The following is a 53,487-nucleotide window of genomic DNA, read 5'->3' on the forward strand; positions in this document are numbered from 1 at the left end:
TCGAGGCCTTCGCACGCGCCGAGGATGCGCGCGTGACCCAGGTCATGGCCCACATCGCCGGCTCCTGGGAGGTGGTGATGGTGGTGCGCAGCGACGGCCATCAAGCCGCCGATGTGCGTCCGCTGGTGCGCGTGTCGATCACCGTGATCATGGAGGAGGACGGCCGCCGCGAGCAGGGCAGCGCAGGCGGCGGCGGACGCTACGATTACGGCTGGTTCTGCGACGACCGCCTGCACGACTACGCCCGCCAGGCGGTGCATCAGGCGCGCGTGAACCTCGGCGCCGACCCGGCCCCGGCCGGCACCATGCCGGTCGTGCTCGGCTCCGGCTGGCCGGGCATCCTGCTCCACGAGGCGATCGGCCACGGGCTGGAGGGCGACTTCAACCGCAAGGGCAGCTCGGCGTTTTCCGGGCGCATCGGCCAGCAGGTGGCGGCCAGGGGCGTCACCGTGGTTGACGACGGCACGCTGCCCGATCGCCGCGGCTCGCTGTCGATCGACGACGAGGGCAACCCGACCGAGCGCACCGTGCTGATCGAGGACGGCATCCTCACCGGCTACATGCAGGACATGATGAATGCCCGCCTGATGGGCATGCCGGTCACCGGCAACGGCCGCCGCGAGTCCTTCGCCCACCTGCCGCTGCCGCGCATGACCAACACCTACATGCTGAACGGCGACAAGGATCCGGAGGAGATCATCAAGTCGGTGAAGAAGGGCTTGTACGCGGTGAACTTCGGCGGCGGCCAGGTGGACATCACCTCGGGCAAGTTCGTCTTCTCCACTGCCGAGGCCTACCTGATCGAGAACGGCAAGGTGACCCGCCCGGTGAAGGGGGCGACCTTGATCGGCAACGGCCCGGACGCGCTCACCAAGATCCGCATGATCGGCAACGACATGCGGCTGGATCCGGGCGTCGGGACTTGCGGCAAGGACGGGCAGAGCGTTCCGGTGGGCGTCGGCCAGCCGACGCTGCGCATCGACGGGCTGACGGTGGGCGGGACCGCCTGAGCGGAGCGGCGCAGCTCGACCGCCACGTTCGCGCCTCCTGCATGAACCCGCCGCGCCTCCGTCCCATGCACTGACGAACAAGGCCGCGCACCCGGTGCCCGGGGCGCGGCCTGGATTTGAAGCGGGCAGGGCCGGCGGCGATCAGGTCTGCGCGGGCTTGTCCTTGCGCTCGCCCGGAGTAGCGGTGGCGGGCTTGTCACCGCTGCAGGCGGAGACGGTGTCGAACGGTCCGGCTTCGAGCAGGCGGGCGGCCTGGGCCGGGGTGGCGATCGAGAAGGCGATCGCGGTGGTGGTCAGCATGGCGGCGATGGTCTGGCGTTTGATCATGTCGGGCTCCGTCTGGGTCTTGTTCATTGTTCGACATCGGGGCCGGCGCCGCGGAAGAGCTCGGGCGTCAGGTCGTGCCGCTGCAGCAGGCGGTAGAACTCGGTGCGATTGCGCTCCGCCAGCCGTGCAGCGTCCGAAACATTACCCGCAGTCAGTTTCAGCAGCTGTATCAGATAGTTTCGCTCGAAGCGGCGCTTCGCCTCGGCGTAGCCGAGGGCCTCGGCCGGCTGCACGCGCAGGGCGCGTTCGACCAGGGCGCGCGGGATCAGCGCCGTGGTGGCGAGCGCGCACGCCTGCTCGACCACGTTGTGGAGCTGGCGCACGTTGCCCGGCCACGGCGCGGTGGCGAGTGCCTCCAGCGCTTCGGGCGCGAAGCCGGTGAGGCGCCTGCCGTACTTGTGCGCGAGGCTGCGCAGGAAGTGCCCGGCGAGCAGCGGGATGTCCTCGCGGCGCTCGGCCAGGGTGGGCAGCTGCAGGCTCACCACGTCGATGCGGTAGTAGAGGTCCGCGCGGAACTGGCCCGCGGCCAGCGCCGCGTCGAGGTCGCGGTGGGTGGCGGAGACGATGCGCAGGTCGACCGCCTGCGCGCGCGTCGCACCCACCGGACGCACGGCGCGCTCCTGCAGCACGCGCAGCAGCTTGACCTGCAGCGCGGGCGGCATGTCGCCGATCTCGTCGAGGAAGAGTGTGCCGCCGTGGGCGGCCTGCACCAGGCCCTGATGGGCGCTGGTGGCGCCGGTGAAGGCGCCGCGCACGTGGCCGAAGAGCTCGGATTCGAGCAGCGGCTCGGGAATGGCGCCGCAGTTGATCGCGACGAAGGGCGCAGCGGCGCGCGGGCTGGCGAGGTGGATCGCGCGTGCGAGCAGCTCCTTGCCGGTGCCGCTGTCACCGCGGATCAGCACGCTGGCGTCCGCGGCGGCGACCAGACGGGCCTCGTCGAGGACTGCCTGCATGCGGCTGCTGCGGCTGAGGATCGCTGCGCGCCAGGCCGTGTCGCCGGCGCTGCCGGGGGCGTCGGCGCGGAGACCGCTGCGGGCGTGGGTGGGGCCGGCGCGTTGCAGGGCCTGGCGGATGCCCTGCAGCAGGGCCTGGCTGTCGAAGGGCTTGGTGAGATAACCGGCGACCCCGAGCGCGGTGGCCTCGACCGCATCGGGGATGGTGCCGTGCGCGGTGAGCAGGATGACCGGCAGCGCCGGATGCTGGCGGCGGATGTCCTCGAACAGGGCGAGTCCGTCGCCGTCGGGCAGGCGCACGTCGCTCACCACGAGGTCGAAGCGCTCCACGCCGAGACGGCTGCGTGCGGCCGCGACGCTGTCCGCGGTGGCGACGTCGTAGCCGGTGGCCTGCAGGCGCATCGCGAGCAGGCGCAGCAGGTCGGCGTCGTCGTCGACCACCAGCAGGCGCGCCGGTGCCGCCGCCGCGGTCGCGTGCATCTCCGTCGACGTGCTCATTCGGGCAGCCCGGTGCGGGGCCGCACCGGCAGGCCGGGCAAGGTCAGCTCGCGTTCGATCTCGGCGAGCGCCTCGAGCTGGCGCTGCAGCGCGGCGTTCTGCCGGCGCAGCGCGTCGAGTTCCAGCGCCTGCGCGTCGCTGGCGCGGGCAAGCTCGTCGAGCTGGCGGCGCAGGTGCTCGGCGAGTGCGGCGACTTGCTGGCGCACGCGGAGCTGTTCGAGCAGGGCGCGTGCGTAGGGATGCAGCGCGCGCGCCTGTGCGCGATCGTCGGCGAGCAGGCTTTCGAGCGCGCGCCGCGCCGTGGCGAGCCGCTCCTGCCCGGGCTGGGCGGCCTGCACCGCGGTGTGCAGGCGCTGCTGCGCGGCTTCGTGGGCAAGTGCCGCGGCGCTCGTGTCGTCCTCGGCCGCCTGCCGGGCCGGGAGGCCGGCGCACCCCGCGAGCAGGGCGAGGGTGGCGGGGAGCACGGCGCGGGCGATCCGGACGCACACGCGGCGTGCTGCGCGGGAGACTGCGCGGACGACGTGGAGGCGGGCGTCAGGCATGGGGCAACTCGACGCGGAAATGGGCGCCAAGCTCGCTCGGCAGCGCGCGCACCCGGCCGCGGTGGGCGCCGATGAACTCGCGCACGATCGCCAGCCCGATGCCGCTGCCGCCTGCGCTTGAGGGAGGGCTGCGACGACCCTGGTAGAAGGGCTCGAAGATGCGTTCGAGCTCGTCGGGCGCGATCCCCGGGCCTTCGTCGCGGCAGTCGATCACCACGTTCTCGCCGGCGCGGCGGAGCTCGATGCGGATGTGGCCACCGGTGGGGCTGAAGGCGATCGCGTTGGCGAGCAGGTTGGAGAACACGCTGTGCAGCTTGCCGGCGTCGGCTTGCACGATGGGAGCGTCGCCCGCGAGTCCGATCGTCACCCGGCGTGCGCGCGCCGGCAGGCGCTGCTCCTCGCCGATCTTGCGCAGCAGGGGCAGGAGGGCGGTGGGCTGCAGGTGCAGCGAGCGCGCGTCGAACTGGCTCGCGTTGAGCCGCAGCAGCTGTTCGATGCGCGCCTGCAGGGTGCGCGCGCTGTGCGCGAGGATGGCGGTCACCTCGCGCTGCTCGGGTTCGAGCGGGCCGAGCACGCCGTCCTCGAGCAGGGCGACCCCTTCGCGCAGCGAGGCGAGCGGGGTCTTGAGCTCGTGCGAGACGTGGCGCAGCACGCGGCCGCGGTCGGCCTCGAGTTCGGCGAGGCGCAGGCGCAGCCAGTCGAGCCGCTCGCCCAGCCTGCGCAGGTCGGCAGGGCCGTCGATGTCGATCGGGCGGGTGAGGCGGTTCTCGCCGAGCTCGCCGATCGCCTGTTCCATGCGCCCGAGCGGGCGCAGCAGCCACCCGCCCGCGAGTGCCGCGAGCAGGCCGGCGAGGAGCAGGGCGGCGAGGATCTGCAGGGCGACGGCACGGCGTTCGCGCTCGAGCGTGTCCATGAGGGCGAGATCGCGCTCGCCGAGATGGTGGTCCAGCGCCGCGGCGAGCCGGTCGGCGAGCGCGCCGAGGTGGCGGAAGTCGTCCGCCGTGGCGAGGCCGTCGCCGCGCCCGGCCGCAGTGGCGGGCATGGGCTGTTCGCGCACGCCGTCGGTCGGCCCGGGTATGGCGAGGCTCGCCAGCCATGCGGCGATGCGGTCCGCGCAGGCGCGCCAGGCCGCGCCTGCGCTGGCGAGTGCGGGGCCGGCCGATTCCAGCAGCGCGAGCGCGGGCAGTGCCTCGGCGAGGGTGGCCTCGAAGCGCCGGGCGAGTGCCGGCTCGCCCAGCACCTCGTACTGGCGCGCGCTGCGTTCGAGGTTCACGCTGCGTTCGCGGAGCTGACGCGCCGCGGCGCTGAGGGCGAGCGCGCGCTGCTTGTCCTCCTGGATCGCGCGCACGACCGTTTCCATGCCGTGCCAGCCGCCCGCGACGGCGGCGGCCAGGCTGGCGGTGATCAGCAGGAAGCTCGCGAGCAGGATGCTGCGAAAGGAGAGGTGATGCATGCAGGGAGGGGGTTGAGCATCGCAGCGGAGTGCTGCGCCGGGGTCGCCGAGTCTAGGACGGCGCGCGCGGTCGCAGCGTCGCGCAAGTGCAAGACGAAGTAAGCGGCGGGTATCGGTGTCGCCGCCGAGCGACAGCGGGGAGGCCTTGTTCCCCGGAGGCTTGCGCCCGATCTCGGGATGCGGTGTCGGGGACGGGCGACGGTTTCCCCGCGCGTGCGCCCACGTACCGCCCGGGTCGGTGCGCCAAGTGCCCGCAGGCAAAAGGAAAAGGTCCTTTGGCATGGCGGTTGCTGAAGGGGCTGGAGAGCGCAGCGCCGTCGCTGCGCCGGACTCCAGGAGAGAACATGTTCAACAAGCCCAATCTGTTCCACGGCACCGGCGAGGTGTCCGCCCAGCGCAACGCCCAACGCATGGCAGGCACGAACGTTGCCGCGGTGCCCGTGACGCCGCCGGCCGAAACCGGCGGTTCGGCCGCAGCGCGCGAGCCGCAGGCGGTCGAGCGCGCGGATGCGGCGGCGGCTGCGGGGGCCGTGGGTGAGAGCCGTCTGATCGTCGGTCCCGAGGTGAAGCTCAAGGGCGCCGAGATCCTCGACTGCGATACCCTGGTCGTGGAGGGGCGGGTCGAGGCGACGATGGACAGCCGCGTGTTGCGCATCGCCGAAAAGGGCGCCTTCAAGGGCACGGTCGGCATCGACATCGCCGAGATCCACGGCCATTTCGAGGGTGAGCTCACCGCCCGCAAACAGCTATTGATCCACGCCGGCGGGCGGGTGAGCGGCAAGATCCGCTACGGCAAGATCCTCATCGAGGAGGGGGGCGAGCTGTCTGGCGACGTGCAGTCGCTGGGCGCCGCGGGCAAGGAGCTGCGTGCGATCGACGACAAGCCGAGGGCGCTCGCCGCGGTGGCGGGCTGAGCGGGTCGGCAGGGGGCAGGTCCCGGCATGGCAGCGGACGTGTCCGCGCATGGCGCGAGCCGTGCGGTGCTGCGTGGAGGGGCGGTAGTGCCCCTCGTGAGCGCGATGCCCTGGTGGGGTCAGCGCGCCGTCGTGGCGCCGCTTTGCGGCTGGGAAGCGCCCGCGGAGGCAAGCTGCTGCGGCGTCCAGGTCCAGTGCCTTTCCCAGGCGGCGCGGACCAGGTTGGGGTAGTCCGGCTTGCCCAGGCTGCCGTTGTAGCGTCCCAGCGCACGGAAGAGGTTGCCTTTCTCGATGTCGAGGTAGTGGCGCAGGATGGTGCAGCCGTAGCGCAGGTTGGTGCGCATGTGGAAGAGGTTGTCGTCCTCGCGGCCGATGACCTTGATCCAGAACGGCATCACCTGCATGTAGCCGCGCGCCCCCGCCGAGGAGATCGCGTACTTGCGGAAGGCGCTCTCGACCTGGATCAGCCCGAGCACCATCTGCGGGTCGAGTCCGGCGCGGGTGGCCTCGTAGTGGATGCTGGTGAGGAGCTCCCTGCGATAGGCCTCGTCCGGGATGCGCCTGGCCAGCCGGCGCGACATCTCGGCGAGCCACTGTGCACGTTCACCGGCGTCGGGGATCGGCAGCGTCGGTGCCACGGCGTCGCTGACCGCGGCGTGCAGCGCGGCGCGCACGCTCGCCGCCATGGGCTCGTACTGCTGCGCGCCGGCCTGCGCGCTACCGGCCGCGAGCGCGAGCGCACACGCGGCGGCGAGCTGGCGGAGCGGGGCGGGCAGGCGGCGCATGGCGGGTTCCCCGGGGGTCAGCCCTGGTTCAGGCGCTCGAGCACGTGGCCGAGGACCTCGCCTGCGGGCAGCTTGGCGGCTTCGGCATCGCGCCGGCCCTGGTATTCGATCACGCCTTCCTTGAGCCCGCGGTCGCCGATGGTGACGCGGTGCGGCACGCCGATCAGTTCCCAGTCGGCGAACATCACGCCCGGGCGCTCGTCGCGGTCGTCGAGGATGGCGTCGACGCCGGTGGCGACGAGCGCGTCGTAGAGCTTCTGCGCCTCGTCGCGCACCGCCTGCGACTTGCCCCAGCCGACCGGGCAGACCACCACCTCGAAGGGTGCGATCGCGCGCGGCCAGACGATGCCGCGGGCGTCGTGGTTCTGCTCGATCGCGGCGCCCAGGATGCGGGTCACGCCGATGCCGTAGCAGCCCATTTCGAAGTGCTTGGGCTTGCCGTCCTCGTCGAGGAAGGTGGCGTTCATCGCCTTGGAGTACTTGGTGCCGAGGTAGAACACGTGACCGACCTCGATGCCGCGCTGGATGGCGAGCACGCCGCGGCCGTCCGGGCTGGGGTCGCCCTCGACGACGTTGCGCAGGTCGGCGACCTGGTCGGGCTCGGGCAGGTCGCGGCCCCAGTTCACGCCGGTGAAGTGGAAGTCGGCCTCGTTGGCGCCGCAGATGAAGTCGGCCATGTGGGCGACCGTGCGGTCGGCGATGACCTTGACCGGCTTCTTCAGACCGATGGGGCCGAGGTAGCCCGGCTTGCAGCCGAAGTGTTCGAGGATCTCGGCCTCGGTGGCGAAGCGGAAGCCTGCCTTGAGGCCTTCCAGCTTGCCGGCCTTGACCTCGTTGAGGGCGTGGTCGCCGCGCACCAGCAGCAGCCACACGGTGACGCCGGCGGGCTTGCCCTTTTCATCGACATCGTCGGTGGCGAGTACCAGCGACTTCACCGTGGTCGCCAGCGGCACGCCCAGCAGCGCGGCGACGTCCTCGCAGGTCGCCTTGCCCGGTGTGGGGGTTTTTGCCAGCGCCCGGGCGGGCTCTGCGCGGCGGGCGAGCAGGGACACCGCCTCGGCGAGCTCGATGTTGGCAGCGTAGTCGGAGTCGGGGCAGTAGACGATGGCGTCCTCGCCGGTGTCGGCGATGACCTGGAACTCGTGCGAGCGGTCGCCGCCGATGGCGCCGGTGTCGGCCGCCACCGCGCGGTATTCGAGGCCGAGGCGGTCGAAGATGCGCTTGTAGGCGGCGAACATGATGTCGTAGCTGCGCCCGGCGGCTTCCTCGCTGCGGTCGAAGGAGTAGGCGTCCTTCATGGTGAATTCGCGCCCGCGCATGACGCCGAAGCGCGGCCGGCGTTCGTCGCGGAACTTGGTCTGGATCTGGTAGAAGTTCTTCGGCAGCTGGCGGTAGCTCTTGAGCTCCTGGCGCGCGATGTCGGTGACGACCTCCTCGGAGGTGGGTTGCAGCGCGAAGTCGCGCTCGTGGCGGTCCTTGAAGCGCAGCAGCTCGTCGCCCATCTTGTCCCAGCGCCCGGTCTCGTCCCACAGCTCGGCGGGCTGCACCATCGGCATGATCAGTTCCATGGCGCCGGCGCGGTCCATCTCCTCGCGCACGATGGCCTCGACCTTGCGGATCGCGCGCAGGCCCATCGGCATGTAGCTGTAGATGCCGGCGGCGACCTTGCGGATCATGCCGGCGCGCAGCATCAGCTTCTGGCTGACGACCTCGGCGTCGGAGGGGGCTTCCTTGAGGGTGAAGAGATGGAACTGGCTGGCGCGCATGGGAGTCTTCGGATCAGGCGTGGACAAGCGCGCGATTCTAGCGCATGGGGCCGGCGCGCAAGCGTTCCTCGACCTCCAGCTTAGTGGATGCACCGTGGCAGTGCGCTTTCATTGCGTCGCCAAGTGTGAAAAAATCGTGACCAATCAAACGAATTCGAAGGTTCGTCATGCTTGACCGTGAAGGCTTTCGCCCGAACGTCGGCATCATTCTGGTCAATGCGCGCAACGAGGTCTTCTGGGGCAAGCGCATCCGCGAACATTCCTGGCAGTTTCCACAAGGTGGCATCAAGCACGGCGAGTCGCCGGAGCAGGCCATGTATCGGGAACTCCACGAAGAGGTCGGCCTGCGGCCCGAGCACGTCAGGATCCTCGGCCGTACGCGCGGATGGTTGCGCTATGAGGTTCCCAAGCACTGGATCCGGCGCGAGTGGCGCAACACCTACCGTGGGCAGAAGCAGATCTGGTTCCTGCTCCGCCTGGTGGGGCGCGACTCCGACGTCTGTCTGCGCGCGAGCACTCATCCGGAATTCGATGCCTGGCGCTGGAGCAACTACTGGGTGCCGCTGGAAGCGGTGATCGAATTCAAGCGCCAGGTGTATCAGCTGGCCTTGATCGAACTGGCGCGCATCCTGTTTCGTTCGCGCAGCGTCGAGCTGCCGGACAGCTATCGATTGCCCGAACCGGAACCCGCTCCCGAGCCGGTGCGGGTGGTGCTCGGCGAGCGCGCCGAGCACGGACTGCGCGATGCGATGCGGAAGTAGCCCGACTCCGTCCTGCCGCACGGCGCAGGCCGGCGGCGGGCTGGCCCCGTGCGGCCGGCGCGTGCCCGCCGCGGCGGGACCGTGTGCCGTGGGCGCGCCGGTCCTGCTTCGGCGCTGCCCGCTTCCTTCCTCCCCGATGCGGAGCTCCTACTCTTGAGTCCTTTCCCGAGCCGTTTCTTGCGCCCCTCGCTCGGTGCACTTCCACGCGCCGGCGTTGTCGCCCTCGCCCTCCTGTCGGCGCCCGCGTCCGCGGGGTTTCTGTCGGATGCCGATCCCGACTGGAAGGAGGGCGAGGCGACGATGCCGGCCGCGCCGCGCGAGGCCGCGCTGCGTGCGATCGACGTCGGCACGCCTTCTCCCAATGCCTTCTTCGTCGACGAGGACAGCGTCGGCGTCGGGGCGGATGGCGTGGTGCGCTACACCTTGGTCGTACGCACGCGCGGCGGCGCGGAGAACGTCAGCTTCGAGGGCATCCGCTGCGCCACCTTCGAGCGCCGGATCTACGCCAGCGGACGCAAGGACGGGACCTGGGCGGCGCTGAAGAACAGTGCCTGGCAGCCCATCGTCGAAAGCGGCTACAACCGCCCGCGCGCGGCGCTGGCGCACGACTATTTCTGCGACGGCCCGGCCGGGCCGCGCGACCGCGAGCATGCGTTGCGCCTGCTGCGGGAGCGGCGCGACCCCATCGACCCGTCTGGAGTGCATCAATGATCGATCAGGCCATCATCGAGTTCGACAAGGCCCTGCGGACGGTCTTCGCGTCGGCGCGCAGCGTGCGGGCGATGCCGGGCGAGGGCGTGCCCGATGCCGAGCTGGGCGCAGCCGAGCGCAGCCATGCGGCGGCGCTGATGCGGGTGAATCATGTCGGCGAGGTGTGCGCGCAGGCGCTCTACCAGGGGCAGTCCATCATGTCGCGCGAGCCCGCGATTCGCGACACCCTGCGCCAGGCCGCGCAGGAGGAGACCGAGCACCTGGCGTGGACCGAGCGCCGCATCGCCGAGCTCGGTGGTCGCAAGAGCCTGCTCAATCCGCTGTGGTATGGCGGCGCGCTCGCCCTCGGGCTGGCGGCGGGGCGCTTCGGCGAGCGCTGGAACCTCGGCTTCCTGGCCGAGACCGAGCGCCAGGTCGAGCAGCACCTCAAGAGCCATCTCGACACCCTGCCGGCCGCGGATCGGCGCTCGCGCGCGATCGTCGAGCAGATGAAGGTGGACGAGGCCGAGCACGCCGCGACGGCGCTGCGCCTGGGTGCGCACGAGTTGCCGGCACCGGCGAAGGGGGCGATGAAGCTCGCCGCGCGGGTGATGACGACGCTCGCCTACCGGCTCTGAGCGATTCCCGTGCCCTCGTCCGCGTCGCGAGGGCAGCCTCGCGCCGCCGCGGTCCTCAGTCCGCCTCGACCAGCTCGACCTCGTGGATCATCTCGGCGGTCTTGCCGAGCATGATCGAGGCCGAGCAGTATTTTTCCGCCGACAGGTGCACCGCGCGCTCGACCGTCTCGCGCTTGAGCTTGCGACCGGTGATCGTGTAGATGAAGCGGATGCGGGTGAACACCTTGGGGTCGGACTCCGCGCGCTCGGCTTCGAGGCGCACGCTGCAGCCGCGCACATCGTGGCGTCCGCGCTTGAGGATCAGCATGACGTCGAAGGCGGTGCAGCCACCGGCGCCGGCCAGCAGCAACTCCATCGGCCGTGGAGCCAGGTTGCGCCCGCCGGCATCGGGCGCGCCGTCCATCGCGACGAGGTGGCCGGTGCCGGTTTCGGCGATGAAGCTCATGCCGTCGAGCCACTTGACCGTGCATTCCATGCTGTTCGCTCCTTCGGGTTCTGGTCCCGTTGTCGGGTTCGTTGGGGGTTGGGGCGGCATGTTACCGCAGTGCGTCATGGAGTTCGTGCGCCTCGCCTGGCGTCGCCGCATCCTTCGTGCCCGTGCCGACTTGCGGTTGAAACTTCCGGGCCCGAGGCGAGCGCGGCCGGGTTCAATACGGCTCCGTAGTGATGCACTGCAGCAAAACGGGGCGCAGGGAGGGGGGTGTCCGCGTCCGGGTGAGGGGCTTGGAGGTCGCGAAAAGAGCGAAAATTGATTTAAAATAAAAAGCTGCTTTGCGATAAAGCGAGCTGATCAATCAATCAAAACTTTTCTTCCGCGTCGCACAAAAATGCCTTGCACAGCCCGGGGTGGCTATGCATAATCCGTTCCAGTCGGATCGCAGACGCATCGACTCCCACGTCCGGGGTCGCGCCGATCCAAGCCGTGTCTCCTCCACCCTCCTCCTTTGGTGTGGATTTAACGCAGTCCGATCGGACTGCGTTTTTTTTGTTCTCCGCCCGCGTTCGCGCTTCGACGATTGACACGATTCATGTGTTGGAAGTAGGATTGCGAGCTTTCCGTTTGACGGCCATCTCCGACGGCCCGACAAAGATCGAGGATTCACATGAAGACGTTTTCCGCCAAGCCGCACGAGGTCAAGCGCGACTGGTTCGTTGTCGACGGCACGGACAAGGTGCTTGGCCGTCTCGCCGCCGAAGTCGCCCGCCGCCTGCGTGGCAAGCACAAGGCCATCTACACCCCGCACGTGGACACCGGCGACTTCATCGTCGTGGTCAACGTCGAAAAGCTGCGCGTGACCGGCAACAAGGCGCAGGACAAGAAGTACTACCGTCACTCGGGCTACCCGGGCGGTATCTACGAAACCAACTTCACCAAGCTCCAGCAGCGCTTCCCCGAGCGCGTGCTCGAGAAGGCGGTGAAGGGCATGCTGCCGAAGGGCCCGCTGGGCTACGCCATGCTGAAGAAGCTGAAGTGCTACGCGGGGCCGTCGCATCCGCACACCGCTCAGCAGCCGCAAGTTCTCGAGATCTGAAGGAGCCGACAATGGCTGTGACTTACAACTACGGTACCGGCCGCCGCAAGACTGCGGTCGCTCGCGTGTTCATCAAGCCGGGCACCGGCAACATCGTCGTCAATGGCAAGCCGGTCGACGAGTTCTTCTCGCGTGAAACCGGCCGCATGATCGTGCGCCAGCCGCTGGTCCTCACCGGCAACGAAGGCCGTTTCGACATCATGGTCAACGTCGTCGGCGGTGGCGAATCCGGTCAGGCGGGTGCGGTGCGTCACGGCATCACCCGCGCGCTGGTCGATTACGACGCCGGCCTGAAGGGCGACCTGCGTGCCGCCGGTTTCGTGACCCGCGACGCCCGCGAGGTCGAGCGCAAGAAGGTCGGCCTGCGCAAGGCCCGTCGCGCCAAGCAGTTCTCGAAGCGCTGATTCTCTTTATCGCGCATCGCAGTCCGGAAGCCGCCCCTTGGGCGGCTTTCGTGCTTGTGTGTCCCGCTCGCACGCGTTCTTGCAGTTCGGGGTGCGGCAGCCGTAACGAGGCGTTCACCGCCCGCGTCGGCCGATGATGAGATAATCGCGGTTCAGTCTTTCGTCGCGAGGAACGAGCATGGTCAAGGTTGGAATCGTAGGCGGTACCGGATATACCGGCGTCGAGCTCTTGCGTCTGCTGGCGCGCCACCCCGGGGTCGAGCTGACCGCGATCACCTCGCGCGGCGAGGCCGGCATGGCGGTCTCCGACATGTTCCCCAGCCTGCGCCGCCGGGTCGATCTCAAGTTCGTCACCCCGCAGGACGCCGCCCTGGAGAAGTGCGACGCGGTGTTCTTCGCCACGCCCAACGGCATCGCGATGAAGCAGGCGGCCGAGTTGGTCGCTGCCGGGGTGCGGGTGATCGACCTCGCCGCCGACTTCCGCATCCGCGACGTCGCCGAGTGGCAGAAGTGGTACGGCATGGAGCATGCGGCGCCGGAACTCGTCGCCGAGGCGGTGTATGGCCTGCCCGAGGTCAATCGCGCGCAGATCCGCGGCGCACGCGTGCTCGCCAACCCGGGCTGCTACCCCACCGCGGTCCAGCTCGGCTTCCTGCCCTTGGTCGAGGCCGGGCTGATCGACACCGATCACCTGATCGCCGATGCCAAGTCGGGCGTCTCGGGCGCCGGCCGCAAGGCCGAGGTGCACACCCTGCTTCCGGAGGCCGCCGACTCCTTCAAGGCCTATGGCGTGCCGGGCCATCGCCATCTGCCGGAGATCCGTCAGGGGCTGGCTCTGGCCGCCGGGCACGCGGTCGGGCTGACCTTCGTGCCCCACCTGACGCCGATGATCCGCGGCATCCACGCCACGCTGTACGGTCGTCTGAAGCCGGGGGTCGACGCTGCCGACCTGCAGGGGCTGTACGAGAAGCGCTATGCTGGCGAGGCCTTCGTCGACGTCATGCCCGCGGGCAGCCATCCCGAGACGCGCTCGGTGCGCGCCTCCAACCTGTGCCGCATCGCGGTCCATCGCCCGCAGGGCGGCGACACCGTGGTGGTGTTGTCGGTGATCGACAATCTGGTCAAGGGCGCGGCAGGCCAGGCGGTGCAGAACCTCAACATCATGTTCGGTTTCGACGAGGAAACCGGGCTCGACATCGTGCCGGTCAGCCCCTGAGGGAACTGTTACGACCGGATTCGATCACATTTTGACGATTCAACCGCGGAAGGCGCATCATCCGCGGTGTTCCCCAGCAGAGGAGAAAACATGAGCGCAGAAGTCGCAACCCCGGAAATCATGGTCTTTACCGATAGCGCCGCGAACAAGGTTCGCGAGCTGATCGAAGAGGAAGGCAATCCCGACCTCAAGCTGCGCGTCTTCGTGTCGGGCGGCGGGTGTTCGGGCTTTCAGTACGGCTTCACTTTCGACGAGGAAGTGAACGAGGACGACACCACGTTCGAGAAGAACGGCGTGCTGCTGCTGGTCGATCCGATGAGCTACCAGTACTTGGTGGGCGCGGAGATCGACTACACCGAAGGCCTGGAAGGCTCGCAGTTCGTGATCCGCAATCCGAACGCGACCAGCACCTGCGGCTGCGGCTCGTCGTTCACGGTGTGAACGCGGTTGTCGCAAACAAAACGGGGCGCCGCGGCGCCCCGTTTGCTTTGGTCCGGCCGTGCGGTGCTCAGCGTGCGTCGGCGAGTTCGTAGTTGAGCAGCGCGAAGCGCTGGCGCAGATGCGCGGTGTTGCGCTTGAAGGCGGCGAGTTCCCGGTCATTGAAGGAGTCGGCCATCGGCAGCGCCACCGTCATCGGGTCGGCGGGGACGTCCTTCAGGCGCACCTCGTAGTGCAGGTGCGGCCCGGTGCACCAGCCTGTGCAGCCGACGTAGCCGATCAGATCGCCCTGGCTCACCGCCTGCCCCTTGGCGAGGCCCTTGGCGAAGCCGTTGAGGTGGGCGTAGTGGGTGGTGATATCGCTGCGGTGCTTGAGCACGATCAGGTTGCCGAAGCCACGCTGGGTGCCGATGAACTCGATGGTGGCGTCCGAGGTGGCCATCACCGGGGTGCCGACGGGTGCCGAGAAGTCGGTGCCGTTGTGGTCGCGCCAGTTGCCGTGGATCGGATGCAGGCGGCGGCCGAAGTTCGAGCTGACGCGCGAGAACTCCAGGGGCGAGCGCAGGAAGCCCTGCTGCAGGCTCTCGCCGTCGTCGCTGTAGTATTGCTCCTTGCCGCTCGGACCGCGATACAGCACCACCGCGTGGCGGTCGCCATTGTTGATGAATTCGGCCGCGAGGATGCGCCCGGCGCGCACCGGATTGCCTTCCTCGTAGATGGCCTCGTAGACCACGTTGAAGCGGTCGCCCTTGCGCAGGTCGGTGTGGAAGTCGATCCAGGTGCCGAAGATGGTGGCGAGCTGGGTCGCCACGTTGTCGGGCAGGCCGGCGTCGTCGGTGGCGCCGAAAAGCGAGTGGGTGATCGTACCCGAGCGCATCTCGACCATCGTGGTCTGGGTGGCGCCGCTGGATTCACGCAGCGCGAGGCCGGCGTCGTCGCGTTCGAGGACGACCTCGGCGTCCGTGTTGCCGACCGGCAGCGAGAAGCTGAGCAGACGGCCTTGCGGCGACACCACCGCGGTGACCGAGCGGCCCGCGCGCAGCTGGCGCAGCGCCTTGCGGCCGGCATCGGACGCGGAGAGGTGGGCGAGCGCCTCGGCGTCGTCGATGCGCAGGCGGTTGAACATCGCCTGCAGCGTGTCGCCGGCCTGGATGCGTTCGTAATGGACGAAGGGTAGCGAGGCGTCGGTGCCGGTGCGCGTGACCGCCGGCGCGGGCAGGGCCTCGACGACGCGCTCGACGAGCAGGTCCGAAGGCAGGCTGCCGGGTGCGACCGCGGTCGCGGCGACCACCCCGAGCATGGAAACCCCGGTGATACCGGCGGCAACCCAGGTTCGCGGGCGGGAGAGGAGACGAGCCGGGAGATCGGCTAGAATTCGGGTCTTTCTGGCCTTCATGGTCTCGGTGGGCTGGGATGTGGAAAAAAGTCGCGGAAGTGTAGCAAAGGTGCGCTTCGGTTCGGCAAAGTAATTTTGGAGAAATTGAATGTCTGATGTTCAGGCGGCGATCGACCTCATCAAGCGCGGCGCCGACGCCGTGCTGATCGAGGCCGAATTGGTCGAGAAGCTCAAGCGCGGCAAGCCCCTGCGGGTGAAGGCCGGCTTCGACCCCACCGCGCCCGATCTGCATCTCGGCCATACGGTCCTGATCAACAAGATGCGTCACTTCCAGGAACTCGGTCACCAGGTCCAGTTCCTGATCGGCGACTTCACCGGCATGATCGGCGACCCCAGCGGCAAGAACAGCACGCGCCCGCCGCTCTCGCGCGAGCAGATCCTCGAGAACGCCAGGACCTACCAGGAGCAGGTGTTCAAGATCCTCGACCCGGAGAAGACCGAGATCTGCTTCAACTCGGCCTGGATGAACGATCTCGGCGCCGCCGGCATGATCCGCCTGGCCGCGCAGCAGACCGTGGCGCGCATGCTCGAGCGCGACGACTTCGCCAAGCGCTACGGCAACAACCAGCCGATCGCGATCCACGAGTTCCTCTACCCGCTGTGCCAGGGCTACGACTCGGTGGCGATGAAGGCCGACGTCGAACTCGGCGGCACCGACCAGCGCTTCAACCTGCTGATGGGCCGCGAGCTGCAGAAGCATTACGGGCAGGAGCCGCAGTGCGTGGTGATGGTGCCGCTGCTCGAGGGCCTGGACGGCGTCAACAAGATGTCCAAGTCGCTCGGCAACTACATCGGCATCGCCGAGCCGGCCAAGGAGATCTTCGGCAAGACCATGTCGGTGTCCGACACCCTGATGTGGCGCTACTACGAGCTGCTGTCCTTCCGCTCCAGCGCCGAGATCGCGCAGCTGCGCGCCGACGTCGAGGGCGGGCGCAATCCCCGCGACGTCAAGGTGATGCTGGCGATGGAGTTCGTCGCCCGCTTCCACGGCCAGCGTGCGGCCGAGGAGGCGCTTGCCGACTTCGAGGCACGCTTCCAGCGCAACGCGATCCCCGATGACATCCCGCAGGTCAATGTGAACGTGGGCGCCGGCGGCCTGCCGCTGTTCCAGGTGCTCAAGCAGGCCGGGCTCACCGGCACCACCTCCGAGGCGATGCGCATGGTGGAGCAGGGCGGGGTGCGCATCGACGGCGAGCGCGCCGAAGACAAGGGCCTGCTGCTGCGTGCCGGCGAGACCGTGGTGCTGCAGGTGGGCAAGCGCAAGTTCGCCTCGGTGGTGCTGTCTTGACCGATCTCGTCCCCTGCAGCGGGGGCGGGCGATGAGCGCGGCTGCGCGCCCGATCGGGGTGTTCGATTCCGGCGTCGGCGGGCTCACCGTGGTGCGCGCGCTCATGGAGCGCCTGCCGCTCGAGGACATCGTCTACTTCGGCGACACCGCGCGCGTGCCCTACGGGGTGAAGTCGGTCGCCACGATCGAGCACTTCACCGCGCAGATCACCGAATTCCTGCTGCAGCGCGACGTCAAGATGCTGATCATCGCGTGCAACACCATGGCGGCGGTGGCGGCGGACGTGGTGCACCGGCTGGCCGCCGGCATCCCGGTGCTCGACGTCATCGAGGCCGGCGCGCGCGCCGCGGTGGCGGCCTCGCCGGGACGGCGCATCGGTGTCATTGGCACGCCGACCACGATCAACAGCAACGCCTACGCGCGCCGCATGCACGAACTCGATCCGGCGGTGCGGGTGTATTCCCAGGCCTGCCCGCTGTTCGTGCCGCTGGTCGAGGAAGGCTGGCTGGACCACGAGGTGACCCGCCTCACCGCGCAGGAATACCTGCGCCCGGTGCTCGCCGAGGAGGTCGACAGCCTCGTGCTGGGCTGCACCCATTACCCGCTGCTCAAGCCCCTGCTACGCGACGTCGCCGGGGCGCGCGTGCGCCTGATCGACTCGGCGCTGACCACCGCGGAGTTGGCCGCCGAGCGCCTGCAGCTGTCCGGGCTGGCGCGCGGTGGCGGGGGCGTCGCAGATTACCGCTTCGTGGTGAGCGACGTGCCGCTGCGCTTCCAGACCATCGGCGAGCGCTTTCTGGGGCGTTCGCTCGGTGCGGTGGAGAAGGTCGATTGGTAGTGCGTCGCTTGCGACGCGGGGAGGTCCGGGCCGCCCTGGGCGGCCCGCGCGCTTTCAGGCCGGGCCGCGTGCCATCGGCCGCGTGGGATCTGCGCACCACTCGCTCCACGAACCCGCATACAGGCGCGAGCCGGTCAGCCCGGCGGCCTCCATCGCGAGCAGGTTCACGCAGGCGGTGACGCCCGAGCCGCACTGGTGCACCACCTGGCGCGGCGTGTATGCGCCGAGCAGGCTGGCGAACTCTTCGCGCAGTACCGAGGCCTGCTTGAAGCAGCCGCGCGCGTCGAGGTTGTCGCGGAAGAAGCGGTTGCGTGCGCCGGGGATGTGCCCGCCCACCGGATCGAGCACCTCGTTCTCGCCGCGGAAGCGGTCGGGGCTGCGCGCATCGAGCAGCAGCATGTCGCGGCGGCCGAGATGTTGCTGCACGTACTGGGTATCGACCCGGTCCGGACGCAGCGCCAGCGTATAGGTCGCGGGGCGCGCACGCGGCGGCTCGTCGTCGAGCGCGAGCCCGGCCGCCATCCAGGCCTGCAGGCCGCCATCGAGTACCGCGACGCGATGATGGCCGAGCCAGCGCAGCATCCACCACAGGCGCGCGGCGAACATGCCGCCGGCGTCGTCGTAGGCGACCACCTGGCTATGGTTGCCCACGCCGCAGGCGGCGAGCCGGGCGGCGAGGCTGGCGGGATCGGGCAGGGGGTGACGGCCGTTGCGGCCGGTCTTCGGCCCCGACAACCCGGTCTCCAGGTCGATGAAAAAGGCCCCCGGCACGTGCGCGACGTCGTAGGCGCGCTGGCCGAAGACCGGATCGACGAGGTCGGCACGGCAGTCGAACACGACCCAGTCGGCGTCGCGCAGGTGCTGCGCGAGATCGATCGCACCGATCAGCGTCGCGTAGGAAGCGTTCACTGCGCGCTTCCCGTGGTCTCTGCGGTCGTTTCGGCGGCGAGCCAGGCGCGTGCCTCGTCCTCGTCGTCGAAGACCTTGACCTCGGCGGTGACGAAGAGCTGCGACACCCATGCGCTCCAGGTCAGCCACTGGTCTTCCGTGAGTACCGCGATGCGGCGGAAATCGCCCGCGTGCTGGCGCGAGAACTTGATCTCCTCCCACGCCACGTCGAGCGTGAAGCCCGCCATCTGGCGCAGGTCGAAGAGCAGGTCGACCGGTCCGCTGAACTGCACCCGGTAATTGACCACGTCTTCGAACTCCTTGTAGTCGGCGAGGGTGAATTCGCCGAAGACGACGAGCGAGACGAGTTTGTCGGTGCTCTCGGTGCTGATCATGGCAGCCTCCCTGGAGGTGATCGGAGATGCCCCCACTATAGTCCGCGCACCGGCGGGGCTCAATCCGTCGCGACGGCACGGGCCGGCAGCGGTGCCGGCTTCGGGGTGGCGAGCGAGACGCCGATCGCGCCGGCCACGATCAGGCCGACCGCGAGCCAGGACGAGGCCGGCATGAGTTCGTTCCACAGCAGCATGCCGAACACGCTGGCGAAGATCACGGTGGCGTAGCTCAGGTTGGCCGACACCACGGTGCGCCCGTAGCGGTAGGAGCGCGTCATCGCGAGCTGGGCGAGCCCACCGAAGAGGCCGACGCCGAGCAGCGTGGCGAGTTGCCCGGCATCGGGGCGGTGCAACTCGCCGGCGAGTGCCCACGCCAGGCCCATCGTCGAGGTCATCACCGAGAACCAGAACACCGTGCGAACTTCCGGCTCGCCGGCACGGCCGAGCTCGCGCAGGCTCACGTAGGCGAGGCTGGCCAGGGCACCCGAGCCCAGTCCGGCGAGCGCGCCCAGCCATTGCTCGGGCTGCAGCGTGGGGCGCAGCAGCAATACCACGCCGGCGAAGCCGGCGAGGATCGCGAGCACGGCGATGGCGCGCAGGCGCTCGCCGAAGAACAGCGCCAGCACCAGGGCGACGAAGAGCGGCGAGGTGTAGTTGAGCGTGACCGCGGTCGCCAGCGGCAGCAGGCCGATCGCGAAGAAGTAGCAGCCGAGCGCGATCGAGCCCGACACGCTGCGCGACAGGTGCATCTTCCAGTGCGGCGTCTTCAGGCCGATACCGCGGCTCGCCGCCAGTCCGACCATCATCAGCATGCTCACGAGCCCACGCCAGAACACGATCTCGCCGGTCGAGAACGCCCCCGAGGCGAGCTTCACGCACACGCCCATGCAGGCGAACAGGAAGCAGGAGACGATCATCCAGAAGGCGGGCATGGCGGTTGTTGCGCTGCAACGAAGGGGACTCCATTGAATCACATCGTGGCTTTCCCGGGTGGCGGCGGGGCGCGTCCGGCGCTAGGCTCGCGGTATCGCGGTCAGCCCCCGTGCGGAGTCGCCATGGCCTACCTGCTCGCCCTCGACCAGGGCACCACCAGCTCGCGCGCGATCGTGTTCGACGCCGATGGCCGCGTGCGCGGCCTCGCCCAGCAGGCATTCGCGCAGCACTTCCCTGCGCCCGACCGGGTCGAGCACGATCCCCAGGACATCCTGCGTACCCAGCTCGACTGCGCCCGCGAGGCGCTCGCCAATGCCGGCGTGGCCGCACGCGAGGTGGCGGCGATCGGCATCGCCAACCAGCGCGAGACCACCGTGCTGTGGGAGCGCGCCAGTGGACGCGCCCTCGCCCCCGCGATCGTCTGGCAGGACCGCCGCACCGCGGTAGAGTGCGAGCGCCTGCGCGCCGCGGGCTGCGCAGAGGACGTGCGCGCGCGCACCGGGCTGGAGCTCGATCCCTATTTCTCCGCCACCAAGCTCGCCTGGCTGCTCGACCACGTCCCCGATGCGCGCGTGCGCGCCGAGCGCGGCGAGCTCGCCTTCGGCACCATCGACAGCTGGCTGCTGTGGCATCTGAGCGGCGGCCGGCTGCACCTGACCGATGCGGGCAACGCCGCGCGCACGCTGCTCTTCAACCTCCACACGCTGGACTGGGATCCGGTGTTGCTCGAGCGCTTCCGCATCCCGCCCGTGCTGCTGCCGCGCGTGGTGGCGAGCAGCGGGGTGTGCGGCGAGACCGATCCGGCGCTGTTCGGTGCCGCGATCCCGATCGCCGGCATCGGCGGCGACCAGCAGGCGGCGACCTTCGGCCAGGCCTGCCTCGCCCCGGGCATGGCGAAGAACACCTACGGCACCGGCTGCTTCCTGCTCATGAACACCGGCCATGTGCCGGTGGCGTCCGCGCACCGGCTATTGACCACCGTGGGGTGGACCGGGGTGGATGCGGCGCCCAGCTACGCGCTCGAGGGCAGCGTGTTCATGGGCGGTGCGGTGGTGCAGTGGTTGCGTGACGGCCTCGGGCTGGTGAAGCGCGCGTCCGAGGTCGAGGCCTTGGCGGCGAGCGTGCCCGACAGCGGTGGGGTGGTGCTGGTGCCGGCCTTCACCGGGCTGGGCGCGCCGTACTGGGACCCGCACGCGCGCGGCACCCTGCTCGGCCTGTCGCGTGGCAGCGGTGCGGCGCACATCGCGCGTGCGGCACTGGAGGCGATCGCCATGCAGAGCGCCGACCTCGTCCAGGCGATGGCACGCGACGGCGCCGCGCCGCTCGCCGAGCTGCGCGTCGATGGCGGCGCCGCGGCCAACGACCTGCTGATGCAGATGCAGGCCGACCTGCTCGGCGTGCCGGTGCTGCGTCCGCGCCTGCTCGAGACCACCGCCTTCGGCGCCGCCTGCCTGGCTGCGCTTGGCTGCGGGCTGTGGAAGCGGCCGCAGGAGATCGCCACGCACTGGCAACTCGACCGCCGCTTCGAGCCACGCTGGCCGGCGGCACGGCGTGACGAGGCACGCGCCGTGTGGGTGCGCGCGGTCGAGCGTGCGCGGGCGTGGGCGCAGGACTGAGCGGCTCGCGCCGGTCGCGCTCATGGAATCCGTCCATCCGCACGCCCGTCGTCGGCTTCTCGCCCGCCTCGCCGACGCGCGCGCGGTCGACCTCGTCGTGGTCGGCGGCGGTGCCACCGGGCTGGGCTGCGCGCTCGACGCGGCGGCGCGTGGCCATTCGGTGCTGCTGGTGGAGGCGCGCGACTTCGCCGCCGGCACCAGCTCGCGCTCGACCAAGCTGATCCACGGCGGCGTGCGCTACCTCGCCCAGGGCCGCATCGGCCTGGTGCGCGAAGCCTTGCGCGAGCGCGGGCGCCTGCTGCGCAACGCGCCCGCGCTGGTGCATCCGCTGCGCTTCGTGGTGCCGGCGCGCAACCTGGCGGAGCGGCTCCTGCTGCGTCTCGGGCTCGGCGCCTACGACGCGCTCGCGGGTCGGGACGGGCTGGGCGGCTGCACGCTGCTCGACGCAGCCGGGCTGCATGCGGCGCTGCCCGGATTGCGCGAGGAGGGGCTGGGCGGCGGCGTGGCCTTCCGCGATGCCCAGTTCGACGACGCCGGCCTGGCGCTCGCGCTGGCGCGCACGGCGAGCGCCCACGGTGCGCTGCTGCTCAACCACTGCGCCGCGCACGAGCTGGTGGTGGAAGACGGTCGGCTGCGCGGCGTGGTGGTGCGCGAGGCCGAGGGTGGGCAAGCGCACCATGTCGCTGCGCGCGCGGTGATCAACGCCACCGGGGTGTGGGGCGACACGCTGCGCCGACGTGCCGATCCGGCCGCCCGCGCGCTGCTGCGCCCGAGCCAGGGCGTGCATCTGGTGGTCGACGCCGACTGTCTGCCCGGCAGCGACGCGCTGCTGGTGCCGCGCACCCCGGACGGACGCGTGCTGTTCATGATTCCCTGGTGCGGAAAGGTGCTGATCGGCACCACCGACACCCCGCGCGCCGATACGCCGGCGGAGCCCGAGCCGCTCGCGGGCGAGGTGGACGAGCTGCTGGCCGCCGCTGCGCGCTGGCTGCGTCGGCCGCCGGCGCGCGAGGCCGTGCGCAGCGTCTTCGTCGGCCTGCGGCCCTTGCTCGGCGAGGATGGAGGCGATGGTGCAAGCAGCCGGCTCTCGCGCGAGCACCGCGTCGAGGTCTCGGCGCAGGGCCTGGTCAGCGTGCTGGGCGGCAAATGGACCACCTATCGCGCCATGGCCGAGCAGGCGGTAGATGCGGCCGAGGTGGTAGGCGGGCTGGCGCGGCGGGCATCGCCGACCGCCTCGCTGGCGCTCGATTGCGGAGTGTGCGCGGGGGAGGCGGGCGAGGCGGACTTGCCGGGCGCGCCTCCGGGGCTTCCCCCCGGCGTGCTGCCCGGCGCCGCGGCGGTGCGGCGCGCGCTGCGCGAGGACTTCGCCCTTTCCGTCGAGGACGTGCTCGCGCGCCGCAGCCGCGCGCTTTTCCTCGATGCCGCGGCGGCCGCGGCGGTGGCGCCTGCTGTGGCCGACCTCCTCGCGGCGGAACTCGGCTGGAGCGCGCAGCGGCGCGCGGCCGAGCTCGCGACCTTCCGCGCGCTCGCCGCGCGCTACGGCACGCGCAGCCGCACGACCGCCTCCAGCCCGCCGTCGGGGTGATTGCGCAGCGTGACCTCGCCGCCCTGGGCATGCAGCAGGTTGCGCGTGATCGCCAGCCCGAGCCCGGTCCCACCGGTCTCGCGGTTGCGCGAGGCTTCGGTGCGGTAGAAGGGCTCGAACACCTTCTCGAGCTCGTCCTCCGCGAGGCCGGGGCCGTGGTCGCGGACGCGGATCTCGCAGTGCTCGCCCACGCAGGCCAGCGCCACCTCGACCTTGCCGCCGAACTTCACTGCGTTCTCGATGAGGTTCCACAGCGCGCGGCGCAGCGCCGAGGGGTTGCCGACGATGCGGCCCTGCGCTCCCTCGGGCACGCGCACGGTCCAGCCCATGTCGCGCGCATCCTCGGCGAGGGCCTGCAGCAGGGGGCCGAGCTCGATCGCCTGCGCCGGACTGCGTTCGTCCAGGCTGCGCGCGTAGGCGAGGCCTTCCTTCACCAGGCCCTGCATGGCGTCGAGGTCGGACTGGATGCGCGCGCGCAGGCCCTCGTCGTCGACCATTTCGGCGCGCAGGCGCAGGCGGGTGATCGGCGTCTGCAGGTCGTGGGAGATCGCTGCCAGGATGCGGGTACGCTCGGCGACGTGCTCGGCGACACGCTGCTGCATCTGGTTGAAGGCGGCGGCGGCCTGGGCGACCTCGGTGGGGCCGCGCGTGTCCATGGGTGCGCGCGTCGGGTCCTCGCCGAGCGCGCGCGCCGCCTCCGCCATGCGCGACAGCGGCCGGGTGGCGATGCGCACCGCGATCCAGGTGAGCAAGCCTACCCCCAGCACCAGCGCGGCGAGGGCGGCGAGGAAGGGGCCGCGCTGATGCGGCATGATCGGCGGCAACGGCGGGATGCCCGGCAGGCGGACCTGCAGCGGGGTGCCGTCGGCGAGCGCGAGCACGATCGCCAGGCCGGGGTGGGGGCGGTCGTCGCGCGGATGGGTGTACAGCGTGGCCGGGCGTTGCGGCATGGCCTCGCGCAACGCGGTCTGCAGCGGGTGGTCGTCGGCTAGCGGACGCAGGTGATCGTGCGGTGGGCGCAGCGCGAGGCGCAGGCGGCGGCGGCCGATCTCGTCGATCCAGCGCTCGCGCTCGGGCGGCGACATGCGGTCGAGCAGCTCGGCGACGCTGGCGATCTCCTGCGCCACGCCCTCGAACAGCGCACTGCGCCCGATGCGCTCGCGCTCGCCGAGGAAGAGCGCGAGGCTCACCGCCAGCACGAGTGTCATGCCGACCAGCCAGATCAGCATCAGGCGGGCGAACAGGCTGCGCGGCAGCGGCAGGCTCATCGCGCGCCGCTCCCGTCGGTGTCCGCGGTCTCGGCGACGACCTCGGCGGCGAGCACGTAGCCCTCGTTGCGCACGGTCTTGATGATCGCCGGTTCGCGCGCGTTGTCGCCGAGGCGCTGGCGCAGCCGGCTCACCAGCAGGTCGATCGAGCGATCGAACACGTCGGCCTCGCGTCCCTGGGTGAGTTCCATGAGCTGGTCGCGCGACAGCACCTTCTGCGGGTGCGACAGGAAGACCGCGAGCATGCGGTACTCGGCGCCGGAGAGCGCGACCACCGTGCCCTCGGCGTCGACCAGGTGGCGGTTGATCGTGTCCAGGCGCCAGTGCGCGAAGCGCAGCAGGCGCGCGTTGGCGGGCGGGGCGGCGTCGAGGTTGGGCGGCAACGCGCGGGTGCGGCGCAGCACCGCGCGGATGCGGGCGAAGAGCTCGCGCGGCACGAAGGGCTTGGCGAGGTAGTCGTCGGCACCCATCTCGAGGCCGATGATGCGGTCCATGTCCTCGCCGCGCGCGGTGAGCATCAGGATCGGGGTGTTGGCGTGCGGCCCGCCGCTCGCGCGCAGGTTGCGGCACAGGGTGAGTCCATCCTCGCCGGGCATCATCAGGTCGAGCACGATGAGGTCGATGCGGTGGGTCTCGAGCGCTGCCTTCATCTCGCGCCCGTCGGCCGCGGTGGTGCAGCGCAGTCCCTGCTTCTCGAGGTAGTCGGCAAGCAGCTGGCGGATGTCACGGTCGTCGTCGACGATGAGGATGTGGTCGGACGTATTCATGCGGTGTTCTCCATGGCCTGGATCATAAGGCGGGGTGGGTCCGGCTTTGTATCCCAGCGTATCTGCGGGCGCTGCCGAGACATCAGGCTGCAAACGCGTGCCGCGCGGACAAATCCGGCTTACATCGCGGTGTTCAAATGGCTCCGTCGCCCGAACGGACGGGCAACACGGACAAGCAACCCACAGGAGAGCCATCATGAAAAACTGGATCAAGACCTCGATCGCCGCCGCCATCATCGCCACCGGCGCCATCGGCAGCACCGCAGCGCTGGCCTGGGGCGGCCATTGCGACGGCCCGCGCGGCGGCAAGGCCGGCTGGTCGCAGATGGCGCCCGAGCAGATGAAGGCGAAGATGGCCGCGCGCGCCGAGCTGCACATGGCACGCCTCGAACTGGCGCTGGCCCTGGCGCCCGAGCAGAAGCCCGCCTTCGAGCGCTTCAAGGCCGACATGAAGTCGCGCGCCGAGCGCATGGGCAGCATGATGGCCGAGCGCCGCGCCGCCGAGCCGCCGAAGACGGCGATCGAGCGCATGCAGCGCATGGAGGAGATGAGCAAGCTGCGCCAGGCCGAGATGGGCGAGGCGCGCAAGTCGGTCGAGACCTTCTATGCGACGCTGAGCGATGCGCAGAAGACGGTGTTCGATGCGGAGTTCGAGAAGATGGGCCGCAAGGGCGAGCGCGGCATGAAGGGCGGCGGTCCGCGCGACGGTGGCAGCATGGGGCCGGGCCGCGGCTGACGCCTCGCCGCATCCGCGGCTTGTCTCGAGGTCCGGGGCCGTCCTTCGGGAGGGCCCCGGTGTATTCGGGCAGGCGCGGCGCAAGTCGCGATCGGGCGGTCCCGCACACTGCAGTCCCGCCCGGATCCTGCGTGGCTCTGCGGGAACTGCGGGTGCGATGACGCCAGATCGGTTTGCGGGTCATCGTCGAAAAACGAAAAAGGCCACCCCGCAGGGTGGCCTTCCGTCTCCTCCCCCGTTATGAGGGAAGCAGTCTCTTAGTGGAACTGCTCTTCTTCGGTCGAGCCCGTCAGCGCCTTGACCGAGGACGAGCCACCCTGGATCACGGTGGTGACGTCGTCGAAGTAGCCGGCGCCGACTTCCTGCTGGTGCGACACGAAGGTGTAGCCCTGCTCGCGAGCGGCGAATTCCGGTTCCTGCACCATCTCGGTGTAGTGCTTCATGCCTTCGCCGCGGGCGTAGGCGTGGGCGAACTTGAAGGTGTTGAACCAGTTGATGTGGATGCCGGCCAGGGTGATGAACTGGTACTTGTAGCCCAGCGCCGAGAGTTCGTCCTGGAACTTGGCGATGGTCTTGTCGTCCAGGTTCTTCTTCCAGTTGAAGGACGGCGAGCAGTTGTAGGACAGCAGCTTGCCGGGGTGGGCGGCATGCACGGCCTGGGCGAACTCGCGGGCGAAGCCCAGGTCCGGGGTACCGGTCTCGCACCACACCAGGTCGGCGTAGGGGGCGTAGGCGACGCCGCGGCTGATCGATTGCTCGAGGCCGTTCTTGACACGGTAGAAGCCTTCCTGGGTGCGCTCACCGGTAAGGAAGGGCTTGTCGTTGGCGTCGTGGTCGGAGGTGATGAGGTTGGCGGCTTCGGCGTCGGTGCGGGCCAGGATGATGGTCGGCACACCCATGACGTCGGCGGCGAAGCGGGCGGCGATCAGCTTCTCGCAGGCTTCCTGGGTCGGCACCAGCACCTTGCCGCCCATGTGGCCGCACTTCTTCACGGCAGCGAGCTGGTCTTCGAAATGCACACCGGCGGCGCCGGCGGCGATCATGTTCTTCATCAGCTCGAAGGCGTTCAGCACGCCGCCGAAACCGGCCTCGGCGTCGGCGACGATCGGCAGGAAGTAGTCGACGAATTCCTTGTCGCCCGGGTTGATGCCACGCGACCACTGGATCTCGTCGGCACGCTTGAAGGTGTTGTTGATGCGGCGAACCATGGTCGGGACCGAGTCGTAGGCGTACAGCGACTGGTCGGGATACATGGTCTCGGAGGTGTTGCCGTCGGCGGCGACCTGCCAGCCGGACAGATACACGGCTTCGAGACCGGCCTTGGCCTGCTGCATCGCCTGACCGGCGGTGATCGCGCCGAAGGCGTTCACATAGCCCTTCTTGGCGCCGCCATTGACACGCTCCCACAGCAGCTTGGCACCACGCTGGGCCAGGGTGTACTCGGGCTGCAGGCTGCCACGCAGGCGGACCACGTCGGCCGCGGAGTAGCCGCGCTTGATGCCTTTCCAACGGGGATTCTCGGCCCAGTCTTTTTCGAGGGCGGCGATTTGCTGTTCGCGGGTCAGGGTCATGATGCGTCCTTATGAATGCAGGAGGGGGTCAGGCATCGCGGCGGGTTCAGGCACCGGTCGCGGTGTTCCGGCTGCAGCGGTTTTCGAGGGAGAAAGGACACTGCAGATGGGAAGAGAGTATAGGAGGCATTCCGCGCAGCAGCAATATGTCTTATATAAGACATAAGAAAAAATCTTTTCTATCTAAAACAAAGGCTTGTTAAACGCGTTTTGTATCGTGAAAAGAAATGGAGCGCTGTGAAACGGAAAGGCGGCGTCGCTCTGCTGCATTGCACGCCCGGCGGTTCCGGTAGGCGCGAAGCGAGTCGCGATCCCTCCTCCGGGCGCTTGCGGTGCGTCGAGGGCCTCACATGGGCAGCGAAGCAAGCCCGGCGCCGCTCAGAGCAAGGGCTCCGCGCTTACGACCACGCCGTCCTCGTCGGCGTAGACGTGGTGGCCGGGCTGGAAGGTGACGCCGCCGAAGCCCACCGGGATGTCAACCTCGCCGACGTTGCGCTTGACGGTCTTCTTCGGGTGGGTGCCGAGGGCGAAGACGCCGAGGTCCATCTCGCCGATCGCCTTGGAGTCGCGGATGCAGCCGTACACGAGGATGCCGGCCCAGCCATTCTTCACCGCGAGTTCGGCGAGCTGGTCGCCGACCAGGGCGCAGCGCATCGAGGCGCCGCCGTCGATCACCAGCACGCGGCCATTCCCGGGTCCTTCCAGTGCCTTGCGGACGAAGGAGTTGTCCTCGAAGATCTTCAGCGTGGCGATCGGTCCACCGAAGGACGGGCGGCCGCCGTAGCTGGCGAACATGGGGGCGACGACGGCGAGCTTGTCCTCGTGCGCGTCGCAGAGGTCGGCGGTCTGGATGTTCATGCGGGCTCCTCGAGAAAGAAGTGTGGCGATGCGCCGGATGGTCGGCGCGGGAGCAGGCATGATAAACGACGTGGCCAGGGGGGACTCCGCCGGGCGGGTGGGGCGGCCATGAAAAACGGCATGCCGCGTTTCCGCCGGCATGCCGTCTTGCGAGGAAGGGGCGGAATCAGGCCGTGGCCGCTTCCGTCTCCTCGAACACCAGCTTCACCTTGTCGTCCTCGTCGAGGTCGATGGTCACCTTGCCGCCATTGACGAGCCGCCCGAACAACAACTCGTCGGCCAGTGCCGAGCGGATGGTGTCCTGGATCAGACGGGCCATCGGGCGCGCGCCCATCAGCGGATCGAAGCCCTTCTCGGCCAGCCAGGCCTTGAGCTCGTCGCTGAAGTGGGCCTCGACCTTCTTCTCGTGCAACTGGGCCTCGAGCTGCATCAGGAACTTGTCCACCACGCGCAGGATGACCTCGTTGTCGAGCGCCTTGAACGAGATCATCGCATCCAGCCGGTTGCGGAACTCCGGCGTGAACAGGCGCTTGATGTCGTCCATCTCGTCGCCCGGCTCGCGCTTGGCCGAGAAGCCGATCACCGACTTCTGCATCGCTTCGGCGCCCGCGTTGGTGGTCATGATGATGATCACGTTGCGGAAGTCCGCCTGGCGGCCGTTGTTGTCGGTCAGCGTGCCGTGGTCCATGACCTGCAGCAGGATGTTGTAGATGTCCGGATGTGCCTTCTCGATCTCGTCGAGCAGCAGCACGCTGTGCGGCTTCTTGGTGATCTGCTCGGTGAGCAGGCCGCCCTGGTCGAAGCCGACGTAGCCCGGGGGCGCGCCGATCAGGCGGCTGACTGCGTGCCGTTCCATGTATTCGGACATGTCGAAGCGCACCAGCTCGATGCCCAGCGTGTAGGCAAGCTGGCGGGCGACCTCGGTCTTTCCGACGCCGGTGGGGCCGGAGAACAGGAAGGAGCCGATCGGCTTCTGCGGGTTGCCGAGCCCGGAGCGCGACATCTTGATCGCCTTGGCAAGCGCCTCGATCGCGGCATTCTGGCCGAACACCACGTTCTTGAGATCGCGCTCGAGCGTCTTCAGCGCGGCCTTGTCGTCGTTGGACACGGTGCGCGGCGGGATGCGGGCGATCTTGGCAACGATCTCCTCGATCTCGTTCTTGCCGATGGTCTTCTTCTGTTTGGACTTGGGCAGGATGCGCTGCGCCGCCCCGGCCTCGTCGATGACGTCGATCGCCTTGTCGGGCAGGTGGCGGTCGTTGATGTACTTGGCCGACAGCTCCGCCGCGCTGGAGAGTGCAGAGCTGCTGTACTTGATGCCGTGGTGCTCCTCGAAGCGGCTCTTGAGCCCCTTGAGGATCTCGACGGTCTCGGCCACCGAGGGCTCCACCACGTCGATCTTCTGGAAGCGCCTCGAGAGCGCGTGGTCCTTCTCGAAAATCTGGCGAAACTCGTTGTAGGTGGTCGCGCCGATGCACTTCAACTGGCCCGAGGACAGCGCCGGCTTGAGCAGGTTGGACGCATCCAGCGTGCCGCCCGAGGCCGCACCGGCGCCGATCAGGGTGTGGATCTCGTCGATGAAGAGGATCGCGTTCGGGTTCTCGATGAGCTGCTTGAGCACGGCCTTGAGGCGCTGCTCGAAATCGCCGCGGTACTTGGTGCCGGCGAGCAGCGCACCCATGTCGAGCGCGAACACCTGCGCGTTCTCGAGGATCTCGGGCACGCGGCCCTCGACGATGCGACGCGCAAGGCCTTCGGCAATCGCGGTCTTGCCCACGCCGGCCTCGCCGACCAGCAGCGGGTTGTTCTTGCGCCGGCGGCACAGGGTCTGGATGACACGCTCGACCTCCTTCTCGCGGCCGATCAACGGGTCGATCTTGCCGACCAGCGCCTGCTGGTTGAGGTTCTGCGTGTAGCTCTCCAGCGCACCGCCGGAGGACTTCTCTTCCTGCTCCTGCTCGCCCTGCTCGGGTTCGCTGCGACCCTGCGGCGGGTTGCCCTGGGGCGGCGCCTTGGCGATGCCGTGGGAGATGAAGTTCACCACGTCGAGACGCGAGATGTTCTGCTTCTGCAGGTAATACACCGCGTGCGAGTCCTTCTCGCCGAAGATCGCCACCAGCACGTTTGCGCCGGTGACCTCCTTCTTGCCCGAGGACTGCACATGCAGGATCGCGCGCTGGATCACGCGCTGGAAGCCCAGCGTGGGCTGGGTGTCGATCTCGTCCGTGCCTTCGATGCGCGGGGTGTGTTCTTCGATGAAACCGGTCAGTTCGCGACGCAACTCGTCGATGTTGGCGGCACACGCCTTCAGCACCTGGGCGGCGGAAGGGTTGTCCAGCAGGGCAAGCAGAAGATGCTCCACGGTGATGAACTCGTGGCGCTTCTGCCGTGCCTCGACGAAAGCCATGTGCAGGCTGACTTCAAGCTCTTGCGCGATCATTCAATTTTCCTCCATCACGCATGCCAGCGGATGTTGATGCTGACGAGCAAACGAGGTGACCTGCTCCACCTTGGTCGTGGCGATGTCCCTGGGAAAGACGCCGCATACCCCCATGCCCTCTCTGTGGACTTGGAGCATGACTCGCGTGGCACGTTCGCGATCCATGCCGAAATATTTCTGCAGGACGACGATGACGAAATCCATCGGCGTGTAGTCGTCGTTCAACAGCATGACCTTGAAGAGCGGGGGCGGGCGCGTGCGCGTCCGCTTGGCTTCCAGGACCAGATCGTCTTGTTTTCGGGTGCCCATAAAATCATTCTAATGAAGTCGAAGCAGAGTGCAACACGCGCTTCGTGTGCGCGTCGAGTCCCGGGAAAACCCCATGCAGAGTGTGGTTTGGCGCGCACTGCCCGAAACAGGCTTCTTGCGCTGCGGCATGAACGCATCTCCGCGCCAGGCGCGAAATCGCGCTCGGGATGGGGGTGGGTCCGTGCGCATTCATGTTGCGCTGCGCGATCGAAACCGCGCGAAATCCCGTTGACGCTGCCGTGCCGAATGCGTAAAAAAGAAGGCGAGCGCCGGCTCGAGCCTGATCCCGAGGGGCTTCCGGAGGTGGTTTTGGTCCCTGTCAGCGCCCACACGACCGCGGTTTGCGAAGGCCGCGGTGTAACAAGCAACCTTGAAGGATCCAAGCAATATGGCAACTGGTACCGTGAAGTGGTTCAACGATTCCAAGGGTTTCGGTTTCATCACGCCGGATGATGGAAGTGAAGACCTGTTCGCACATTTCTCCGCCATCACGATGAGCGGTTTCAAGAGCCTGAAGGAAGGCGAGAAGGTCTCCTTCGACGTCACCCAGGGTCCCAAGGGCAAACAGGCCTCGAACATCCAGCGCGCGTGATTCCGCGGCGCATGTGATCGTGCCCGCCACTGCCGGTGGCGGGCGAAAAAACAGAAGGGCCATCGGATCTTCCGATGGCCCTTCCGGTTTTCTGGAGCTGCCGCGTTCTGCCGGGCGGTTGCGTGCAACCGCCGCGCCAAATCACTTCAGCTTCACTTCCTTGTACGGCACGTGCTTGCGCGCGACCGGGTCGTACTTGCTGAACTCGAGCTTCCCGGGTGTGGTGCGCTTGTTCTTCGAGGTGGTGTAGAAGTGACCCGTACCGGCGGTCGACTCCAGTTTGATCTTTTCGCGGATGCCCTTGGCCATGGCCTTCTCCGTTCAGTTCGGTTGCTTACAGCTTCTCGCCACGGGCGCGAAGCTCGGCAACGACGACGTCGATGCCTTTCTTGTCGATCGTGCGCAGACCCGCGTTGGACACGCGCAGGCGGATCCAGCGGTTCTCGCCTTCGCTCCAGAAGCGGCGGCTCTGCAGGTTGGGCAGGAAACGACGCTTGGTCTTGTTGTTGGCGTGGGAAACGTTATTTCCCACCATCGGTGCTTTACCGGTCACTTGGCAGACGCGAGCCATACGATGCTCCAGGGAATTCTGATTGCGGAAAACGTGCGAGGATAATGCAAGAAGCGCGGTCGAGGCAAGCCCCGCGTACCTTCGTCGTGTTCGCAGGGTGGAATGCCAGGCAGGGTCCGGGGCCGGAGCGGAAGGGCGGGCGGAACCTCAAAGCAGGCCGCGTTCGGCGAATGATACCGGATGACCGTGCGCCGGCACCACGAAATGATCGAGCACGCGCACGTCGACCAGGCCGAGAGCGTCCTTCAGCGCACGCGTGAGCAGCTCGTCGGCGGTGCTCGGCTCGGCGGCACCGGAGGGATGGTTGTGGGCGAGGATCACGGCCGCGGCGTTGCGCGCGAGGGCGAGCTTGACCACCTCGCGAGGATACACCGAGGTCTGCGTGAGCGTGCCGCGGAAGAGATCCACCGCCTCGATCAGGCAGTGGCGTGCGTCGAGCAGCAGCACGCAGAAGGTCTCGTGGGGCAGGTGTCCGAGGCGCAGGCGCAGCCAGTCGCGTACGACCTGGGGTGAATCGAACAGCGGGCGTGCAACCAGCGTCTCGGCGAGTGCCCGCCGCGACAGTTCCATGACCGCCTGCAGTTGGGCATACTTCGCCAGCCCCATGCCAGGTACCGCGGCGAACTCGTTCGCGTCGGCGCCGCACATGCGGGTCAGGGTGCCGAAGCGGGACAGCAGCGCGCGGGCGAGGTCGACCGCGCTCTGCCCGCGGATGCCCACGCGCAGGAAGATCGCCAGCAGCTCCGCGTCGGACAGCGCCGCGGCGCCGCGGGCGAGGAGCTTCTCGCGCGGACGTTCGTCCGCAGGCCAGTCGGTGATCGCCATCGCGTGTCCGCCTCCCTCGTCGTGGCCTGTCGGCCTATCCAGAATGCATCGATCCATCGCGGAGTATAGTTCATCGTCATGAGCATGTTGAGCAATCGCAAGATCGTCCTCGGGGTTGGCGGTGGCATCGCCGCGTACAAGTCGGCCGAGCTGGTGCGCCTGCTCGGCAAGGCCGGCGCCGAGGTACACGTGGTGCTGAGCGAGGGCGGGGCGCGCTTCGTGACCCCGGTGACCTACCAGGCGCTGTCGGGCAATCCGGTGTGGTCCGACCTGTGGGATGCGCGCATGCCCAACCACATGGCGCACATCGATCTCGGCCGCGACGCCGATGCCATCCTCGTCGCCCCGGCGACCGCAGATTTACTTGCCCGCCTCGCTCATGGCCACGCCGACGACCTGCTCAGCACGCTTTGCCTGGCGCGCGCCGTGCCGCTGATCGTCGCCCCGGCGATGAACCGCCAGATGTGGGAATCGCCGCCGACGCAGCGCAACGTCGCGCAGATCCGCGCCGACGGCGTCGCCGTGTTCGGTCCCGCGGCGGGCGACCAGGCCTGCGGCGAGGTCGGCATGGGGCGCATGCTCGAGGCGGAGGAGCTGCTCGAACGCCTCGAGGGCTTCTTCGTGCCCAAGCTGCTCGCCGGACGCAAGGTCGTGCTCACCGCCGGGCCGACCTTCGAGGCGCTCGATCCGGTGCGCGGCATCACCAACATCAGCTCGGGCAAGATGGGCTACGCGCTCGCGCGCGCCTGCGCCCAGGCGGGCGCGGAGGTGGTGCTGGTGAGCGGACCGGTGAGCCTGCCGGTGCCGGCCGAGGTGAGGCGCGTGAGCGTGACCAGCGCGCTGGAGATGCGTGACGCGGTGCTCCACGCGCTGCCGGGTGCGGACGTCTTCATCGGCGTGGCCGCGGTGGCCGATTACCGGCCGCTGGCGAGTGCCGAACACAAGCTGAAAAAGTCCGCCGATACCATGAACATCGCGCTGACCCCCAACCCGGACATCCTTGCCGAGGTGGCCGCACATGCCGACGCGCCTTTCTGCGTCGGTTTCGCCGCCGAGAGCCGCGACCTCGACGCCTACGCCGAGGGCAAGCGACGCAACAAGCGGCTGCCGATGCTGGTCGGCAACCTGGTCAGCGACGGCATGGGCGGCGACGACAACACCGTGATCCTCTACGACGACGCCGGCCGCCACCCGCTGCCGCGTGCGGCCAAGGCCGAGGTGGCGCGCGGCATCGTCGCCCACCTCGCCGGCCTGCTGCCGGCCCGCGGGCGCTGAGCGCAAACGCAACGACAGGCTGGGCCGGCACGCGCCGCCCGCCGGCAAGGAGAGCCGACATGCACCGAATCGACGTCAAGCTGCTCGACGAGCGCCTCAAGACCCATCCCCCCGCCTACGCCACGGAGGGCGCCGCGGGGCTCGACCTGCGCGCCTGTCTGCCCGGCCCGATCACCCTGCACCCGGGCGAGACCACGCTGGTGCCGAGCGGCCTCGCGATCCATCTTTCCGACCCGGGGCTGGCGGCGATGGTGCTGCCACGCTCCGGGCTCGGCCACAAGCACGGCATCGTTCTCGGCAACCTAATCGGGCTGATCGACTCCGACTACCAGGGGCAGATCTTCGTCTCGGTGTGGAACCGTGGGCGCGCGAGCTTCACCATCGAGCCGATGGAGCGCATCGCCCAGCTCGTGGTGGTGCCGGTGCTGCAGGTCGGCTTCAACTTCGTCGAGGGCTTCGAGCAGAGCTCGCGCGGGGCGGACGGCTTCGGCAGCACGGGCAAGCACTGATGCACGCAGGGATTCCTACCGGCGTCCATGTGCTGTGCCGGCGCGAGGGCCGCGTGCTGCTGATGCGCCGTGCCGGAACGGGTTTCTTCGACGGCCTCTTCAGCCTGCCCGGGGGACACGTGGAGCCGGGCGAGTCGGTGCGCGCGGCGGCGCGGCGCGAGCTGCGCGAGGAGACCGGGCTGGAGGTCGAGGAGGGCGAGCTGGCCTGGCTGGGTGTCGTCCATCGGCGCTCGGACACCAATCGCATCGACTTCTTCCTCGCCGCGGAGCGCTTCAGTGGCGAGCCCGCCATCCTCGAGCCGCACAAGTGCGATCGCCTCGAATGGCACGCGCCCGGGGCCCTGCCCGAGCGTACGGTCGAGTACGTGCGCGCCGCGCTCGCGGCCGGCCCGGCGCCGTGGATCCTGGAGCTCGGTTGGAAGGAGGCGGGCACCGCGTAGCCGCCACGCTGTGCGCAGGAGCGACGCCATGGCGAGTGTGGCGGCGGGTCTCGCGCCGGAGGACGTGCTCGCGCTCGGCGTCGATTTCGACCGGAAGCCCGCCAAGCCGCGCTCGACGCGCGACGGCGTGCTCGCCGGATGGACGATGCTGCGCTGCGCCAGAGCGGTCCCGGGTGTGCGAGTATTGCCGCACGCGGCGGCCACGCGCTGCCGCCATGCGAACCCTGCAGGAGAGCCGGATGGACCAAAAACGAAGACAATTGCTGCATGCCGTCGGGGGCTTGGGCGTGCTGGGCCTGCTTGCCACCGCCGGTCTGATCTCGCCCGCGCAGGCGCAGGCCGCCGCCGCGCGGCCCGGTTTCGACGCCCGCGAGCTGAACGCGGCGCTCGCCGCGCTGGGGGCGCAGGAGGCCAGTGCGAGCGCCGAGCTGAGTCTCGCCGCCCCCGACATCGCCGAGGTCGCCAACGCCGTCTCGGTCGAGGTGAAGAGCCGCCTGCCCGGCACCGACCGCATCGCGATCCTGGTCGAGAAGAATCCCTTCCCGCTTGCCGCGGTGTTCTCCATCCCGGAGGGCACCCAGCCCGAGGTGATCACCCGGCTGAAAATGGCGCAGAGCGCCGACGTGGTCGCGCTGGTGCGGGCAAACGGCCGCTTCCACATCGCCCGCAAGGCGGTCATCGTCACCATCAGCGGCTGCGGCTGAGCCGCGCCGGCACAGGAGAGCGACTCCATGACAAACCCGATGCGCATCCGCGCGGACGTCCGCGACGGCGTCGCCGACGTCCGCATGCAGGTCCCCCATCCGATGGAGAGCGGCCAGCGCAAGGACGACAAGGGCGCGATCATCCCCGCGCACTTCATCACCCGGCTGGAGGTCCACCACGGCGAACGCCTCGTCTTCGGCGCCGACTTCGGCCCATCCGTTTCGGCCAACCCCTTCCTGCGCTTCCGTTTCAAGGGGGCGGCCGCGGGCGATCGCCTGGTGGCGCGCTGGGTCGATAGCCGCGGCGACAGCCGCAGCGACGAGGCGGTGATCGCCGGCGCGCCGGCCTGAGCGCTTGCCGGCCGGCTCCCGGGCAGGCGCTCAGCTTGAAGCTGCGCCCGCGGCCGGCGGAAAGAGCTTGCAGAAGCGCAGCTCGACCGGGTAGGGGAAGAAGTCCTCGACGTAGCCCTCGCGGATGCGCCGCTGCGCTTCCTGCCAGAACTGCGGCGCGAGCAGGTCGCGGTGGTGCTTGAGGAAGGCCTTGCGCACCCGCGGCACGCCGAGCAGGAAGGTGGCGAACTCCTCCGGGAAGACGTCCATCGGCCCGGCCGAGTACCACGGCTCGCCCGACATCTCCATCTCCTCGTAGGGCGCGGGCGGGATCTTGCGGAAGTTCATGTCGGTCATGTACTCGATCTCGTCGTAGTCGTAGAACACGACGCGACCGTAGCGCGTGACGCCGAAGTTCTTCCACAGCATGTCGCCGGGGAAGATGTTGGCGATGGCGAGCTCGCGGATGGCGTTGCCGTACTCCTTGACCGCCTCTTCCAACTCCGGTTCGCTCGCCTTTTCCAGGTGGAGGTTGAGCGGGATCATGCGGCGCTCGATGTAGAGATGCTTGATGATCACCTTGTCACCGTCGATCTCGAACGAGGACGGTGCGAGCGTGCGCAGCTCTTCCAGCAGTTCGGGGTGGAAGCGCGCCAGCGGCAGCGCCGCGTAGGAGAACTCCAGCGTGTCCGCCATGCGCCCGACGCGGTCGACGTGCTTGACCATCAGGTACTTGCGCTTGACCGTGGCGCGGTCCATGTTCTTCGAGGCGCCGAAAACGTCCTTGATGATCTTGAACACGTAGGGGAAGGAGGGCAGCGTGAACACCAGCATCACCAGGCCGCGGATGCCCGGTGCGATGATGAACTGGTCGTTGGAGTGGCGCAGGTGCGAGACCAGGTCGCGGAAGAACATGGTCTTGCCCTGCTTGCCCAGGCCGAGCATGGTGTATAGCTCGCTCCTCGGCTTGTTGGGCATGATCGAGCGCAGGAACTGCACGTAGCCCGAGGGCACCTCCATGTCGACCAGGAAGTAGGCGCGCGACAGCGAGAACAGCACCGAGATCCGCCACGGGTCGAGGATCAGCGCGTCGAGGTGGAGCAGGCCGCGTTCGTTGTGGCGCACCGCGATCGCGAACGGGCTTTCCTGGTAGCCATTGACCGTCTTGCCGATGATGTAGGCGGTCTTGTTGCGATAGAAGGCCGAGTACAGCACCTGGATCTGGCAGTTGACCTCCATCGCCGGCCACTCGCCGAGGTGGGCCCGCGCCGCGCGCAGCACGAAGTCGACGTCGCGGTCGAGATCCTCGAAGCTGCGCTGCCAGTCGAAGTCCTCGACGATGCGCCGGACGGTGGCGCGCAGGCCGCGGTCGCGCGGGTAGTAGCTCGAGTACACCGGCGGGTAGGACTCGATGTATTCGGTGGAGATCGCCGGGCGCGCGAACAGGTAGTCGTTGTTGAAGTAGCTGCGGTGCAGGATCTTGGTGGTGACCGAGTTGAAGAAGGTCTCGGCGAGCTCGGGCTGGCGGTGGTTGATCAGCATGCCGATGAACTGCAGCTTGACCTGCTGCCAGGTGCTGTCGTCGAGGGAGTCGGCGTCGAACTCGTCGTGCAGTCGCTGCACCGTCTCGTCGACGCGGTCGTCGTAGAACTGCACGCGCTCGCGCACCGCGTCGAGCTGCTTCTGCCACAGCGCGGCCTCGTAGAGTTCCTTGGCGCGGCGCGAGGTCTCGCGAAAGATGCGGTAGTGCTTGTTGAAGCCTTCCACCAGCGCCTGTGCGATCGCCTGCGCGATCGGGCTTTCTCCCGACTGCACGTCCATCGAACCCCTCCGGAGGATCCCGCCGTCGCAGCCGCGGCGGTGTCGAACACGTCGGAAATGGTATCACCGGCCGTGTCCCGGTCGGCGCAGCCATGCTGCGCCGCTTCCTTTCGACCTGCGGATCTTTGGGACATAATCGGCCTCGGATAGGGGGCTGTGCGGCGAGATGCAGCGTGTCCCGCATGCCGTCGCAGCCTTCCGGTCCGTCGTCCGACGGACGTCCCCGTGGCAGTTCGACCACAGCAGCGTCGTGGAATCCATCCGCGGCCATTGAGGGAGGGAGCAGGCATGAGCGAATCCAAGATCAAGGTACCCGCAGGCGGCCAGAAGATCGTCCCGGGGCAGGCCGTTCCGGACAACCCGATCATCCCCTTCATCGAGGGCGACGGCATCGGCGTCGACATCACCCCGGTGATGATCAAGGTGATCGACGCGGCGGTGGACAAGGCCTACGGCGGCAAGAAGAAAATCCACTGGATGGAGGTCTACGCCGGCGAGAAGTCGACGCAGATCTACGGTCCCGACGAGTGGTTGCCGAAGGAGACCTTCGACGCACTGAAGACCTACTCGGTGTCGATCAAGGGCCCGATGACCACCCCGGTGGGCGGCGGCATCCGCTCGCTCAACGTGGCGCTGCGTCAGGAGCTCGACCTCTACCAGTGCGTGCGTCCGGTGCGTTACTTCAAGGGTGTGCCCAGCCCGCTCAAGCAGCCCGAGCTGACCGACATGGTCATCTTCCGCGAGAACACCGAGGACATCTACGCCGGCATCGAATGGCAGGCGCTGTCCGAGGGCGCGAAGAAGGTCATCGACTTTCTGCAGGGCGAGATGGGGGTCAGGAAGATCCGCTTCCCGGCGACCTCGGGCATCGGCATCAAGCCGGTGTCGATCGAGGGCACGACCCGCATCGTGCGCGCCGCGATCAACTACGCGATCGACAACGACCGCAAGAGTGTGACCCTGGTGCACAAGGGCAACATCATGAAGTTCACCGAGGGCCTGTTCCGCGACACCGGCTACAGGGTGGCGCAGGAGGAGTTCGGCGCGCAGCCGATCGACGGCGGCCCGTGGTGCAAGTTCAAGAACCCGAAGAGCGGTCGCGAGATCCTCGTCAAGGACGCGATCGCCGACGCCTTCCTGCAGCAGATCCTGCTGCGTCCGGCCGAGTACGACGTGATCGCCACGCTCAACCTCAACGGCGACTACATCTCGGACGCGCTTGCCGCGCAGGTGGGCGGCATCGGCATCGCGCCGGGCGCCAACATCTCCGACCAGTACGCCTGCTTCGAGGCCACCCACGGTACCGCGCCCAAGTACGCCGGGCTGGACAAGGTGAACCCGGGCTCGCTGATCCTGTCTGCAGAGATGATGCTGCGCCACCTGGGCTGGAAGGAGGCGGCCGACCTGGTGATCCGGGGCATGGAGGCGGCGATCGCCGACAAGCAGGTCACCTACGACTTCGCGCGCCTGATGGAAGGCGCCAACGAGGTCTCGTGTTCGGAGTTCGGCGACGCGATGATCGCGCGCATGTAGGCGCGGAACCGGCCGGCGCCTCTGCCGGCGGTGACGAACCCGCCCGCTCCCCCCCGGAGCCGGCGGGTTTTTTCTTGCTTGTACCTTGCGTCTTGCGCCTCGCTCCTTACGCCTCTGTAAGGGATAAGTAAGACTGATCTTTCTATAATCGCCCCACTGCTGCATGGTCCGGAGCTGTCTCCAGCCTTCGCCCGTGTGGTGGCAGGTGTTTCACTTATAACGAGGAGACATGATGGAAAACAACAGTGCTTCAGGCTATTGGAAAGCCACGCTGGGACTCCTGACCAAGATCCTGATCATCTGGTTCGTGGTCTCGTTCGGTGCCGGCATCCTCTTTGCGCCCGCGCTCAACAGCATCTCGCTGGGAGGCTATCCGCTCGGGTTCTGGTTCGCCCACCAAGGCGCGATCTACATCTACATCGCGCTGATCTTCTGGTACGCGAAGAAGATGGGCGACATCGATCGCCAGTTCGACGTCCACGAGGAGTAAGAGGATTATGGATCTCCAAACCGTTACCTACCTGGTGGTCGGCGCCTCGTTCGCGCTGTACATCGGCATCGCCATCTGGGCGCGCGCCGGCAGCACCAGCGAGTTCTACGCCGCGGGCGGCAGCGTGCACCCGATCACCAACGGCATGGCCACGGCGGCCGACTGGATGTCGGCGGCTTCCTTCATTTCCATGGCGGGCCTGATCGCCAACATGGGCTACGGCGGCGGCCTGTTCCTGATGGGCTGGACCGGCGGCTACGTCCTGTTGGCGATGTTGCTGGCGCCGTACCTGCGCAAGTTCGGCAAGTTCACCGTGCCGCAGTTCATCGGCGACCGCTTCTACTCGAAGACGGCTTCGACGGTGGCGGTGGTGTGCCTGTTGACCGCGTCGCTGACCTACATCATCGGTCAGATGACTGGCGTCGGCGTGGCCTTCTCGCGCTTCCTCGGCGTCTCGAGCGACACCGGCATCTACATCGGCCAGGCGATCGTGTTCCTGTACGCGGTGTTCGGCGGCATGAAGGGCATCACCTACACCCAGGTCGCGCAGTACATCGTGCTGATCGCCGCCTACCTGGTGCCGGCCTTCTTCATCTCGCTGCAGCTCACCGGCAACCCGCTGCCGCAGCTCGGCCTCGGGTCGACCATGGCCGGCACCGATGTCTCGCTGCTCGCCAAGCTCGACCTCATCGTGAAGGATCTGGGCTTCGACCAGTACACGACCTCGATCCCGGGCAGCACGCTCAACATGTTCATGTACACCCTGTCGCTGATGATCGGCACCGCGGGCCTGCCGCACGTCATCATGCGCTTCTTCACCGTTCCGACGGTGAAGGACGCGCGCAGCTCGGCGGGTTGGGCGCTGATCTTCATCGCCCTGCTGTACACCACTGCACCTGCGGTCGGCGCGATGGCCAAGCTGAACCTGCACGGCACGGTGAACTCGGCGGTCGGTCTCGAGACCAACGCCGCAGGCAAGCTGGCGGTGAACCCGGCCACGGTCAAGGCCAACGCCGACCTGTACGCCACCGAGTCCAGCCTGCAGTACGAGCAGCGCCCCGAGTGGATGAAGCGTTGGGAGAAGACCGGTCTGCTGAAGTTCGAGGACAAGAACGGCGACGGCCGCATCCAGTACTACAACGACAAGACCAAGGACGCCGATGCCAAGGCCAAGGCCGCGGCCGCGGGTTGGAAGGGCAACGAGCTCACGGTGAACGCCGACATCATGGTGATGGCGAACCCCGAGATCGCGCTGCTGCCCAACTGGGTGATCGCGCTGGTCGCCGCGGGTGGTCTGGCTGCCGCATTGTCGACCGCCGCCGGTCTGCTGATGGCGATCTCGTCCGCGGTGTCGCACGACCTGGTGAAGAACGTGTTTGCGCCGAGCATCAGCGACAAGAACGAGCTGCTGGTGGGCAAGATCTCGATGGCGGTGGCGATCGTGATCTCCGGCTACCTCGGTCTCAACCCGCCGGGCTTCGCCGCCGGTACGGTCGCGCTGGCCTTCGGTATCGCCGCCTCGTCGCTGTTCCCGGCGATCATGATGGGCATCTTCTCCAAGAAGATGAACAAGGAAGGCGCGATCGCGGGCATGCTGGCCGGCCTCTTCGTCACGCTGTTCTACGTGTTCGCGCACAAGGGCATCTTCTTCGTGAAGGGCACCGAGTTCATCGACCTGATCGGCGGCCCGAACAGCTTCTTCGGCATCACGCCGGAAGCCTTCGGTGCGGTGGGTGCGATGGTGAACTTCATCGTTGCGGTCGTGGTCGACAAGGTGACCAAGGAGCCGCCGGAGCACATCCAGCACATGGTCGAGTCGGTGCGTATCCCGCGCGGTTCGAAGCTGGTGGACGGCGCCCACTAAGCAGCGTCCGGCAACTGTCGGGCAGCACCATCCGGCGCGCGCCGGATGGTGCGGACGGAGCCCCGCCGGTCGGATTGGCGGGGCTTTTTATTTCCGGAAAGTGGTACCGTGCAGGACGGCGATCGACTCGCCGCCCATGCTGGAGTCGAGAATGATCCTCAACGCAAGCATCGCCCTCAACTGGATACTGTTCCTCGCCCTGTTCCCGATCGCCTTCTTCTGGTTCCGGCGGGCGTGGCGGATCCTGTTCAGGCGGGATTTCTCCGAGGTCGCGCTGAAGGGCGGCATGCCGCCGCCGAACCCGGAGCGCTATGCGCCCTACACGCTTGCGATCAACCTGATCGGCGGTGGGGTGATCGTCTTCGTGATCCTCGGCATCGTGACCGGCAGCATGGACTTCGACACCTGGACCGCGAGCGCGGGGGTGACGATCTGGATGAAGTTCTTCCTGGATTTCGCGCTCGGCCGGCATGCGCACCCGATCGTGCCGCGGCGCAAGAAGGTCGAGCAAGGCAAGCCCTCTGCAGAGCACTGAAGTACGCCGCATGCCCTGCGAGCGGGCGCCGGCCTTTAGTGCCGGCTGTTGAAGCGGTAGCGCCGGTCGAGCCGGTTCATGGCGAGCACGTAGATCACGATGATCGCGAGATACACCAGCAGCGCCCCTTGGGCGAACAGATAAAAACCCAGCGGAAAGCCGAGAAAGCTCACCGTGTTGAGCGCGCTGGCGAAATATCCTCCGACGAAGGTCACGCCGAACCACACGCCGAGCAGCGTGAAGGTGAGGCGGAGATTGCTGCGCCAGTAGGCGCGCTGGCGTTCGTCGAGTTCCATTCCAGTCGCAGGCGGCCCGCCCGACCCCTCGCGGAGTCGGGCGCTGCGGGCCTTCCTAGTGGTTGCCGTTGCCGTTGCCGTGGGAGAACACCCGCGCCAGCTCGGCCTGGACGTCCTGCGGTGCCGGCTCGTGGCCGCCGGCCTCGAGCACGAACTCGCTCTCGCCGGCGCAGATCGCCTTCAGCCGGCTCTCGAAGCCTTCCAGCGCAGCCATCGGCACGCGCGCCGAGATCAGCGTCCACCCCGGCGCCGGGCTGTCGGTCGCGGTCAGGCGCCCGCGGCGGCCGGCGAGCTCCGCGCTCACCTCGCCGAAGAGCGCATCCGCCACCTTCACCTGCACGTCGAGCAGGGGCTCGAGCAGGATCGGACGCGCGCCCAGCACGGCTTCGAGCAAGGCATGGCGGCCGGCGGTGACGAAGGAGACCTCGTTCGAGTCGACCGCGTGATGCTTGCCATCGGTGACCACGACGCGCAGGTCCTGCAGCGGGAAGCCCGCGAGCGCGCCCTCGGCGAGCGCCTGGCGCACGCCCTTCTCGACCGCGGGCATGAAGTTGGTCGGGATCGTGCCGCCCTTGACCTCGTCGCCCAGTTCGATGCCGGCGCCGCGCGGCAGCGGCTCGACGCGCAGCGCGACCTCGCCGAACTGGCCGGCGCCGCCGCTCTGCTTCTTGTGGCGGTAGCGTGCCTCGGCCACCACGGTGATCGTCTCGCGGTAGGGGATGCTCGGCGTGGCGGTGTCGAGCTGCAGGTTCCAGCGCGTGGAAAGCTCCTCGAGCACGATCTTGAGGTGCTGCTCGCCGAGGCCGCGCACCACGGTGCGGCGGTTGCGCGGATCGAAGCTGACCTCGAGGCAGGGGTCCTCTTCCATCAGGCGGGCGAGCGCCTCGGAGAGCTTCTGCTCGTCGGCCGGCTTGCGTGTCATCAGCGCGAGGCCGAACACCGGCTGCGGCCAGGCGGCGGGGGCGAGGTGGTAGTAGTCCTCGTCGTGCGAGTCGTGCAGCACCGCGTCGCGGGTCAGCTCGTCGACGCGCGCCACCGCGCACAGGTCGCCGGGCACCGCGAGTTGGGTGTCGACCGTGTTCTTGCCCTGCATGCGCAGCAGGTGGGCGACCTTGAAGGGCTTGCGGCCGTCGCCGATGTAGAGCTGCGAGTTGGGCGTGACCTGGCCCTGATGCACCCGGAACAGGCCGAGCTTGCCGCGGTAGGGGTCGTTGGCGATCTGGAAGACATGGGCGACGACGTGGCGCTCGGCATCGAGCGCGACTTCGACCGCTTGCGCCGCCGTGCCCTCGCCCTTGAGGAAGGCGGGCACGTTGGCTTCGGTGGGGTCGGGGGCGAGCTTGCCGAGGATGTCGAGCAGTTCGCGCACGCCGGCGCCGCTGCGCGCGGAGACGAAGCACACCGGCACCAGGTGGCCCTCGCGCAGGGCCTGCTCGAAGGGGGCGTGGAGCTGCTCGGGGTCGAGCGACTCGCCCTGCTCGAGGTACTGCGCCATCAGCGCCTCGTCGAGCTCGACGACCTGGTCGACGATCGCGTCATGCGCGGCCGAAGGGCTGGAGAAGGCGGTGGCGGCGGCGCTGTCGGGCGCGAAGAAGCAGTCGATGACGCGGCTGCCGTCGGCTGCGGGCAGGTTGATCGGCAGGCACTCGCGGCCGAAGGTGGCGGCGATGGCGTCCATCAGCGCGCCGAGGTCGGCGCCCGGGGCGTCGATCTTGTTGACCACGATCATGCGGCACTTGCCCTTCGCGGCGTCCATCATGCGCCGGGTGCCGCTCTCGATGCCGGCCGCGGCGTTGATCACCACCGCGGCGGTGTCGGCCGCGGGTAGCGCGACCAGGGCGCGGCCGCACAGGTCGGGCAGGCCCGGGGTGTCGAGCAGGTTGATCCAGTGGCCCGCCCACTCCAGGTGAACGAGCGCCGCATGCAGCGAGTGGCCCATCGCCTTTTCCTGCGGGTCGAAGTCCGCGACCGTATCGCCGCGCTCCACGCTGCCGGGCGCACCGATCTCGCCGGCGGCGGCGAGCAAGGCCTCGACGAGGGTGGTCTTGCCGCTGCCGGCGTGGCCGAAGAGGGCCAGGTTGCGGATGTCGTGAACCGAGCTGGGTGTCATCGTGTGCCTCCCTTGCGATTGAATGCGGATGCCCTCAAGTCTGTGCCTGTCGCGGTGCGAAGGCAATCCGCCGGGGCGATCGCAGTCGGCGGGAGCCGGCGCAGCGAACCGATCGCGCGGGATCGTTCGCGTTCGAGCTACGGTGTATCGCGACTTGCGTCGCTCCCACGGGAGCGGCTGCGCTTCCGGGGCGGTGCTGCGATCGCGACTTGCGTCGCTCTCACGAGAGCGGCTGCGCTTCCGGGGCTGCGCCGTGATCGCGACTCGCGACGCTCGTACGAAGGCCACCGCGTTTCCGGAACGGCGCCGTAGGAGCGACGCGAGTCGCGATCTCCGGCCTTCCGGCCCGCGCGTGGGCTCAGGCGCTGCGCAGGCCGGCGAGACGGGTGAAGAGGATGGCCGCGAGTGGGAGCATGAGCGCGATCACGGTCACCGTCACCAGCAGCGCGCCGAGCTCGCCATAGTCGGCCGGCGTGGTGATCGCCCCGGTGGCGGCGTCCTTGACCTCGCGCGCGATCGTGTAGAGCTGGTTGAGGTACTTGGTGCCGAGCTGCGAGGCCGACAGCGCGAGGTTGGTGAAGGAGGCCATCACCGCGAAGAAGGTCGCCTTCAGGTGCGGCGGCGCCGAGTTCGCGATCCAGGCCAGCATCGGCACCATCGACACCTGGCCGAGCGGCGACTCGAGCGCGGTGTTGGCGATGGCGATGAAGCGCGCGTCCACCACGCCGCCGGTGTGCGCCGCGGTCCATTCGTGCAGGCCGTGGAACATGCCGATGATCGGCAGCGACAGCGCGGTGGTGGTGACGGTGAGGAAGATCACGATCTGCGCGATCGACTTCTCGGCCATGAAGCGGCGGAAGAGGAACAGGCCGGCGAGCGTCAGCGCGCTGGTGATGAGGTCGAGCCGCGACAGGAAGCTCTGGTCGAAGCCGAGCTCGTCGATCATCCACCAGCTCGCGCCCGCGCCCGGGCCGGGCAGGGCGCGGAAGGCGAAGATGATGATCACCGTGCCGAGCAGGGTGCGCGCGGCCTCGGGCGAGAGCTCGCGCAGCAGGCGGCTGATCATGAAGCCGATGATGGTGAACGAGGCCGCGAAGATGATCTCCTGGCCGTATTCGATGCCGGACAGCCCGACAGTGATGGTCAGCGCCACGAACACCGCGCTGCCGCCGAGGATCCACCCGTTGGGCGTGGTCTTCTCTTCCGGATCGTGGAGCAGGCGGTCGATGTCGGCGCGGCTGCGCCCGAGCGCGGCCAGCCGCTTCGCCTCGCGGCGCTTGAGGAAGCCGCCGAGCAGCACGCCGCTCACCGACAGCAGCGGGATGATCAGCGCGAGCTCGTAGATGCGCAGGTAGATCGAGACCTTCTCCACCTCGGGCAGGGCCTCCGAGCCCTGGAACATCACCACGTTGGCGAGCGACACCAGCACCGTGCCGCCGATGATCGCCACCCGGCCGAGCATCTGCATGGTGGTGTGCATCAGGCGGACTGCTTCCGGCGGGATCGGCTCGCCGCGCGCGTCCAGCCGCGGCACGGCCTCGACCGTCATGGCGTCGGCCACCGCGTCCTGCATCACGTAGCCCACCGGCGACAGCAGCACCGACAGCACGAACCAGGCCTCGATCGGCATCACCGCGCGCATCGCATCCGGGTTGCCGATGAGCCCGATCATGACCAGCAGGCTGGCGGCGATCAGCGTGGCGCCCAGATAGACCAGCCCGGCCTTGTAGCGCCACAGCAGGTCCACCAGATGCCCGATCGGCATCTTCAGCGCCCACGGGATACCGGCCCAGAAGCCGAGTGCGGCGAGGAAGGCAGCCGACAGGCCGAGGTAGTCCTTGACGAAGAAGGTGCCGACGATGCCGGTGAGGCCCGAGACGCCCGCCGCGCAATACACCATCAGCGGTGGCAGGTAGGAGAGCCGCATCTCGCGGCCGAGCTCGAGCAGGTTGCGGTCGAACCAGCGGTAGATGGCATGCAGCACTTGGTCGGCCCCTCGTCGTCGGGTCGTGTCGGATTCTGTTTGTTCTGGCGGCTTGCGCGCCCCGGACAGCCGTCAGCTCGCGAACAGCCGCTCCACCCAGGGCATGATCCAGGGCAGGGACACCGCGGTGATCAGTCCGTTCAATCCCATCGCCAGCGCGGCGAAGGCGCCCGCCTGCTCGCTGACCTGGAAGGCGCGCGCGGTGCCGATGCCGTGCGAGGCGATGCCGATCGCGAAGCCGCGCACGGCGTGATCGCCGATGTGCAGGCGATTCAGCACGCTGCGGCCGGCCACCGCGCCGATGATGCCGGCGCTGATCACCAGCACCGCGGTGAGCGAGGGCAGGCCGCCGATGCGCTCGGCCACGCCCATGGCGATCGGCGTGGTCACGCTCTTGGGGGCGAGCGACATCAGCGATTCGCGGCTGCCGCCGAGCAGGGCGCCGATGCCCCAGGCCGACAGCGCCGCGGTCAGCGAGCCGGCGACGAGCGCGATCAGCAACGGGCCGGCCATCGACTTCAGGCGCGGCCACTGCGCGTGGAGCGGGATCGCCAGCGCGACCGTGGCCGGGCCGAGCAGGAAGTGCACGAACTGCGCGCCGTCGAAATAGCGCTGGTAGGGCGTACCGGTGGCGAGCAGCAGGCTGGCGAGGATGGCCACGCTGATCAGCACCGGGTTGGCGATCGGATGGAAGCCGACGCGCTTGTAGATCCAGAACGCAGCCTGGTAGGCGAGCAGGGTCAGCGTCAGCCCGAGGAGTGGCGAGGTGGACAGATAGACCCAGATTTCCTCGAGGTTCGGGTTCATTTGCCGGCCTCCGTCGTCGGCTTCGGGCGCTTGTGGGTGAGCGCCTGGAGCACCAGCGCGGTCACCGCCAGTGCGAGGAAGGTGCTGAGGAACAGCGCCACCACCAGCGGCAGCCATTCGGCGGCGATGCGGTCGCCGTAGATGACGATGCCGGTGCCCGCCGGCACGAACAGCAGCGACAGGTGCTGCAGCAACTGGCCGGAGGTCTGGCGCAGATCCTCGCCCGGACCGCCGCGCACGAGCAGCGCGAGGAAGAGCAGGGCCATGCCGATCACCGGGCCGGGAATCGGCAGCGCCAGCGCGCGCGCGATCACCTCGCCGACGAGCTGGAAGACGAGAAGCAGGGTCAGGGCGGCGATCATGGTCGGAGTCCCTCGCGAAGTCACTGGAATGGGGCGCCGAACGGGGGCGCCGGACGGGGGCCGGAGGAGGCAGGCGAAACGAGCTTACAGCAGGGCGTGGCCGACCGCGCGCACCGCGATGCCGACCATCGCGCCGAGCGCGGCCGGCCTCCACACCGCCGCCACGCGCCGGCCGGCCGAGATCAGTACCGCCACGCCGGCGACGTCGAAGGGGTGGATCAGGAAGCCGGCACTCGCGTTCAGGGTGGCGACGGTGGTCGTGCCCGCCTTCAGCATCTCGTCCATCACGCCCATCATCGCGGTGCCGCCAGCGATGTACTTGGTGAGCGTGAGCAGGATCAGCGCGGGGTCGAGCTCGAACGCGCGCAGCAGCGGGGCGAGCAGCGCGGTGAGCGCGTCGATGCCGCCGCTTGCGCGCAGCGCCATCACCGCCACCAGCGCGAGCACCAGCATCGGGATCGCGCCGACCGAGATCTTGAAGGCCTCGGCGCCAGCGCGGTTGATGACGTCGAGCACACCCTTGGCGTCGTCGGCGACGCGGTGGTGCAGGGTCTCGTCCAGTGGCGCTTCGGCCGCCGACAGGCCGCGGCCGAAGCCATGGTAGGTCACCGCGGCGGCCGCCAGTCCGCCGAGCACCGACAGCACCAGCGCCGGCCCGAAGGCGAGTCCCATCGAGGCCATCGGGAAAGTCACGTTGGCCTGCGCCATCGCCATCACCATGGCCAGCGTGGCGGCGAGGTGGCGGTCGGACGCGCCGCGCCCTTCCATCATGGTGAGCGTGGCCACCGGCGCGGCGAAGCTCACCAGGTTGATCTGCAGCGCGGCGAACACGCCCAGCCCGGTGAGCCCGAGCGGGCGCAGCAGCGGCGCCAGGCGGGCGACCACCCAGTCGAGCACACCGCGCGCCTCGAGCAGGCGCATCAGCGACAGCATCACCACCATGATCGGCAGCAGCACGAAGAGGGAGAGCTCGACCGCCGAGCGGCCGGCCTCGAGGATGATGCGGGTGAGTTGGTCCATCGGCGGTGGGCAAGCGGTTTGCTGCAGTGCAAAAAACAGAATGATACCGTGTCCGGCGGGACGCCCGTGCAAGCCGGCAGCACGGCCACCGCCGATGCTCCGCTACGCAGTCCCGTCCACTGCGGGGCGTGCAGCGCCCGGGCGGAACACCCGCACGCCGCCGAGCACCCCGGCGATCAGCAGCGCGATCCCCGCGCTCTCGGCCATGCCCGGCCAGCGTCCGTACCACAGGAAGGCGTAGAGCAGCGCGGCGAGCGTCTCGAACACGATCAGCTGGCCCACCAGTGCGGCCGGCAGCAGGTGGCTGGCGCGGTTCCACAGCAGGGTGCCGAGCCAGGACGCGGCCAGGCCGAGCAGGATGCACATGCCGACGAAGGCCTCGGGGCGCGGCCCGAGCGGCCAGGCGAAGCCCGCTCCGCCGGGCGCGAGCCGGGTGTCCCACAGCCAGTAGCCGATGCCGGCGACGATCGCCACCGGCAGCGTCGCCAGCCCCTGCGCGGTCGCCCATGCGCGCGACAGCCCGGCACCGCGTGCGCGCAGCCAGCGGCTGTTGCGGATCGGATACCAGGTCCAGCAGGCGAGCGCGCACAGCCCGAAGCCGATGCCCAGCAGGTAGTCGGCGGAGGCGTCGGCGGGCAGTGCGTGCGCGCTCGCCGAATGCACCGCGAACAGGCCGCCGAGGATGAGCGCCAGCGGTGCTGCGAGGCGGATCCACGGCGCGCTGTCCTCGCCGCCGCCGTGGTGGCGGTCGAGCAGGTTCGCGGTGATCGCGATCACCACTGGCAGGGTGCCGATGATCAGGGTCGGCACCGGCCCGCCGGCGAGCTGGATCGCGCTCGCCAACGTGGCGTAGTAGACCAGGTTGCCGACCAGCGCGAGCTTGACCGCCTCGATCCAGTCCGCGCGCGTGAGGCGGGTGAGCGCCGCGCGATCGAACCACGCCAGCCCGAGCGCGAGCACGCCGAAGGCGAGGTAGCGCCCGATCGCGAGCATGAAGGGCGGGTAGTCGGCGAGCAGCAGCGGGGTGAGGAACACCAGGCCCCAGAGCAGGCCCGCGCCGAGCGCGGCGGAGAGACCGGCGAGCATCGGCGCGCTCAGAGCGTCTTGCCGAAATAGTAGACGGTGAGCACGCCGCCGACCGCGATGATGAAGCGGCGCAGCCACAGCGCCGGCAGCTTGCGCGCCACCGCCGCACCCCAGTAGCCGCCGATCGTCGCGGTCACCAGCATGACCAGCGTGTGCGGCCACGACACCGCGTCGGCGATCACGAAGGTTGCCACCGCGACGCTGTAGATCACCGCAGACAGCCAGTTCTTCAGCGCGTTGATCTCGTGCACGTCCTTGAAGCCCTGGATGGCGAGCGCGGCGATCATCAGGATGCCCATGCCGGCGCCGAAGAAGCCGCCATAAAGGGAAACCGCGAGCTGGAATACGTAGCCGCCCGGGCCGATATGGCGTTCGTCGACCCCTTCCGGAGATGGCTTCCATTTTTTCACCAGCGCGGAGATCTGCGCGCTGAAGGCGAACAATACGGTGGCAAGCAGCAGCAACCAGGGGATCAACTGCGCGAACGCGGCATTGGAAGTGGCCAGCAGCAGCAGGCCGCCGCCGATGCCGCCGACGAAGGCGATCACCGAGAGCATCGGCAGGCTGCGCGAGAAGCGCTTGAGCTCGCGCCGGAACGCCCATGCGCCGGCAAGGCTGCCCGGCCACAGCGAGACCGAGTTGCTCGCGTTGGCCACCACCGGCGGCACGCCGATCGCGAGCAAGGCGGGGAAGGAGAAGAAGGTGCCGCCGCCGGCGACCGAGTTCACCGCGCCTGCGGCGAATGCGGCGGCCCCGATGAGGGCGATCTCGAAGAGGGTGAGGCCGGACATGTGGAGGGCGGGACGTCGGGGAGGGCTGGGTCGACAGGCGTGGTCCGTGCCGGAGTGCGGCCGGCCCGCAAATGGCGCGGCTGCCACGGGGGCGCACCCCCGTGGCGCTGCGTTCTTGCTCGGGCTGGTCTCCTCCGCCCTGAATTGGCGCGCATTCTAATGGAGGCAAATAGCAAAATGTAGGTGTGGGAGAAGAATTTTCTATCGAATACGGGTTCTCCCCGATGCTTCGCGCCCTCGCGTCTGCCGCCACCTCCCCCGGTGATCCGCCCGCCCCGGCGGGCCGCATGCGGTGTTGCCGCGCCCTTCGCGCTGGGTTAAGATGCGCGCCCTTGGCCGGTGTAGCTCAGTTGGTAGAGCAGCGCATTCGTAATCGGAACGTTGCTCTAGGCAGTCTGGACTAAAAGGCAAGCAGTACAAGGCTTCGGGAGTCCCAGCGGCGCAGCCGCAGTGACGAACGAACACAGTTTGAACAAGTTTCGGTTTTAGCCGGTGTAGCTCAGTTGGTAGAGCAGCGCATTCGTAATGCGAAGGTCGTAGGTTCGACTCCTATCTCCGGCACCACTTGATGTGAAAAGGCCACCCCTAACCGGGTGGCCTTTTTGCTTTCCGGCCCTTCTCCAACACGCCGCCTTCTCCCGCGTCAACAAACGAATGCGGGCCTATTTGCATCGCCCATGCGCCGATGCAAATGATGATATTTTTTTCGTTGACACACGCTCAGACTTCACTCCAGCGCGCTACCAAACGGAGCGCTCGGCGGGGTCTGGCCACCTCGTTCGGGCGCTCCAAACCCCTTAACTCTTGGAGCAAATGAAATGAACGTCAACAACCTGATCGAAGCCGCCCGCGATGACCTGACCATCCTCTTCGAGGAGCTGACCTCGTCTCGCGGCGTGCGCGCCGTGGCTGCGTGGCAGGCGCTGTGCGAGCCCGATGTTTCCTATCCCCTCGACGACGAGGAGGCACCCTACGAGTTCCGTCACGCCGTCGGCACCGACATTGGCTGGGAGGCAGCACAGGAGGGCTTGGACCCGAATGGCGACATCCCGCGGTACGTCGTCTACATGCGCCTGCATGCAGCCCTCGGAGCCGACTGGCCCGAGAACGCCCCGCGTCGCTACTTGCAGGTTGAGAAGGGGCTGGACCGCCTTGAGTCCGAGATGGTGGCTCAGGTCATGTGGAGCGTCGCGGTCGAACGCTATGAGCAGGTGCGCGAGTCGCTGCCACGCGAGGAGGAGTTCGAAGAAGCGACCGCCTGATCCGATGTCAGCGGGCCATCGAGCCCAAGGGCATGAAACAAAAGGGCCACCGTCGAGGTGGCCCTTTTCCATGCACGGCGGGGGCACGCGTCATAGAGGAATGTCCACGGCCAGCGGGCCGCGGCTCTTCCTCAGGTAGCGCAGGACGGCGCCGCCGAGCTGGCCGAGGGTGAGGTCTCGCTTGAGCAGCGTCGGGCGCATGAGGGTCGCGCACGCCTCGTCGTCCCACCCAATCTCCGGCGGCACGGGCACGGCGCACTCCTCGACGGCGAGGTCGAACGGACCCGGCTCGTCGAGCAGGTCGGGCAGGCACACCCATTTGTGGAACCACGCCTCGCGCCATGCCAGCGCGGCGTCGCCCGTCCTGTCGCCCTCGGGGAAGTCGGCCACGCGGATGACGAACACGTCCCCGCCCGCCGAGCGTCGGACCCTCACGCGTCGGGGTCTGATCTTGGGGCGCGACTTCAGCAAGGCTCGTCCTCCCCGCGCTCGGCGCGCTGACGCTCGGGCACCGCGGCGCCCTTCTTGCGCATGTCGTGGGCGTACCACCTGACCGACTTGGCGGATGCCTGCGCGCCCTCGATCTGCGCGTTGACCATCGCCGCGATGACGGCGTGCGGGTAGCCTGCAGGGTCCATCAGCAGCTCGTGGGCGAGTCGGCCGATGCCCTTGCCGCTGGGCTTCTTCTCGGTCTCTGTCGGGGCCTCGGTCGTCTCGGCGGCGTCGGCCTGCGGCTGTGCATGCGGCTCGGTCACCTCGGGCTCTGCGTGCTGCCCGAACGACGCGAGGTTGATGTTCTTGGCCTCGACGATCGACTCGATCCGCGCCACCAGCTTGCCTCGGGTCGCAAAGGTCTTGGGTCCAGCAGCCTTGTCGGCGATCTGGTTGTGCAGGGCCAGCAGGTCCTTGGTGCTCATCTCTTGCAGGTTCATCTCACGCTCCTGTGGTTGGGGTGTGAGGTCATTAGGTCGTGATTCCAGCCCGTTGGGAGCCCACCCTTGACTATGTCTGTGTACGTTGTACACTGGCATTGTGAATGATGTTCACAGGAAGGTGGGTATGGCTCAGCAGAGCGATGAACTTGTGGGGATAGGTGAGATTGCCGAGATGGCTGGGGTGTCCCGTCAAGCCGTTGCCAATTGGCGCGTGCGTGCGGCTGACTTCCCCAGCCCGGTTACGGAGCTAGCCTCCGGGCCGATCTTCCGGCGCTCGCAGATTCGGTCTTGGCTAAAAAGGAACAAAAGGAACACTCCAATGACTCATGTAATTTCGACGATCAATTTGAAGGGTGGTGTCGCGAAGACAACCACGTCTGTGGCGCTGGCCGAGGTCTTCTCGGCGGAGATGCGAAAGAAGGTCCTGGTCATCGACCTGGACCCTCAGACCAACGCAACGATCATGCTGCTCGGGGAGGACAAGTGGCTTGAGTTGAACAACCAGGGGCACACGCTGGCCCAGTTGTTCA

Annotated in this window: 57 protein-coding genes and 1 tRNA gene (2 of these 58 running past the window's edge); 27 read left to right on the plus strand and 31 right to left on the minus strand. The window is 68.5% G+C overall.

Annotation, left to right across the window (positions count from 1 at the left end; translation table 11 throughout):
* Positions 1–1,010, plus strand: the 3' portion of a protein-coding gene (gene tldD / locus ACZ5PP_RS18355) for a metalloprotease TldD (protein WP_464826433.1). It extends 436 nt beyond the left edge of the window; only the last 1,010 of its 1,446 coding nucleotides appear in the window; its start codon lies off the left edge, out of view; its stop codon occupies positions 1,008–1,010.
* Positions 1,011–1,151: 141 nt separating this feature from the next.
* Here the strand turns inward: tldD and ACZ5PP_RS18360 are convergent, their stop codons facing one another.
* From ACZ5PP_RS18360 to ACZ5PP_RS18375, 4 genes are all read right to left on the minus strand, one after another.
* Entirely contained in the window at positions 1,152–1,337 is a 186-nt protein-coding gene (locus ACZ5PP_RS18360) for a hypothetical protein (protein WP_287471416.1), read from the minus strand.
* 23 nt (positions 1,338–1,360) lie between these two features.
* Positions 1,361–2,770 carry a sigma 54-interacting transcriptional regulator gene (locus ACZ5PP_RS18365; protein ID WP_004324452.1) on the minus strand — a complete coding sequence of 470 codons (1,410 nt, stop codon included), beginning with the start codon at positions 2,768–2,770 and terminating at the stop codon, positions 1,361–1,363.
* A 14-nt stretch (positions 2,771–2,784) separates the two neighbouring features.
* Positions 2,785–3,252: a hypothetical protein gene (locus tag ACZ5PP_RS18370; protein WP_464826434.1), complete on the minus strand. Its 468-nt coding sequence runs from the start codon at positions 3,250–3,252 to the stop codon at positions 2,785–2,787.
* A gap of 70 nt (positions 3,253–3,322) precedes the next feature.
* Positions 3,323–4,783 (minus strand): sensor histidine kinase, encoded by a 1,461-nt coding sequence (locus tag ACZ5PP_RS18375; RefSeq protein ID WP_273422115.1) that lies wholly within the window; start codon positions 4,781–4,783, stop codon positions 3,323–3,325.
* A 344-nt stretch (positions 4,784–5,127) separates the two neighbouring features.
* Here ACZ5PP_RS18375 and ACZ5PP_RS18380 point away from each other — a divergent pair, with 344 nt between their 5' ends.
* Positions 5,128–5,697, plus strand: a complete 570-nt coding sequence (locus ACZ5PP_RS18380; protein WP_273422116.1) for a bactofilin family protein — start codon at positions 5,128–5,130, stop codon at positions 5,695–5,697.
* A 119-nt stretch (positions 5,698–5,816) separates the two neighbouring features.
* Here ACZ5PP_RS18380 and ACZ5PP_RS18385 read toward each other — a convergent pair whose 3' ends face one another.
* Positions 5,817–6,482: a lytic transglycosylase domain-containing protein gene (locus ACZ5PP_RS18385; protein ID WP_012584930.1), complete on the minus strand. Its 666-nt coding sequence runs from the start codon at positions 6,480–6,482 to the stop codon at positions 5,817–5,819.
* Between the two features lie 17 nt (positions 6,483–6,499).
* Positions 6,500–8,248: a proline--tRNA ligase gene (locus tag ACZ5PP_RS18390; protein WP_004327533.1), complete on the minus strand. Its 1,749-nt coding sequence runs from the start codon at positions 8,246–8,248 to the stop codon at positions 6,500–6,502.
* A 167-nt stretch (positions 8,249–8,415) separates the two neighbouring features.
* Between ACZ5PP_RS18390 and ACZ5PP_RS18395 the strand changes: the two genes are divergently transcribed.
* The 3 genes from ACZ5PP_RS18395 to coq7 all read left to right on the plus strand — a co-directional run bounded on the left by ACZ5PP_RS18395 (position 8,416) and on the right by coq7 (position 10,337).
* Entirely contained in the window at positions 8,416–9,009 is a 594-nt protein-coding gene (locus ACZ5PP_RS18395) for an RNA pyrophosphohydrolase (protein WP_004327532.1), read from the plus strand.
* Positions 9,010–9,186: 177 nt separating this feature from the next.
* Positions 9,187–9,720, plus strand: a complete 534-nt coding sequence (locus ACZ5PP_RS18400) for a CNP1-like family protein (RefSeq protein ID WP_004317034.1) — start codon at positions 9,187–9,189, stop codon at positions 9,718–9,720.
* Complete coding sequence (gene coq7 / locus ACZ5PP_RS18405) at positions 9,717–10,337, plus strand: 2-polyprenyl-3-methyl-6-methoxy-1,4-benzoquinone monooxygenase (RefSeq protein ID WP_004317036.1); 621 nt, start codon at positions 9,717–9,719, stop codon at positions 10,335–10,337. The genes ACZ5PP_RS18400 and coq7 overlap by 4 nt, the downstream gene beginning before the upstream one ends.
* A 55-nt stretch (positions 10,338–10,392) precedes the next feature.
* Here coq7 and ACZ5PP_RS18410 read toward each other — a convergent pair whose 3' ends face one another.
* Positions 10,393–10,812: an OsmC family protein gene (locus tag ACZ5PP_RS18410; protein WP_004317038.1), complete on the minus strand. Its 420-nt coding sequence runs from the start codon at positions 10,810–10,812 to the stop codon at positions 10,393–10,395.
* A gap of 628 nt (positions 10,813–11,440) precedes the next feature.
* Here ACZ5PP_RS18410 and rplM point away from each other — a divergent pair.
* From rplM to erpA, 4 genes are all read left to right on the plus strand, one after another.
* The gene (gene rplM, locus ACZ5PP_RS18415; RefSeq protein WP_004258894.1) at positions 11,441–11,869 is read left to right on the plus strand and encodes a 50S ribosomal protein L13; all 429 of its coding nucleotides are present in this window, start codon (positions 11,441–11,443) and stop codon (positions 11,867–11,869) included.
* Between the two features lie 11 nt (positions 11,870–11,880).
* Complete coding sequence (rpsI, locus tag ACZ5PP_RS18420; protein ID WP_004317040.1) at positions 11,881–12,273, plus strand: 30S ribosomal protein S9; 393 nt, start codon at positions 11,881–11,883, stop codon at positions 12,271–12,273.
* Between the two features lie 178 nt (positions 12,274–12,451).
* A complete protein-coding gene (argC, locus tag ACZ5PP_RS18425; RefSeq protein WP_004317042.1) occupies positions 12,452–13,489 on the plus strand; it encodes an N-acetyl-gamma-glutamyl-phosphate reductase in 1,038 nt (345 codons plus the stop codon).
* 90 nt (positions 13,490–13,579) lie between these two features.
* Entirely contained in the window at positions 13,580–13,930 is a 351-nt protein-coding gene (gene erpA / locus ACZ5PP_RS18430; protein ID WP_004317044.1) for an iron-sulfur cluster insertion protein ErpA, read from the plus strand.
* Between the two features lie 67 nt (positions 13,931–13,997).
* On the opposite strand, the gene ACZ5PP_RS18435 is transcribed toward erpA, so the two are convergent.
* Entirely contained in the window at positions 13,998–15,227 is a 1,230-nt protein-coding gene (locus tag ACZ5PP_RS18435) for a peptidoglycan DD-metalloendopeptidase family protein (protein ID WP_004317046.1), read from the minus strand.
* A 184-nt stretch (positions 15,228–15,411) separates the two neighbouring features.
* Between ACZ5PP_RS18435 and tyrS the strand changes: the two genes are divergently transcribed.
* Together tyrS and murI are read left to right on the plus strand one after the other, a co-directional pair.
* Positions 15,412–16,611: a tyrosine--tRNA ligase gene (gene tyrS / locus ACZ5PP_RS18440; protein ID WP_004317048.1), complete on the plus strand. Its 1,200-nt coding sequence runs from the start codon at positions 15,412–15,414 to the stop codon at positions 16,609–16,611.
* A gap of 31 nt (positions 16,612–16,642) precedes the next feature.
* Positions 16,643–17,449: a glutamate racemase gene (murI, locus tag ACZ5PP_RS18445; protein WP_004317050.1), complete on the plus strand. Its 807-nt coding sequence runs from the start codon at positions 16,643–16,645 to the stop codon at positions 17,447–17,449.
* A gap of 54 nt (positions 17,450–17,503) precedes the next feature.
* Here murI and ACZ5PP_RS18450 read toward each other — a convergent pair whose 3' ends face one another.
* The 3 genes from ACZ5PP_RS18450 to ACZ5PP_RS18460 are packed head-to-tail and all read right to left on the minus strand — an operon-like array spanning position 17,504 to position 19,664.
* Positions 17,504–18,358 carry a sulfurtransferase gene (locus tag ACZ5PP_RS18450; protein ID WP_004317051.1) on the minus strand — a complete coding sequence of 285 codons (855 nt, stop codon included), beginning with the start codon at positions 18,356–18,358 and terminating at the stop codon, positions 17,504–17,506.
* Positions 18,355–18,732: a SpoIIAA family protein gene (locus tag ACZ5PP_RS18455; RefSeq protein ID WP_004317053.1), complete on the minus strand. Its 378-nt coding sequence runs from the start codon at positions 18,730–18,732 to the stop codon at positions 18,355–18,357. The genes ACZ5PP_RS18450 and ACZ5PP_RS18455 overlap by 4 nt, the downstream gene beginning before the upstream one ends.
* A 59-nt stretch (positions 18,733–18,791) precedes the next feature.
* On the minus strand, positions 18,792–19,664 hold the full coding sequence (locus ACZ5PP_RS18460; RefSeq protein ID WP_464826435.1) for a DMT family transporter: 873 nt from the start codon (positions 19,662–19,664) through the stop codon (positions 18,792–18,794).
* Between the two features lie 123 nt (positions 19,665–19,787).
* On the opposite strand from ACZ5PP_RS18460, the gene glpK reads away from it, so the two are divergent.
* Together glpK and ACZ5PP_RS18470 are read left to right on the plus strand one after the other, a co-directional pair.
* The gene (gene glpK / locus ACZ5PP_RS18465) at positions 19,788–21,281 is read left to right on the plus strand and encodes a glycerol kinase GlpK (protein WP_273422127.1); all 1,494 of its coding nucleotides are present in this window, start codon (positions 19,788–19,790) and stop codon (positions 21,279–21,281) included.
* A gap of 22 nt (positions 21,282–21,303) precedes the next feature.
* Positions 21,304–22,866: a glycerol-3-phosphate dehydrogenase/oxidase gene (locus ACZ5PP_RS18470; RefSeq protein WP_012584935.1), complete on the plus strand. Its 1,563-nt coding sequence runs from the start codon at positions 21,304–21,306 to the stop codon at positions 22,864–22,866.
* Here the strand turns inward: ACZ5PP_RS18470 and ACZ5PP_RS18475 are convergent.
* The gene (locus ACZ5PP_RS18475; RefSeq protein WP_004321262.1) at positions 22,818–24,134 is read right to left on the minus strand and encodes an ATP-binding protein; all 1,317 of its coding nucleotides are present in this window, start codon (positions 24,132–24,134) and stop codon (positions 22,818–22,820) included. The two genes, ACZ5PP_RS18470 and ACZ5PP_RS18475, sit on opposite strands and share 49 nt — an antisense overlap.
* A complete protein-coding gene (locus ACZ5PP_RS18480; RefSeq protein WP_004321260.1) occupies positions 24,131–24,901 on the minus strand; it encodes a response regulator in 771 nt (256 codons plus the stop codon). The genes ACZ5PP_RS18475 and ACZ5PP_RS18480 overlap by 4 nt, the downstream gene beginning before the upstream one ends.
* A 196-nt stretch (positions 24,902–25,097) precedes the next feature.
* Between ACZ5PP_RS18480 and ACZ5PP_RS18485 the strand changes: the two genes are divergently transcribed.
* Positions 25,098–25,637 (plus strand): Spy/CpxP family protein refolding chaperone, encoded by a 540-nt coding sequence (locus tag ACZ5PP_RS18485; protein WP_004321258.1) that lies wholly within the window; start codon positions 25,098–25,100, stop codon positions 25,635–25,637.
* Between the two features lie 257 nt (positions 25,638–25,894).
* Here the strand turns inward: ACZ5PP_RS18485 and aceA are convergent, their stop codons facing one another.
* The 4 genes from aceA to clpS all read right to left on the minus strand — a co-directional run bounded on the left by aceA (position 25,895) and on the right by clpS (position 30,815).
* Positions 25,895–27,208: an isocitrate lyase gene (gene aceA, locus ACZ5PP_RS18490; protein ID WP_004321256.1), complete on the minus strand. Its 1,314-nt coding sequence runs from the start codon at positions 27,206–27,208 to the stop codon at positions 25,895–25,897.
* Positions 27,209–27,586: 378 nt separating this feature from the next.
* Positions 27,587–28,066 carry a ribonuclease E activity regulator RraA gene (gene rraA, locus ACZ5PP_RS18495; protein WP_004321254.1) on the minus strand — a complete coding sequence of 160 codons (480 nt, stop codon included), beginning with the start codon at positions 28,064–28,066 and terminating at the stop codon, positions 27,587–27,589.
* A 166-nt stretch (positions 28,067–28,232) separates the two neighbouring features.
* Positions 28,233–30,506, minus strand: coding sequence for an ATP-dependent Clp protease ATP-binding subunit ClpA (gene clpA / locus ACZ5PP_RS18500; RefSeq protein WP_273422134.1), 2,274 nt, complete (start codon positions 30,504–30,506; stop codon positions 28,233–28,235).
* Positions 30,507–30,815, minus strand: coding sequence for an ATP-dependent Clp protease adapter ClpS (gene clpS / locus ACZ5PP_RS18505; protein ID WP_004321249.1), 309 nt, complete (start codon positions 30,813–30,815; stop codon positions 30,507–30,509).
* Positions 30,816–31,203: 388 nt separating this feature from the next.
* Between clpS and ACZ5PP_RS18510 the strand changes: the two genes are divergently transcribed.
* Positions 31,204–31,407, plus strand: coding sequence for a cold-shock protein (locus ACZ5PP_RS18510; RefSeq protein ID WP_004321247.1), 204 nt, complete (start codon positions 31,204–31,206; stop codon positions 31,405–31,407).
* A gap of 141 nt (positions 31,408–31,548) precedes the next feature.
* On the opposite strand, the gene rpmG is transcribed toward ACZ5PP_RS18510, so the two are convergent.
* From rpmG to radC, 3 genes are all read right to left on the minus strand, one after another.
* On the minus strand, positions 31,549–31,716 hold the full coding sequence (rpmG, locus tag ACZ5PP_RS18515) for a 50S ribosomal protein L33 (protein ID WP_004321245.1): 168 nt from the start codon (positions 31,714–31,716) through the stop codon (positions 31,549–31,551).
* A gap of 25 nt (positions 31,717–31,741) precedes the next feature.
* Complete coding sequence (rpmB, locus tag ACZ5PP_RS18520; RefSeq protein WP_002924478.1) at positions 31,742–31,978, minus strand: 50S ribosomal protein L28; 237 nt, start codon at positions 31,976–31,978, stop codon at positions 31,742–31,744.
* Positions 31,979–32,125: 147 nt separating this feature from the next.
* Positions 32,126–32,803 carry a RadC family protein gene (radC, locus tag ACZ5PP_RS18525; protein ID WP_004321243.1) on the minus strand — a complete coding sequence of 226 codons (678 nt, stop codon included), beginning with the start codon at positions 32,801–32,803 and terminating at the stop codon, positions 32,126–32,128.
* A gap of 78 nt (positions 32,804–32,881) precedes the next feature.
* Between radC and coaBC the strand changes: the two genes are divergently transcribed.
* The 5 genes from coaBC to soxZ all read left to right on the plus strand — a co-directional run bounded on the left by coaBC (position 32,882) and on the right by soxZ (position 36,082).
* Positions 32,882–34,078 (plus strand): bifunctional phosphopantothenoylcysteine decarboxylase/phosphopantothenate--cysteine ligase CoaBC, encoded by a 1,197-nt coding sequence (gene coaBC, locus ACZ5PP_RS18530; RefSeq protein WP_464826436.1) that lies wholly within the window; start codon positions 32,882–32,884, stop codon positions 34,076–34,078.
* Positions 34,079–34,137: 59 nt separating this feature from the next.
* Complete coding sequence (gene dut, locus ACZ5PP_RS18535) at positions 34,138–34,587, plus strand: dUTP diphosphatase (RefSeq protein WP_004310222.1); 450 nt, start codon at positions 34,138–34,140, stop codon at positions 34,585–34,587.
* Complete coding sequence (locus ACZ5PP_RS18540; RefSeq protein ID WP_012584937.1) at positions 34,587–35,027, plus strand: NUDIX hydrolase; 441 nt, start codon at positions 34,587–34,589, stop codon at positions 35,025–35,027. Before dut ends, ACZ5PP_RS18540 begins: the two co-directional genes overlap by 1 nt.
* A gap of 239 nt (positions 35,028–35,266) precedes the next feature.
* Positions 35,267–35,731 (plus strand): thiosulfate oxidation carrier protein SoxY, encoded by a 465-nt coding sequence (gene soxY / locus ACZ5PP_RS18545; RefSeq protein WP_012584938.1) that lies wholly within the window; start codon positions 35,267–35,269, stop codon positions 35,729–35,731.
* 27 nt (positions 35,732–35,758) lie between these two features.
* On the plus strand, positions 35,759–36,082 hold the full coding sequence (gene soxZ, locus ACZ5PP_RS18550) for a thiosulfate oxidation carrier complex protein SoxZ (protein ID WP_012584939.1): 324 nt from the start codon (positions 35,759–35,761) through the stop codon (positions 36,080–36,082).
* Positions 36,083–36,112: 30 nt separating this feature from the next.
* Here soxZ and aceK read toward each other — a convergent pair whose 3' ends face one another.
* Complete coding sequence (gene aceK, locus ACZ5PP_RS18555; protein ID WP_464826437.1) at positions 36,113–37,882, minus strand: bifunctional isocitrate dehydrogenase kinase/phosphatase; 1,770 nt, start codon at positions 37,880–37,882, stop codon at positions 36,113–36,115.
* 288 nt (positions 37,883–38,170) lie between these two features.
* On the opposite strand from aceK, the gene icd reads away from it, so the two are divergent.
* From icd to ACZ5PP_RS18575, 4 genes are all read left to right on the plus strand, one after another.
* Positions 38,171–39,415 (plus strand): NADP-dependent isocitrate dehydrogenase, encoded by a 1,245-nt coding sequence (gene icd / locus ACZ5PP_RS18560; RefSeq protein WP_273422146.1) that lies wholly within the window; start codon positions 38,171–38,173, stop codon positions 39,413–39,415.
* Between the two features lie 229 nt (positions 39,416–39,644).
* A complete protein-coding gene (locus tag ACZ5PP_RS18565) occupies positions 39,645–39,905 on the plus strand; it encodes a DUF4212 domain-containing protein (protein ID WP_004310229.1) in 261 nt (86 codons plus the stop codon).
* 7 nt (positions 39,906–39,912) lie between these two features.
* Positions 39,913–41,769: a sodium:solute symporter family protein gene (locus tag ACZ5PP_RS18570; RefSeq protein ID WP_004310231.1), complete on the plus strand. Its 1,857-nt coding sequence runs from the start codon at positions 39,913–39,915 to the stop codon at positions 41,767–41,769.
* A 151-nt stretch (positions 41,770–41,920) separates the two neighbouring features.
* Positions 41,921–42,304, plus strand: a complete 384-nt coding sequence (locus ACZ5PP_RS18575) for a hypothetical protein (protein ID WP_004310233.1) — start codon at positions 41,921–41,923, stop codon at positions 42,302–42,304.
* Positions 42,305–42,339: 35 nt separating this feature from the next.
* On the opposite strand, the gene ACZ5PP_RS18580 is transcribed toward ACZ5PP_RS18575, so the two are convergent.
* The 8 genes from ACZ5PP_RS18580 to ACZ5PP_RS18615 all read right to left on the minus strand — a co-directional run bounded on the left by ACZ5PP_RS18580 (position 42,340) and on the right by ACZ5PP_RS18615 (position 50,760).
* A complete protein-coding gene (locus ACZ5PP_RS18580) occupies positions 42,340–42,600 on the minus strand; it encodes a DUF4212 domain-containing protein (protein WP_004310234.1) in 261 nt (86 codons plus the stop codon).
* A 55-nt stretch (positions 42,601–42,655) separates the two neighbouring features.
* Complete coding sequence (fusA, locus tag ACZ5PP_RS18585) at positions 42,656–44,710, minus strand: elongation factor G (protein ID WP_464826438.1); 2,055 nt, start codon at positions 44,708–44,710, stop codon at positions 42,656–42,658.
* Positions 44,711–45,068: 358 nt separating this feature from the next.
* A complete protein-coding gene (locus ACZ5PP_RS18590) occupies positions 45,069–46,694 on the minus strand; it encodes an MFS transporter (RefSeq protein WP_464826439.1) in 1,626 nt (541 codons plus the stop codon).
* Between the two features lie 72 nt (positions 46,695–46,766).
* Positions 46,767–47,501, minus strand: a complete 735-nt coding sequence (locus ACZ5PP_RS18595) for an LrgB family protein (protein ID WP_004310240.1) — start codon at positions 47,499–47,501, stop codon at positions 46,767–46,769.
* On the minus strand, positions 47,498–47,863 hold the full coding sequence (locus ACZ5PP_RS18600) for a CidA/LrgA family protein (RefSeq protein ID WP_004310242.1): 366 nt from the start codon (positions 47,861–47,863) through the stop codon (positions 47,498–47,500). Before ACZ5PP_RS18600 ends, ACZ5PP_RS18595 begins: the two co-directional genes overlap by 4 nt.
* Before the next feature lie 84 nt (positions 47,864–47,947).
* Positions 47,948–48,883 carry a nucleoside recognition domain-containing protein gene (locus ACZ5PP_RS18605; protein WP_004310243.1) on the minus strand — a complete coding sequence of 312 codons (936 nt, stop codon included), beginning with the start codon at positions 48,881–48,883 and terminating at the stop codon, positions 47,948–47,950.
* A gap of 102 nt (positions 48,884–48,985) precedes the next feature.
* Complete coding sequence (locus tag ACZ5PP_RS18610; RefSeq protein WP_464826440.1) at positions 48,986–49,969, minus strand: DMT family transporter; 984 nt, start codon at positions 49,967–49,969, stop codon at positions 48,986–48,988.
* A gap of 8 nt (positions 49,970–49,977) precedes the next feature.
* Positions 49,978–50,760 carry a sulfite exporter TauE/SafE family protein gene (locus tag ACZ5PP_RS18615; protein ID WP_004310247.1) on the minus strand — a complete coding sequence of 261 codons (783 nt, stop codon included), beginning with the start codon at positions 50,758–50,760 and terminating at the stop codon, positions 49,978–49,980.
* A 488-nt stretch (positions 50,761–51,248) separates the two neighbouring features.
* Here ACZ5PP_RS18615 and ACZ5PP_RS18620 point away from each other — a divergent pair.
* Together ACZ5PP_RS18620 and ACZ5PP_RS18625 are read left to right on the plus strand one after the other, a co-directional pair.
* A tRNA-Thr gene (locus ACZ5PP_RS18620) sits at positions 51,249–51,324 on the plus strand.
* 254 nt (positions 51,325–51,578) lie between these two features.
* On the plus strand, positions 51,579–52,022 hold the full coding sequence (locus ACZ5PP_RS18625; protein ID WP_464826441.1) for a hypothetical protein: 444 nt from the start codon (positions 51,579–51,581) through the stop codon (positions 52,020–52,022).
* 90 nt (positions 52,023–52,112) lie between these two features.
* On the opposite strand, the gene ACZ5PP_RS18630 is transcribed toward ACZ5PP_RS18625, so the two are convergent.
* Both ACZ5PP_RS18630 and ACZ5PP_RS18635 read right to left on the minus strand, forming a co-directional pair.
* Entirely contained in the window at positions 52,113–52,427 is a 315-nt protein-coding gene (locus tag ACZ5PP_RS18630) for a hypothetical protein (protein WP_464826442.1), read from the minus strand.
* Positions 52,428–52,486: 59 nt separating this feature from the next.
* Positions 52,487–52,954, minus strand: a complete 468-nt coding sequence (locus ACZ5PP_RS18635) for a hypothetical protein (protein WP_464826443.1) — start codon at positions 52,952–52,954, stop codon at positions 52,487–52,489.
* A 322-nt stretch (positions 52,955–53,276) separates the two neighbouring features.
* Here ACZ5PP_RS18635 and ACZ5PP_RS18640 point away from each other — a divergent pair, with 322 nt between their 5' ends.
* Positions 53,277–53,487, plus strand: partial view of a ParA family protein gene (locus ACZ5PP_RS18640; RefSeq protein ID WP_464826444.1) — the beginning only. The gene runs 656 nt beyond the window's last position; 211 of the gene's 867 nt are visible here — the first part of the coding sequence; its start codon is at positions 53,277–53,279; its stop codon lies beyond the right edge, outside the window.

The sequence above is a fragment of the Thauera sp. DNT-1 genome (genome assembly GCF_055393985.1).

Excerpts from the sequence above, each read along its gene's own strand:
- ACZ5PP_RS18455 (WP_004317053.1), bottom strand. The coding sequence starts at position 18,732 with ATGATCAGCACCGAGAGCACCGACAAACTCGTCTCGCTCGTCGTCTTC.
- rpmG (WP_004321245.1), bottom strand. The coding sequence starts at position 31,716 with ATGGCCAAGGGCATCCGCGAAAAGATCAAACTGGAGTCGACCGCCGGT.
- rraA (WP_004321254.1), bottom strand. The coding sequence starts at position 28,066 with ATGAACATCCAGACCGCCGACCTCTGCGACGCGCACGAGGACAAGCTC.
- aceK (WP_464826437.1), bottom strand. The coding sequence starts at position 37,882 with ATGGACGTGCAGTCGGGAGAAAGCCCGATCGCGCAGGCGATCGCACAG.
- ACZ5PP_RS18575 (WP_004310233.1), top strand. The coding sequence starts at position 41,921 with ATGATCCTCAACGCAAGCATCGCCCTCAACTGGATACTGTTCCTCGCC.
- ACZ5PP_RS18600 (WP_004310242.1), bottom strand. The coding sequence starts at position 47,863 with ATGATCGCCGCCCTGACCCTGCTTCTCGTCTTCCAGCTCGTCGGCGAG.
- ACZ5PP_RS18480 (WP_004321260.1), bottom strand. The coding sequence starts at position 24,901 with ATGAATACGTCCGACCACATCCTCATCGTCGACGACGACCGTGACATC.
- ACZ5PP_RS18360 (WP_287471416.1), bottom strand. The coding sequence starts at position 1,337 with ATGATCAAACGCCAGACCATCGCCGCCATGCTGACCACCACCGCGATC.
- fusA (WP_464826438.1), bottom strand. The coding sequence starts at position 44,710 with ATGACACCCAGCTCGGTTCACGACATCCGCAACCTGGCCCTCTTCGGC.
- ACZ5PP_RS18580 (WP_004310234.1), bottom strand. The coding sequence starts at position 42,600 with ATGGAACTCGACGAACGCCAGCGCGCCTACTGGCGCAGCAATCTCCGC.
- radC (WP_004321243.1), bottom strand. The coding sequence starts at position 32,803 with ATGGCGATCACCGACTGGCCTGCGGACGAACGTCCGCGCGAGAAGCTC.
- ACZ5PP_RS18485 (WP_004321258.1), top strand. The coding sequence starts at position 25,098 with ATGAAAAACTGGATCAAGACCTCGATCGCCGCCGCCATCATCGCCACC.
- ACZ5PP_RS18460 (WP_464826435.1), bottom strand. The coding sequence starts at position 19,664 with ATGCCCGCCTTCTGGATGATCGTCTCCTGCTTCCTGTTCGCCTGCATG.
- ACZ5PP_RS18540 (WP_012584937.1), top strand. The coding sequence starts at position 34,587 with ATGCACGCAGGGATTCCTACCGGCGTCCATGTGCTGTGCCGGCGCGAG.
- clpA (WP_273422134.1), bottom strand. The coding sequence starts at position 30,506 with ATGATCGCGCAAGAGCTTGAAGTCAGCCTGCACATGGCTTTCGTCGAG.
- coaBC (WP_464826436.1), top strand. The coding sequence starts at position 32,882 with ATGAGCATGTTGAGCAATCGCAAGATCGTCCTCGGGGTTGGCGGTGGC.
- ACZ5PP_RS18470 (WP_012584935.1), top strand. The coding sequence starts at position 21,304 with ATGGAATCCGTCCATCCGCACGCCCGTCGTCGGCTTCTCGCCCGCCTC.
- rplM (WP_004258894.1), top strand. The coding sequence starts at position 11,441 with ATGAAGACGTTTTCCGCCAAGCCGCACGAGGTCAAGCGCGACTGGTTC.
- icd (WP_273422146.1), top strand. The coding sequence starts at position 38,171 with ATGAGCGAATCCAAGATCAAGGTACCCGCAGGCGGCCAGAAGATCGTC.
- ACZ5PP_RS18390 (WP_004327533.1), bottom strand. The coding sequence starts at position 8,248 with ATGCGCGCCAGCCAGTTCCATCTCTTCACCCTCAAGGAAGCCCCCTCC.
- soxY (WP_012584938.1), top strand. The coding sequence starts at position 35,267 with ATGGACCAAAAACGAAGACAATTGCTGCATGCCGTCGGGGGCTTGGGC.
- ACZ5PP_RS18475 (WP_004321262.1), bottom strand. The coding sequence starts at position 24,134 with ATGAGCCTGCCGCTGCCGCGCAGCCTGTTCGCCCGCCTGATGCTGATC.
- dut (WP_004310222.1), top strand. The coding sequence starts at position 34,138 with ATGCACCGAATCGACGTCAAGCTGCTCGACGAGCGCCTCAAGACCCAT.
- ACZ5PP_RS18625 (WP_464826441.1), top strand. The coding sequence starts at position 51,579 with ATGAACGTCAACAACCTGATCGAAGCCGCCCGCGATGACCTGACCATC.
- ACZ5PP_RS18395 (WP_004327532.1), top strand. The coding sequence starts at position 8,416 with ATGCTTGACCGTGAAGGCTTTCGCCCGAACGTCGGCATCATTCTGGTC.
- ACZ5PP_RS18615 (WP_004310247.1), bottom strand. The coding sequence starts at position 50,760 with ATGTCCGGCCTCACCCTCTTCGAGATCGCCCTCATCGGGGCCGCCGCA.
- aceA (WP_004321256.1), bottom strand. The coding sequence starts at position 27,208 with ATGACCCTGACCCGCGAACAGCAAATCGCCGCCCTCGAAAAAGACTGG.
- ACZ5PP_RS18570 (WP_004310231.1), top strand. The coding sequence starts at position 39,913 with ATGGATCTCCAAACCGTTACCTACCTGGTGGTCGGCGCCTCGTTCGCG.
- ACZ5PP_RS18410 (WP_004317038.1), bottom strand. The coding sequence starts at position 10,812 with ATGGAATGCACGGTCAAGTGGCTCGACGGCATGAGCTTCATCGCCGAA.
- tyrS (WP_004317048.1), top strand. The coding sequence starts at position 15,412 with ATGTCTGATGTTCAGGCGGCGATCGACCTCATCAAGCGCGGCGCCGAC.
- ACZ5PP_RS18635 (WP_464826443.1), bottom strand. The coding sequence starts at position 52,954 with ATGAACCTGCAAGAGATGAGCACCAAGGACCTGCTGGCCCTGCACAAC.
- clpS (WP_004321249.1), bottom strand. The coding sequence starts at position 30,815 with ATGGGCACCCGAAAACAAGACGATCTGGTCCTGGAAGCCAAGCGGACG.
- ACZ5PP_RS18435 (WP_004317046.1), bottom strand. The coding sequence starts at position 15,227 with ATGCTCGGGGTGGTCGCCGCGACCGCGGTCGCACCCGGCAGCCTGCCT.
- ACZ5PP_RS18595 (WP_004310240.1), bottom strand. The coding sequence starts at position 47,501 with ATGAACCCGAACCTCGAGGAAATCTGGGTCTATCTGTCCACCTCGCCA.
- ACZ5PP_RS18610 (WP_464826440.1), bottom strand. The coding sequence starts at position 49,969 with ATGCTCGCCGGTCTCTCCGCCGCGCTCGGCGCGGGCCTGCTCTGGGGC.
- ACZ5PP_RS18380 (WP_273422116.1), top strand. The coding sequence starts at position 5,128 with ATGTTCAACAAGCCCAATCTGTTCCACGGCACCGGCGAGGTGTCCGCC.
- rpsI (WP_004317040.1), top strand. The coding sequence starts at position 11,881 with ATGGCTGTGACTTACAACTACGGTACCGGCCGCCGCAAGACTGCGGTC.
- rpmB (WP_002924478.1), bottom strand. The coding sequence starts at position 31,978 with ATGGCTCGCGTCTGCCAAGTGACCGGTAAAGCACCGATGGTGGGAAAT.
- ACZ5PP_RS18365 (WP_004324452.1), bottom strand. The coding sequence starts at position 2,770 with ATGCACGCGACCGCGGCGGCGGCACCGGCGCGCCTGCTGGTGGTCGAC.
- erpA (WP_004317044.1), top strand. The coding sequence starts at position 13,580 with ATGAGCGCAGAAGTCGCAACCCCGGAAATCATGGTCTTTACCGATAGC.
- ACZ5PP_RS18565 (WP_004310229.1), top strand. The coding sequence starts at position 39,645 with ATGATGGAAAACAACAGTGCTTCAGGCTATTGGAAAGCCACGCTGGGA.
- murI (WP_004317050.1), top strand. The coding sequence starts at position 16,643 with ATGAGCGCGGCTGCGCGCCCGATCGGGGTGTTCGATTCCGGCGTCGGC.
- glpK (WP_273422127.1), top strand. The coding sequence starts at position 19,788 with ATGGCCTACCTGCTCGCCCTCGACCAGGGCACCACCAGCTCGCGCGCG.
- ACZ5PP_RS18510 (WP_004321247.1), top strand. The coding sequence starts at position 31,204 with ATGGCAACTGGTACCGTGAAGTGGTTCAACGATTCCAAGGGTTTCGGT.
- ACZ5PP_RS18375 (WP_273422115.1), bottom strand. The coding sequence starts at position 4,783 with ATGCATCACCTCTCCTTTCGCAGCATCCTGCTCGCGAGCTTCCTGCTG.
- soxZ (WP_012584939.1), top strand. The coding sequence starts at position 35,759 with ATGACAAACCCGATGCGCATCCGCGCGGACGTCCGCGACGGCGTCGCC.
- ACZ5PP_RS18605 (WP_004310243.1), bottom strand. The coding sequence starts at position 48,883 with ATGGACCAACTCACCCGCATCATCCTCGAGGCCGGCCGCTCGGCGGTC.
- coq7 (WP_004317036.1), top strand. The coding sequence starts at position 9,717 with ATGATCGATCAGGCCATCATCGAGTTCGACAAGGCCCTGCGGACGGTC.
- argC (WP_004317042.1), top strand. The coding sequence starts at position 12,452 with ATGGTCAAGGTTGGAATCGTAGGCGGTACCGGATATACCGGCGTCGAG.
- ACZ5PP_RS18385 (WP_012584930.1), bottom strand. The coding sequence starts at position 6,482 with ATGCGCCGCCTGCCCGCCCCGCTCCGCCAGCTCGCCGCCGCGTGTGCG.